The sequence below is a fragment of the Actibacterium sp. 188UL27-1 genome, assembly GCF_016901225.1.
Taxonomy (GTDB): domain Bacteria; phylum Pseudomonadota; class Alphaproteobacteria; order Rhodobacterales; family Rhodobacteraceae; genus 188UL27-1.
On sequence record NZ_JAFEUL010000016.1, the window covers coordinates 57,672 to 106,558 of the forward strand.

At 60.8% G+C, this 48,887-nt stretch carries 30 protein-coding genes (1 of these 30 only partly in view); 6 read left to right on the plus strand and 24 right to left on the minus strand.

Features of this window, described 5'->3' with window-relative positions; all coding sequences use genetic code 11:
- The 13 genes from IU397_RS17675 to IU397_RS17735 form a co-directional block, all read right to left on the minus strand.
- On the minus strand, positions 1 to 699 hold the 5' end (the start) of the coding sequence (locus IU397_RS17675; RefSeq protein ID WP_204416320.1) for an FGGY-family carbohydrate kinase. It extends 861 nt beyond the left edge of the window; the window shows 699 of its 1,560 coding nt (coding positions 1-699); the start codon lies at positions 697 to 699; the stop codon falls past the left edge of the window.
- Positions 696 to 1,820 (minus strand): ABC transporter ATP-binding protein, encoded by a 1,125-nt coding sequence (locus tag IU397_RS17680; protein ID WP_204416322.1) that lies wholly within the window; start codon positions 1,818 to 1,820, stop codon positions 696 to 698. Before IU397_RS17680 ends, IU397_RS17675 begins: the two co-directional genes overlap by 4 nt.
- A complete protein-coding gene (locus IU397_RS17685; protein ID WP_204416324.1) occupies positions 1,817 to 2,926 on the minus strand; it encodes an ABC transporter ATP-binding protein in 1,110 nt (369 codons plus the stop codon). The genes IU397_RS17680 and IU397_RS17685 overlap by 4 nt, the downstream gene beginning before the upstream one ends.
- A 4-nt stretch (positions 2,927 to 2,930) precedes the next feature.
- Positions 2,931 to 3,788: a carbohydrate ABC transporter permease gene (locus tag IU397_RS17690; protein ID WP_204416326.1), complete on the minus strand. Its 858-nt coding sequence runs from the start codon at positions 3,786 to 3,788 to the stop codon at positions 2,931 to 2,933.
- Between the two features lie 3 nt (positions 3,789 to 3,791).
- Positions 3,792 to 4,718, minus strand: a complete 927-nt coding sequence (locus tag IU397_RS17695) for a carbohydrate ABC transporter permease (RefSeq protein WP_204416328.1) — start codon at positions 4,716 to 4,718, stop codon at positions 3,792 to 3,794.
- Positions 4,719 to 4,788: 70 nt separating this feature from the next.
- A complete protein-coding gene (locus IU397_RS17700; protein WP_204416330.1) occupies positions 4,789 to 6,231 on the minus strand; it encodes an extracellular solute-binding protein in 1,443 nt (480 codons plus the stop codon).
- Between the two features lie 61 nt (positions 6,232 to 6,292).
- On the minus strand, positions 6,293 to 7,237 hold the full coding sequence (locus tag IU397_RS17705) for a sugar-binding transcriptional regulator (protein WP_204416332.1): 945 nt from the start codon (positions 7,235 to 7,237) through the stop codon (positions 6,293 to 6,295).
- A gap of 79 nt (positions 7,238 to 7,316) precedes the next feature.
- Positions 7,317 to 8,897: an FGGY-family carbohydrate kinase gene (locus IU397_RS17710; RefSeq protein ID WP_204416381.1), complete on the minus strand. Its 1,581-nt coding sequence runs from the start codon at positions 8,895 to 8,897 to the stop codon at positions 7,317 to 7,319.
- Positions 8,898 to 8,900: 3 nt separating this feature from the next.
- The gene (locus IU397_RS17715) at positions 8,901 to 9,749 is read right to left on the minus strand and encodes a sugar phosphate isomerase/epimerase (protein WP_204416334.1); all 849 of its coding nucleotides are present in this window, start codon (positions 9,747 to 9,749) and stop codon (positions 8,901 to 8,903) included.
- Positions 9,749 to 10,735 carry an ABC transporter permease gene (locus IU397_RS17720; RefSeq protein WP_204416336.1) on the minus strand — a complete coding sequence of 329 codons (987 nt, stop codon included), beginning with the start codon at positions 10,733 to 10,735 and terminating at the stop codon, positions 9,749 to 9,751. Before IU397_RS17720 ends, IU397_RS17715 begins: the two co-directional genes overlap by 1 nt.
- Positions 10,728 to 11,738: an ABC transporter permease gene (locus IU397_RS17725; RefSeq protein WP_204416338.1), complete on the minus strand. Its 1,011-nt coding sequence runs from the start codon at positions 11,736 to 11,738 to the stop codon at positions 10,728 to 10,730. Before IU397_RS17725 ends, IU397_RS17720 begins: the two co-directional genes overlap by 8 nt.
- Positions 11,731 to 13,224 carry a sugar ABC transporter ATP-binding protein gene (locus IU397_RS17730; RefSeq protein WP_204416339.1) on the minus strand — a complete coding sequence of 498 codons (1,494 nt, stop codon included), beginning with the start codon at positions 13,222 to 13,224 and terminating at the stop codon, positions 11,731 to 11,733. Before IU397_RS17730 ends, IU397_RS17725 begins: the two co-directional genes overlap by 8 nt.
- 64 nt (positions 13,225 to 13,288) lie before the next feature.
- Complete coding sequence (locus IU397_RS17735; RefSeq protein WP_204416341.1) at positions 13,289 to 14,281, minus strand: substrate-binding domain-containing protein; 993 nt, start codon at positions 14,279 to 14,281, stop codon at positions 13,289 to 13,291.
- Between the two features lie 125 nt (positions 14,282 to 14,406).
- Here IU397_RS17735 and IU397_RS17740 point away from each other — a divergent pair, with 125 nt between their 5' ends.
- Together IU397_RS17740 and IU397_RS17745 are read left to right on the plus strand one after the other, a co-directional pair.
- Entirely contained in the window at positions 14,407 to 15,432 is a 1,026-nt protein-coding gene (locus IU397_RS17740; protein ID WP_370541720.1) for a substrate-binding domain-containing protein, read from the plus strand.
- A 27-nt stretch (positions 15,433 to 15,459) separates the two neighbouring features.
- Positions 15,460 to 16,299, plus strand: a complete 840-nt coding sequence (locus IU397_RS17745; RefSeq protein ID WP_204416343.1) for a 3-keto-5-aminohexanoate cleavage protein — start codon at positions 15,460 to 15,462, stop codon at positions 16,297 to 16,299.
- A 56-nt stretch (positions 16,300 to 16,355) separates the two neighbouring features.
- On the opposite strand, the gene IU397_RS17750 is transcribed toward IU397_RS17745, so the two are convergent.
- The 4 genes from IU397_RS17750 to IU397_RS17765 are packed head-to-tail and all read right to left on the minus strand — an operon-like array spanning position 16,356 to position 22,503.
- The gene (locus IU397_RS17750; RefSeq protein ID WP_204416345.1) at positions 16,356 to 17,309 is read right to left on the minus strand and encodes a glycine betaine ABC transporter substrate-binding protein; all 954 of its coding nucleotides are present in this window, start codon (positions 17,307 to 17,309) and stop codon (positions 16,356 to 16,358) included.
- Positions 17,310 to 17,345: 36 nt separating this feature from the next.
- On the minus strand, positions 17,346 to 19,139 hold the full coding sequence (locus tag IU397_RS17755) for a proline/glycine betaine ABC transporter permease (protein ID WP_204416346.1): 1,794 nt from the start codon (positions 19,137 to 19,139) through the stop codon (positions 17,346 to 17,348).
- On the minus strand, positions 19,136 to 20,185 hold the full coding sequence (locus IU397_RS17760; RefSeq protein WP_204416348.1) for a glycine betaine/L-proline ABC transporter ATP-binding protein: 1,050 nt from the start codon (positions 20,183 to 20,185) through the stop codon (positions 19,136 to 19,138). Before IU397_RS17760 ends, IU397_RS17755 begins: the two co-directional genes overlap by 4 nt.
- On the minus strand, positions 20,182 to 22,503 hold the full coding sequence (locus IU397_RS17765; protein WP_204416350.1) for a DUF1989 domain-containing protein: 2,322 nt from the start codon (positions 22,501 to 22,503) through the stop codon (positions 20,182 to 20,184). The genes IU397_RS17760 and IU397_RS17765 overlap by 4 nt, the downstream gene beginning before the upstream one ends.
- Before the next feature lie 148 nt (positions 22,504 to 22,651).
- Between IU397_RS17765 and IU397_RS17770 the strand changes: the two genes are divergently transcribed.
- The gene (locus IU397_RS17770; protein ID WP_204416352.1) at positions 22,652 to 23,626 is read left to right on the plus strand and encodes a LacI family DNA-binding transcriptional regulator; all 975 of its coding nucleotides are present in this window, start codon (positions 22,652 to 22,654) and stop codon (positions 23,624 to 23,626) included.
- 22 nt (positions 23,627 to 23,648) lie between these two features.
- On the opposite strand, the gene IU397_RS17775 is transcribed toward IU397_RS17770, so the two are convergent.
- The 3 genes from IU397_RS17775 to IU397_RS17785 form a co-directional block, all read right to left on the minus strand.
- Complete coding sequence (locus IU397_RS17775) at positions 23,649 to 24,227, minus strand: hypothetical protein (RefSeq protein WP_204416354.1); 579 nt, start codon at positions 24,225 to 24,227, stop codon at positions 23,649 to 23,651.
- An 87-nt stretch (positions 24,228 to 24,314) separates the two neighbouring features.
- A complete protein-coding gene (locus IU397_RS17780; RefSeq protein WP_204416356.1) occupies positions 24,315 to 25,688 on the minus strand; it encodes a TolC family outer membrane protein in 1,374 nt (457 codons plus the stop codon).
- Between the two features lie 71 nt (positions 25,689 to 25,759).
- On the minus strand, positions 25,760 to 26,413 hold the full coding sequence (locus IU397_RS17785; protein ID WP_204416358.1) for a protein-L-isoaspartate O-methyltransferase: 654 nt from the start codon (positions 26,411 to 26,413) through the stop codon (positions 25,760 to 25,762).
- Between the two features lie 218 nt (positions 26,414 to 26,631).
- Here IU397_RS17785 and IU397_RS17790 point away from each other — a divergent pair, with 218 nt between their 5' ends.
- Positions 26,632 to 28,119, plus strand: coding sequence for a caspase family protein (locus IU397_RS17790; protein ID WP_204416360.1), 1,488 nt, complete (start codon positions 26,632 to 26,634; stop codon positions 28,117 to 28,119).
- A 247-nt stretch (positions 28,120 to 28,366) separates the two neighbouring features.
- Here IU397_RS17790 and IU397_RS17795 read toward each other — a convergent pair whose 3' ends face one another.
- A complete protein-coding gene (locus IU397_RS17795; protein ID WP_204416362.1) occupies positions 28,367 to 33,610 on the minus strand; it encodes a cellulase family glycosylhydrolase in 5,244 nt (1,747 codons plus the stop codon).
- 873 nt (positions 33,611 to 34,483) lie between these two features.
- Positions 34,484 to 35,776, minus strand: a complete 1,293-nt coding sequence (locus IU397_RS17800; protein ID WP_204416364.1) for a BamA/TamA family outer membrane protein — start codon at positions 35,774 to 35,776, stop codon at positions 34,484 to 34,486.
- Between the two features lie 270 nt (positions 35,777 to 36,046).
- Between IU397_RS17800 and IU397_RS17805 the strand changes: the two genes are divergently transcribed.
- A complete protein-coding gene (locus tag IU397_RS17805; protein WP_204416366.1) occupies positions 36,047 to 37,990 on the plus strand; it encodes a TolC family protein in 1,944 nt (647 codons plus the stop codon).
- A gap of 35 nt (positions 37,991 to 38,025) precedes the next feature.
- On the plus strand, positions 38,026 to 48,084 hold the full coding sequence (locus IU397_RS17810) for an isopeptide-forming domain-containing fimbrial protein (RefSeq protein WP_204416368.1): 10,059 nt from the start codon (positions 38,026 to 38,028) through the stop codon (positions 48,082 to 48,084).
- Positions 48,085 to 48,215: 131 nt separating this feature from the next.
- Here the strand turns inward: IU397_RS17810 and IU397_RS17815 are convergent, their stop codons facing one another.
- Positions 48,216 to 48,512, minus strand: coding sequence for a hypothetical protein (locus tag IU397_RS17815; RefSeq protein WP_204416370.1), 297 nt, complete (start codon positions 48,510 to 48,512; stop codon positions 48,216 to 48,218).
- Positions 48,512 to 48,887 (minus strand): transposase (locus tag IU397_RS17820; RefSeq protein WP_204416372.1); only part of this gene is annotated, 376 nt, incomplete at its 5' end. The genes IU397_RS17820 and IU397_RS17815, both read right to left, overlap by 1 nt.

Genomic DNA, 48,887 nt, shown 5'->3' on the forward strand with positions numbered 1-48,887 from the left:
CACAGGCAGGCCGGTTTGCTGCGCGGCCCGCGCCGTGAGGGCGTGGGATGTGGTGGCGCCATCGATAATGGGCGGTAGGATATGGCGGTGATCGGTGAGGCCGAGGGCATTGATCACAGTATCGGAATAGGTGCGCGTCCGGTAGTCGCCGAAGGTAAAGAGCGCCTCGCTCAGGTCGGCGACGGTTTCGCCGGTGAGTTGCAGGTACAGCCAATCCTTGCAATGGAGCGCGGCGGCGGTTTGGGCCAGCAGATCGGGCGCATGCGCCTTGATCCATTGAAGCTGGCTGCGCATCTGGCAGACATTGATGCTGGTGGCGGTGCCGTCATAGATGGCGGCGTGACCTGGCCCGTCGATCAGGGCCTGGGCGTGATCCGCCGCGCGGGCATCGAGCCAGAGCCACCCTTTGTGGAGCGGTTTATGATCGCCGTCGATCAGCCAGGTCCCGTCCCCCTGCCCGGTCACGCCCAGCGCCACGGCGCGGGTGGCGAGGTCTGGCACTGTTTGGGCGAGTTCCGAGAGGACAGCGGCGGCATCGGCCCAGGTGCGCGCCATATCCTGTTCGGCCCCGCCATTTGGCAACGTATCATAGATGTTGCGGCGGCTTGCGATGCCGATCTGGGTGCCGGAAAGGTCGAACGCCACGGCCTTGATCACCGAAGTGCCCGCATCCAGACCGATCAGCACCAGGTCGCTCATGCCAGCGTGCCTCCGTGGCTGACAGCATTGCCGCTGGCCGTGTCAAAGACATGAAGATCTTGGGGGGCGATGACGATCCCGATCTCTTCGCCCTTGGCACGGCTCACGCGGTCATGGTGGACCGAGACGACCGAGCCACCGGCGAAATGGGCCGCGATATGGGTCTGGTCGCCGAGCCATTGGGCGGCATAGACCTGCGCTTTGGCCCCGTGGTCGCGGACCTGCACCGCATGGGGGCGCACCCCGAGGGTCACGGTGCCCAGGCCCAGGATCGCCTGCTGCAGAGCATCGGGGAAAGCGGTGGGGTCGTAGCTAAGGTCCACCCCCTGATCCAAGGCAAAGACCAGTTGGCCGTTTTCTGATTTTGCCTGGGCGGCGAAGATGTTCATCGGGGGCTCCCCGATAAACGTGCCGGTGAAGAGATTGGCGGGGGCGTCTTTGAGTTGCGCGGGCGTGTCGAATTGCTGCAGAACGCCGCCTTCCATGACGGCGATGCGGTCAGCCAGGGCGTTGGCCTCTGTCTGGTCATGGGTCACGAGGATGGCCGTCAATCCGCGCTCTTTGATGAAGTGTTTGATCCGGCCTCGAAGATGCGCACGAAGCTGGGGTTCCAACTGACCCATGGGTTCGTCCAGCAGATAAAGGTCAGCCTTGCGGACCAGCGCGCGGCCCAGCCCGGCCCGTTGCGCCTGACCACCCGAAAGCGAGGTCGGGTAGCGATCCAGGATGTCTTCGATATCCAGCAGTTGGGCGATTTCATCGACGCGGGCGGTGACATCGGCGGTGGCCATCTTTTCGGATTTCATGGCAAAGGCGATGTTTTCGCGCACGGTGAGCGGCGGATAAAGCGAATACCCTTCGAACGCCATGGCCACGTTGCGCCGGGCCGGGGCGAAGGTGTGAATGTCTCGTCCGGCAAGGGAGATACTGCCGGACGAGACCTGCTCAAAACCCGCGACCATGCGAAGGGTCGAGGTTTTCCCGCAGCCCGAAGAGCCCAAAAGCGCCACGATTTCCCCCGGTTGGACGGCCAGATCAAGGTCGATCACCGCATGGACGGGGTGGCGGCTGTTGGGGTTGTAAATCTTGTTGACCCCTTGGAGATTGAGCATCGCTGTCATGCGGCGGCACTCCGGCTGGTGGCCGTATCCTGGGGCGCGATGCGCAGGCCGGTGGACCGGTCAAAGAGGACGGCATTTGTAGCGTCGATATCGATACGCGCCTTGCCCTCATCGGGTGCATCGGTCCCGGCAGGGCGGGAGATCAGGATCTCGCGCCCATTGAAGGTGGTGCAGAGCGTGATGGTCTTTTCGTTGAAGGGGGTTTCGGCCTCGATCGTGACTTCGATACTGTTGGGACCTTCGGTAAAGCGGATCGCCTCGGGCCGGATGCCGATCACGCAGGACTGGCCCTGGGTGCCGTCATAGCCCGGAGGCAGGGGCACGCGTTTTTCCGACAAGCGGATATGCATGCCCAGATCGTCCTGTTCGGGTGTGACATCCAGCAGGTTGATCGTGGGGTCGCCGAACTGTTCGGCGATGCGCAGATCGGCGGGGCGGAGATAGACCTGTTCGGGCGTGCCGACCTGGGTGATCTTGCCATCGACGAGGACGGCGATCTTGTCCCCCAGGGCCATGGCCTCCTTATAATCCTGGGTGACGTAAACCACCGTTGCGCCCTGTTCTGCCAGGAGGCGGGGAAGTTCCAGCCGCATCTCGAACCGCAGCTTGGCATCAACATTGCGGAGCGGGTCGTCGAGCAGCAGGAGCTTGGGTTGCGCGGCGAGCGCACGGGCTAGGGCAGTGCGCTGTTTCTGACCGTTCGACAGCTCCTTGGGCGCGTGGCCCAGGACGTGGTCAATTTTCAGGAGGCGGGCGACGGCCTGCACCCCATCGTTGATCGTATCCCGGGTGGCGCGTTTTGCGGTCAGGGGGCTGGCGATGTTGTCGAAGGCCGACATGTGGGGGAAGAGCGCGAAGTTCTGAAACGCCATGCCGACGCCGCGCTGTTCGGGGGGCACATCCGTCATGTCGGTGCCACCGATCTGGATGGTACCCACCTCCGGCTCCACGGCACCGGCGATGCAGCGTAGGAGCACCGTCTTGCCCGCGCCCGAGGGGCCGAAGAGGACGAGGGTCTGGCCTTCCTCGATCTCCAGCGACAGGTCATCAAGGACGACCGTATCCTTGAAGCGTTTGGTGAGGTTGGTGATCGTGAGGCCACCCATGGTATTATCCTTTCACCGCGCCGAGGGAGAGCCCTTCGACGAGGTACCGTTGGGCGTAGAGTGCCAGTGCCAGGGTCGGTGCGATCGACAGTACGATGGCAGCCGCGATCTGGCCGTATTGGATGCCCGAGGCGGTGATGAAGGCCAGCGCGCCTACGGTTACCGGCTGTTTATCGGCGGAGGCGAGGACAAGCGCGAAGATGAAGTTGTTCCACGCAAAGATGAAAGCCAGAAGGCCCGCCGCCGCGATGCCGGGCCGCGCAAGCGGCAGCGCGATGTGGCGGAAGGTGGCGAACCAGGAATGGCCCGCGATCCGGTAGGCATGTTCGACGTCTGGGCTGATATCTTCGAAATAGCCGCGCACGATCCACAGGATCAGGGGCAGGCAGATCAGCTGATAGACCCAGATGAGGCCGATATACGTGTCGGCCAGGCCAATCTGCTGGAAGATGATCGTCAGGGGCAGCAGCACCAGAAGCGGCGGCGCGAAGCGGAAGGAAAGGAGTGTGAAGGCGATATCCTCGGACCCGCGGAATTTGTGCCGGGCAAAGGCATAGGCGGCGGGCACCCCCAGCAGCAGGGCCAATGCGACGGAGCCGACGCTGAGGATGATGGAGTTCAGCAGGTTCCCCATGAACTTGATCTCTAGCGTGGCGGTGTTGCCGGTCAGCTGGCCGGAGATGATGGCCTGGTAGTTCGACAGGGTCGGCTCGAACACCATGGACGGGGGCGAGCGCAGGATGGTCTCGTTGGTCTGCAAGCTCATCAGCACGATCCAGAGGATCGGGAACATGAAAAAGACGACAACCGCGGTGAGGGCAATGCCGCGCAGGATGCGTTCGAGCGGTGAGGTATGTTCCATGGCTTACCCCTCGGGCCGGGTGCGTTCGCGCAGACGCAGCCAGTTTTTGATGAAGATGTTCGACAGGACAAAGGTGATCGCCCAGAGGATGATCAGCAGTGCCGCGGAGCGGCCCACATTGGTGGATTGGAAGAAGTTCAGATACGCCTCCACCTGGAAGACCATCAGGTTGTCGCCGGGGCCGCCCTGGGTCATCGCATAGATGATGTCGAACTGCTGGATCGAGTCGAGCAGGCGGAACAGGGCGGCGGTCAGGACATAGGGCATGAGCATCGGCAAGGTGATGCGCCAGAATTGCTGGATCCGGGGCACGCCATCAAGGGCGGCAGCCTCAAACGGTTGGGTCGGCAGGGAACGGAGCCCGGCCAGGAGAAGGATCATGATGAACGGCGTGTAGACCCAGATATCCACCAGGATCACCGTCAGTAGGGCCGTGTCGGGGGAGGAGGCCCAACGCATGTTTTCGAACCCCAGCACTTGCGCGAAGTAGTTCAGGATGCCGAAATTCGAGTTGGTCATCAGCTTGAACATGAGCGCCGCAAGCGCGGGGGCGGTCATTAGCGGCATGAGCAGCATGATAGAGATCAGGTTGTTCATCCGGGTGCGTTTTTGGAGCAAAAGCGCGATGCCGAGGCCGAGGATCAGTTCCAGGACGACCGTCAGCCCAGCATAGAGCAGGCTGATCTGCAGCGTGTTCCAAAAGTCGGCATCAGTCAGGAAATTCAGGTAGTTCTCGCCCCAGTTCATGCCGCGGTTCCAGGGCTGGGACAGGCGGTAGTGTTGAAGCGAATACCAGACGGCGGTGAAAAACGGGATAAGAATGCCGATACAGACCAGCAAGGCGGGCATGCTGAGCAGATAGGGCAAGAGCTTGCGCGAGATGGTAACGCCCTTGCGGCGTTGTCCCGGCGGGTCGGTGGCGGCCGTCATTCGTGAACTCCCGGATGGGCGGGGTGGAGGCAGATGGGACGGCGCCGACATGCGCCGCCCCGGAGCAGACCTAGCCGAGGCCCGCCTCTTTCAACTGGCTGTTCACGCTGTCGGCGAGTTGGTCGAGCCCTTCATCGACGGGCACTTCACCGGCCACCATCTTTTGCATACTGGCGGCCCATTCGGTCGTCAGATCAAAGAAGAGCGGTTGTGCGGTGAACTTGATCGACGCGCCGGGGGCCGACACGTCATGCATATCGACATAGCCCGGGTAGGTGGAGGACAGGCGGTCCCGGAAGCCCGCATCGGCCCAGACCGATTCCCGCACCGGGTTCACAAAGTCCATCTGCGTCGCGCCGAACAGGCCATGTTCCGGACCGGAAGCCCATTGCAGGAAGTGCCAGGCAGCGTCCTTGTCCCGTGAGAATTTGGACATCGCCAGGGACCAGATCCAGATATTGGGCGTTGGTGCCGACGCATCGGGATTGGCGGCAAAGGGCGCGTAGGCCAACTGTCCGGCCATGGCATTGTCACCGCCATTCATGAAGTAGCCCAGGATATCGGCGTCATAGATCATCGCCGACTTGCCTGCGCCAAGATCGGTGCCGACCTGGTACCAGGTATGGGTCGACCAATCGGGTGCGCCGCTATCCTGGATCATCTTGACCCATTTGGCGTGGAAATCCTTGGATCCCGCGCTGTTCATGGCGGCGGCGAGCTTACCATCGTCGGACATGGTCAGATCAACCTCGCCAAAGTTGGCATAGCCCGACAAGAAGCCCGGATGGATCGTGGCCCAACTGCGCGACCCGCGCACACCGATGCCGTAGATCCCGTCATTGCCCGCCTGCGCCTTGGCCGCGGCTTCGATCAGTTCGTCCAGATTGGTGGGAACGTCGATGCCAGCCTTTTCCATCATGGCGGTGTTATAGGCGAGGTTATTCTGCTCATACCCCCAGGGGATGCACCATTGCTTGGCATCGTCGGATCCCAGCGCGCCACCGGGTTGACCGTTCCAGGCGCAGGATTTGCGGACACCTTCGATCATATCCTCCCAGTTGTAGCTGGGATTGGTCTTGCTGGCATCGGTGATCCATTCGTTCAGATCCTCAACCCAGCCCGCGGGACCATAGGTCCAGGTCATATAGGCGCCGGTCATGAAGGCGTCGTATTCGGAGGATCCGGAGGACAAGGCGGCCGTCACCTTGTCGAAATAGACATCTTCGGGGAAGACGTCATAGGTGACCTCCATCCCCGTCAATTCCTTGAAGTTATCAAGGTTGGCGATCATCGCATCGGTATAGGGATGCTGGTTCAGGAGCAGTTTGACCGATTTGCCGGAATGCTGTTTCCAATCGAAATCTGCGGCCAGCGCCTTGGTCGCGGATGCATTGACCAGGATCGCGGCGGTGGAGGCCGACATGCCCAGCGCGCCGAGGGATTTGACCAGGGTGCGGCGGTTCATGCCGCCACGGCGATAGGCCTCGACCAGGCCCTTTTCCTTTTCGTACATTCTCTTCCTCCCGTGTTTTGGCGCCTTGATCGGATGGCCCTGTCTTTGCCGCAGGATCGCATCAAACGAGGTGTTGCGCCGTCACCTCGTCGGTAATCAGTCCTTTCAGGATGCCGCTTTTGAGAACGGCGCGGATTGCGTTGATTTTTTGCGTGCCACCGGCAATAGCGACGACATTGCTGCCCTGCAGCGTATCGATGGGCGAGGACATGACGCGACCGGAGAGGCTGGAGATCACCGGCGCGCCATCTGCATTCAGGTAATGGCCAAGGATTTCGCCAACTGCGCCATTGGCCTCAAGTTCGGCCATCTCATCGGGGGTTACGGTTGAGGTCTCTCGCAGATGGGCCAGTTCACCCACACCGCCGATACCCGCAACCAGCAATTCGGCAGTGCGGCCCAGCTCAAAGACCTCCCCCACACCGATCTGGGCCATCAGCACATCGCGATCTGCTGGACGGCTGGCATAAAGGGGGACAGGCAGCATATAGGCCTCCAACCCGGTCTTTTCGGCGATGCGGTGGATCACATCGAACGGGTTGGCAGCGAATTTGCGGGTCAGGCCCCCCAGCAGCGAAACGACCATGCCTTTGGCGTTTTTCAGGCGGGGCAGATCCTTGACAGCGGCGGCCAGGGTGCGGCCATGGCCGATGCCAATGCAGGCCACATCGCGGTTTTCCAGCATCATGCGCAGGTAGCCTGCGCCCGCCATGCCAAGGCTGCGGAGCGGCAGGCCGGGCTCATCCAAATCGGGGGCGACCTGGCAGAAGGTCAGACCCCATTTGTCCAGCAGTTGGTTTTCAAGCTGGGTGCATTCCGTCACCTCCGCCTCGACAAAGACCTGGACCATACCGTCGCGGGTGGCTTGGGCGATCAGGCGGTGCGCCTTGGTGGAGGGGACGGAGAGGCGCTTGGCGACCTCGGTCTGGGTTAGCCCACCACAGAAGTGGAGCCATGCCGCGCGGGCGACCAGGCTGTTTCCGTCATCTTCGGCAGTACGTGGCACGTTCGGTGCGCCCTTATTCGAAATTTTTTGCAGTCTGTGCAAAATATTTCGAGTCGTGACCTTGCGTCAAGTCTTTTGGTCAGGCGCCTGTGCGGGCAGCGGATTGGAGGGCGCAATAGTGCCGGTATCGGTTGGTGGCGGCATCCGTCATTTGGTCGTTCGGTGCGACCGTGGCCTGGATCGCGGACATGGCCGACATCGCGTCAGTAAGGCGTGGGAACAGGCCCCCTGCCCGGGCGCCCAGCATCGCGGAGCCTAGCAGAACAGGGTTTTGCGAGACGGGGATCAGGACGGGGAGGCCGGTGGTATCGGCGATAATCTGGCGCGCCAGAGGGTTTTCGCCCGCGCCGCCCGAGATGACGATGGCTTGGGTCGTCAGGCCTTGGGCGGCTTGCGCCTCCAGGATCTGACGGAGGCCGCAGGCGATGCCGGCGATGCCCGCCACAAACAGAGCGGCGAGGCTTTCGACGCTGGTATCGAGGCGCAGTCCGGCGACCAGGCCGCGGGCATGCGGATCGGCGAAGGGGGCGCGGTTGCCATTGAAATCGGGCACGACGGTGATGCCTTGGGTCGCGGCGATCCAGTTGGGGGGCTGTTGCGCCAGTTGGGTCAGGTAGGTGGGGAGCGGAAGACCCGCCTTGTTCGCGTGCTCTAGCGCGGCGTTGCGGGCCGGGTGCATCTGGATCAGGTGGTCCAAGGTGGCCCCGGCGGCGGATTGCCCCCCTTCGTTCAGCCAAAGACCCGGGACCATGGCGTTAAAATAGGGGCCCCAGACGCCATCCACAAAGACCGGCGCGGCACTGGAACTCATGGTGCAGGCAGAGGTGCCAAAGACATAGGCCATGCGGCTTTCGATCCTGCCTACGCCCGCGGCCCCCAGGGAGCCAACGCCACCGGCATGGGCGTCGATCAGGCTGACGGCGACAGGCGTTCCGGCAGTTAGGCCAAGCTCGGCGGCAGCTTGAGCGGTCAATCCGCTGGCCAGAGCCTCCCCCGGTGGAGCAATGTCGGTGCCGATGCGGGCGAAGGCATCATCGGCCAGATCACCGAGGCCGATCTGGCGGAAATAGTCGGCATCCCAGCGGGTGTCATGGGCCAGGTAGGTCCATTTGCAGGCGACGGTGCAGACAGAACGGGTGGTCTGGCCCGTGGCGCGCCAGGTCAACCAATCAGACAGGTCCATGAAATGGTCCGCCTGGATGTAGGTGCCCGGCAGATGGCGTTTGAGCCAGAGGAGCTTGGGCGTTTGCATCTCGGGCGAAATCGTCCCGCCGACATAGCGCAGCACGTCATGGGCGTTTGCGTTAATTTCAGCCGCCTCGGCCGTGGCGCGATGGTCCATCCAGACGATGATATCGTGGTCGGAGTCGCCGGTTTGACTGACGGAACCGCCTAGCCCTACCACGACGAGGGAACAGGTGGCGTCGAAGCCAAGGCCCGCGATCCGGTCGGGCGTCGCATCGGCGGCGGCCATCGCGTCGTGGACCGCCTGGCAGACGGCCTGCCAGATATCGCGGCTGGATTGCTCGGCGACACCACCGGACTCCTGGAACAATTGGATGGCATGGGCGGCGGTGCCCAGGCACGCGCCCTCGCCGTCGAACACCCCGGCGCGGGCACTGCCCGTGCCCACATCGATCCCGATGACCAAAGGTGCTATGGGTCAGATCAGCCGATATTGCTGCGCCTTGTTGCGCAGGAAGGGCAGGCCCTTGTCCATGACCGCCTCGAATGACGGGGCGACGGGGCGCCAGATGGCGAGGCCATAGGCGACCTCGGGCGGCATGTTGATGAAGCTTTCCATGGCGAGACCACCCTTGAAACCGATAGCGGCGAGGGTGGCATAGATCTCATCCCAGTCGCAGGTGCCTTCGCCGGGCGTGCCCCGGTCGCTTTCGGACAAGTGAATATAGCGGAGATGGTCGCGGGCATCGAGGATACCATTGGCGGCACCCTTTTCTTCGATATTCATGTGGTAGGTGTCGAGATGGATGAAAATGTTATCGGCGCCCACCTTCTCGATCAGCCATTTGGCCTGCCAGCCGGTGTTCAGCAGGTGATTTTCGTAGCGATTGACGGGCTCGATCCCGAAGGCGAGGCCGCGGGCCTTGGCATGTTTGGCAGCAGCCTCCAGCGCGCGGGCGATATTGTCATATTCCGCGTCAGTCGGAGAAACGCCGGTGCGTTCGCCAATGCCCCCATAGGTCACGCCGGACAGCGCTTCGGCCCCCATCTCGGCAGTTTTATCCAGCGCGTCTTTCAGGTGGCCGATGGCGCCGTCGGGGTTGACCGAGGCCCAGCTTTCCTGCGGCAGGCCGAGGGAGCAAACGGCGCGCATATCGTGCTGTTCCAACAGCGCGCGGGTATGGGCCGCATCGACGGTGGCGGTGTTCAACAGTGCGATTTCGATGAAATCCATGCCATAGCTGGCGGCAGCGGGGATTGTGCGGGCAGCACCGTCGCGGTCCCAATGCATGGTCCACATGCTTGTATGAACGCCGAACCCTTCCATCAGGTGCTCCTTTTTCGCCGTGTGCGCCAGCGGGTGCCGAGGAACCGCAAGGCCATGACCGCGATCAGGAACAGGCCCCAGACGGCGGTCGAGAGATGTTGATTGGCGCCGATCAGGTTGAGGCCCGAGGACAGGGCCTGCAGGATCATAAGCGCCAGCACGACCGGCAGGACCCGGCCAAAGCCACCAAACGGATCAACGCCGCCCAGAAAACAGGCGAGGACCGTGACCAGCAAAAGCGCCTCTCCGTGGCCCACGCGGACAGAGTTGAACCGGGCCGCCATGACGATGCCCGCCACGGCACAGATCAGGCCGGAAATCGTATAGATCAGCGTGAGGGTCCGTTTGGTGTGAAGGCCGGAATACTCAGCCGCGCGGATGTTGGAGCCGATCATGTAAACCGAAAACCCGTGGGGCGTGCGTTTCAGCATGGTGTGCCAGGCGAGCGCGGCCAAAAGGAAAAGGATCATCGGGACAGGGATGCCAAGGATCAACCCGTGGCCCAAGGTGTTCATGAACGGTGGAAAGCCAGAGATATCGCCGCCACGGGTCAAAAACTCGCCCAAACCCCGCAAAAAGATCATCATGGCGAGCGAGACCAGGATGGGATGCGCACCGATATAGGCGATGACAAGGCCCATGAGCGCGCCAGATGCCGCTCCAACCAGCAGGGCAAAGCCACTGCCAAGGATAAAGGCGCCCATCCCGGCCTCTGGCCCGCCGAACTGGATCAGCGTCCAGGCGAGGGCCAGACCCGAGATATTGGCGGTGTAGATGATGGCCAGGTTCAGCCCGCCCGACAGGATGGGCACCAGCATGGCGAGAGTCAGCAAGCCGAGCACCGGCATCTGAAACGCCATGGAACTGAGATTGGCCTGGGTCAGGAATGTGGGCGTGAGCGCGGCAAAGGCCACGATGACCACCACCAGGAACCCGGCCAGCGGCGGGGTTTCGGGGCCGAGGGCTGATTTCAGGCGTTCAAGCATTGCGCTTTTCCGGTTCGGGCAACCGGCGCTGGCGCAGGCTGCGCAGGTCCAGCTTTAGGTTGGAGGTGGAGATGGCGACGAGGATCGTGGCGCCAATGATCATCTGGAACGCGAAGGGGGAGACGCCCAGCAGGTTGAGCCCGTTCTGAGTGATTGCGACGAACATGACGCCGAGGATGCAACCGATAACCGTGCCGCGCCCACCGCCGAGGCGCGCCCCGCCCAGAACGACGGCGGCGAGAACCTCAAGCTCCCGGCCGTAAAGGGCGTTGGGCACGACCTCCTTGGCGATGTTGACCTGCATCAGCCCGCCAATTCCGGCCATCATCCCCATCCAGCCATAGGCGATGGCATGCATGAGCGCGACGTTGACCCCGGCCCGGCGCGCACCTTCGGGGTTGTCGCCGAACGCATAGAGCTGCCGCCCGGTGGAGGTGAAGCTGATCAGGAGCGCGGTGGCGATGACGCAGGCGACCATGACGGCAAAGGCCAGGTTCAGTTCCGACCAGGTGCCGCTGGCGGATTGGTATTCAAAAATAAAGATCCGGGCGCGCCACCAGTCGGGCAGGTCATAGATGTTGCGGCCCCGGGTTAAGAACATCAGCAGACCAAAGAAGACATTGAACGTGGCGATGGTGATCACGATGGAAATGACGCGGAACCCGTGGATCAGCGCCGCGTTGATCAGGCCCAAACCAATGCCGAGGGTGCCCGCGACGATGAGGCCAAGGGTCCAGTTGCCACCCAGTTCGGCAAAGACCTGCGCCGTAAGGTACTGCACGACGGACGCGGCGACGGCAAAGGAAATGTCAATCCCGCCCGCGATCAGAACGACCAGCAGGCCCACGGCCCAGATCAAGTTGACCGCGTTGTTGTTCAACAACGACGTGATATTGCCGAGGGTCAGGAATGTGTCGGTCGCCAGGGACAGGCCGATGGTGATGGCGACCAGAACGGCAAAGAGCCGGATTTCGACCGGGTTGGCCTTGAGCATCCTAAGCATAGATGCGGGCCTCAAGCGCTGGCACGTCGGTGTGCCGGGGGTCATGTTCGCCGATGATGCGGCCATCCGCGATGTGCAGGATACGGTCGGCGTTATGCATAACCTCGGTCACCTCGTCTGAAATCAGAAGGATCGCCAGGCCCTGATCCGCCAGGTCCCGCACGATGCGGAAGATGCCCGCCCGGGCGCCGACATCGACGCCAACGGTGGGGCTGTCGAGGATCAAGAGGCGCGGTTCGGTGGCCAGCCATTTGGCCAGGACGACGCGCTGTTGGTTGCCCCCCGAAAGGGTCGAGACGGGGTCATCCGGCGTGCCGATCTTGACCGCGAATTCCTTGATCCAGTGATCTACGAGGTGTTGCTTGCTGGGGGCCTTGATGAGGCCCGCGGCGTTCAGCAAACGGTCGAGCACCGACATCACAGTATTATCGGCGATGGATTGGGGCTGGATCAGCCCGAGGGACAGCCGATCCTCAGACACATAGGCGATGCCAGCGCGGATCGCGTCACGGATAGAGCGGGGGCGGAGGGACGCACTGTCCAGCAGGATCTCACCGCCATCAGGTTGGGTCATGCCGATCATGGCATGGGCCAGTTCGGTGCGACCTGCGCCGATCAGCCCGGTAAGGCCCACAACCTCCCCCTTGCGGACGGTGAGGGAGATGTCAGTGAATTCACCATGGCGGGTCAGGTTGCGGGTTTCCAGGACCGGTGGCGCGGCGGATTTATCTTGGGCCGTAACCTGTTGTTGGTGAGAGGTGCCGGTCATCAACTCACCCAGCCGGGCCTGGGTCATACCATCGGTGGGGTAAACGCCGACAAGGGTGCCGTCACGTACTACGGTGACGCGCTCGGCGATATCCAGCACCTCAGCCAGGCGGTGGCTGACAAAGACGACCGCAACACCCTCGGCAGAGAGGGTGCGGACAACATCCAGCAAGGCGTCGGTCTCAGACTGGGTAAGGGAGGCTGTGGGTTCATCCATGAAGACCAACCGCGCCTCCCCCATCAGCGCGCGGGCAATAGCCACGATCTGGCGTTTGGCAATGGGCAGCGTGTTCAGTGGCGCGTCAAGATCCAGGGTGACGCCGAGGCGGTTCAGCACAGCGCGGGCGCGGATTTTATCCTTGCGCCGCTGGACAAGGCGGGGACGGGCACCGACCATGTCGTCAAACGCCATATTTTCGGCCACCGACATGTGGGGAAACAAGGCCAGGTCCTGCCAAATCACCGCAACACCCAAGGCGCGTCCAGCAGCGGGGGTCATGCCGTCGCCGGATTGGCCAAAGATCTCGACCCGGGCGCCGGGATCGGGCGTGTAGACACCCGTGACGATCTTGATGAGCGTACTTTTCCCGCACCCATTTTCGCCTGCCAGGCAATGGACCTCTCCGGCCCGAACGGCGAAATCCACACCTTTCAACGCACGGACCCCGCCAAAGGTCTTGGATACAGCGGTCAGTTTGAGGGCCAGCTTTTCGGTCATCGACATGCCTTACCAGAAGGCCCGCGCGGTCTGCGCGAGCCTTGGTTACGCGAGGACGGCGGAGTCACAGGCCCTTTTCGGCCAGTTCGTCCACGGTCGTCTTGTTGATCGACAGCAGGTTGTCGGTGATGATGTTGCGGCTGTCTGCATCGGGGGAAACGACACCCAGGCCCGGGATCTCGGTCCCATCGGTAATCTCTGCCCCGTCGACCAGCATCTGGCCCAGACTGACAAAGACGCGACCGGCCTCTGCCGGGTTCCACATGAAGCCTCCCGAGATGATATCATCCTTGAGCAACTGCCGCCCCTGCCCCGGCGAGAATGGCCCCATCACATGGACCTTGCCGCCTAAGCGACGTTCCTCAATCGCGCGCCCGGCACCAATGGGCCCTTGGCTGCCAAAGGCCAGAAAACCGCGCAGATCGTCATTGGCGGCCATGACATCCAGCGCCGTCGAGCGGCTGTCATCGACGCTTTCGGCCACCCCGTACCGGTCGCCCACCAGTTTCAGGTCGGTGCAGTTATCGCCCATCCAGGCAATGGCAGCGTCGGCCCAGGCATTGTGCAACGGCACGGTGAGGGAACCCACATAAACCGCATAACTGCCGGGCTTTTCCGCCTTTTCACACAGCAATTCGGCATGGGCTTCGCCAAAGCCATCGGCGGAGGCCAGTTCAAAGTTCCAATCCACATTGGTCAGGCCGGGGCCTTCGTGGGCCAAGACCTTGATCCCGGCATCCATTGCCTTTTTCAAAACCGGCTCCAGGGCAGCTTCGTCATTGGGCACAACCCCAATGACATCGACGCCTTTGGCAATCAGATCCTCAATCGCGCGCACCTGCAGGGCCGGATCGGCGGAAGTGGGCCCGATCATTTCAGCACTGACGCCGAGTTCGGCGGCACGCTCCTTGATCCCTTCCTCCATGGCATTGAACCATGGGATCCCACCGATTTTCACGACAATGCCCATCTTGGTCTCGGCTGCGGCCGAAGCGGCGATACCGATCGCGACCACCGCAAGCGACACGGTAGAGACGAGTTTGTTCTTCAACGTCATGACATCCTCCCAGATTGAAATTCTTGTATTTTTATTTGCACAATCGATTGCGCAAGATTGCACTATCGATTGTGCGCTCTAAGAGTCAAGAGGTTAAATCACGCTTCGACCAAGGGATCATTCGCGTGCCGCAGGATTTCGGCGAGAAAAACGTGACCATCTATGATATCGCCGCCCGGGCTGCGACATCGGCCAGCACGGTGGGCGCGGTACTGAATGGCACATGGGAAAAGCGGCGGATCAGCCAGGCCCGCGCGACCGAGATACAGCGGGTCGCTGACGAGATGGGTTATACCCCCAACATGCAGGCGCGCGGGCTGAGGCGGGAACGCTCACGCATCATCAGCATGATCGTCCCGCTTTATGACAACCGCTATTTCAGCTCCATCGCGCAGCTTTTTGAAAGGGAGGCCCGTGCGCGCGGCCTATTCCCCATGATTTCGTGCACGGCGCGGGATGCCGATCTGGAAAAGGCCACCGTGCGCCAGATGCTGGACTATCAGGTGGAGCGGGTGATCTGCACCGGTGCAACGGACCCGGACGGCATCGCCGAGATCTGCGCGCGGCGCGGCGTGCCGACACTGAACCTGGATTTGCCGGGACGGCAGGCCGCCTCCGTGATCTCGGACAATTTCCGGGGCGCATATGAAATGACGACAGAGCTGCTGAACCGACTGACAGCGCATGATCCGCGGTCCGAGGCGGAAATTCTGTTTGTCGGCGGACGACCGGCCGACCACAATACACGAGAACGGTTGCGGGGCTTCATGGAAGCGTACCAACACGGCGGGCGCGTCGTCTCGGACACCCAAATCCTGACTTGCGGCTATGCCGCGGAAAAGGCCGAGGCCGTGCTGACCGAACGGTTTGGCGATGGGCGGGATCCGCCTGCCGCACTTTTTGTGAACTCCACCATCTCTTTGGAGGGGGTGATCCGATGGCTGCGGAAATCCAATCTGCATCCGTCCTCTGACATGGTGTTTGGATGTTTTGACTGGGATCAGTTCGCCACATTCGCCGCCCCGGATATCGTCATGGTTCGGCAAAATGTGGACCGGATGGTTGAGATCCTGTTTGAAATGATCGATGCCGAAACAACACCGGCCCCGAACTGTATCGAGGTTCCGCCCATCATCGTGTCGGTCGACTGACGGGATCGGGGCCCCCGGAGATCTGACATGACCCAAACACCTTGCATCATCTGCGTGGCAATCACCGGCTCCGTCCCGACGAAAGAGGATAATCCGGCGGTTCCCATCACCGTGTCCGAGCAGGTCGAGAGCACCCATGCCGCGTTTGAGGCCGGGGCAAGCATCGCCCATTGCCATGTCCGCAACGATGATCAAACGCCCAGCTCTGACCCGGAGCGTTTTGCGCGTTTGAAAGAAGGGATTGAGCAGCATTGCCCCGGTATGATCGTGCAGTTTTCCACCGGCGGCAGGTCCGGCTCCGGAAAGGCTCGCGGGGGGATGCTGCCATTGCGCCCCGACATGGCGTCACTGTCGGTCGGGTCGAACAACTTTCCCACCCGGGTCTATGAGAACCCGCCGGATCTGGTGGATTGGTTGGCCGCCGAGATGCGGACTCACGCCGTGAAGCCCGAGATCGAGGCCTTTGACCTGAGCCATATCCACCAGGCCGCCGCCATGAACCGGGACGGGCGCATCCCCGGCCGCCTTTACGTGCAGTTCGTCATGGGGGTGAAAAACGCGATGCCAGTGGACCGCGATGTGTTCGATTACTACGTCAAAACGGTGCGACGGCTTGCGCCGGATGCCCAGTGGTGTGCCGCTGGTATCGGGCGGTACCAGTTGACGGTGAACGAATGGTCCATCGCCGAAGGCGGCCATACCCGGACAGGTCTGGAGGATAACATACGGCTGGACCGGGACACGCTCGCCCCCTCGAATTCAGCCCTCGTCAGGCGCGCATCGGAACTGTGCGAGAAATACGAACGCCCCGTGGCGACCTGGCAGGAGGCACGGCGCATTCTCGAGGTACCGCTGGTTGCCGCCTGATCAGACATAAAGAGGGCCGCGCGGTACACCCCGCGCAGCCCCAGCTTCGTCATGGATCAGCCGTCGATCCAGGCCGTCACGATTTCCTTGTTATCGGCGATCCATTCTTCGGCAACCTCACGCGGGTCACGCTTGTTTTCGAACATCTCGACGATCCAGCCATTGATCTCATCACCGGTAAACTGAACGTTTGACAGCATCGCAGCAACGGCCGGATTCCGGTTTTCAAGCGACTTGGAATAGGCCACGAAGATCTCATTGGCCGCGATCACGCATTCAAATTCCGAAACTTCCAGCCAATCTTCGGCATCCAGGTTCACGTCTTCACAACCGTCGAAACGCTCAGGTTCGTCCAAGGCAGTGAGGTCGTATTTCACGTGGATGGCCTCGGGCGTCCAGTAGTAGAACAGCTGGGGTTTGCCGGCCGTGTAGGCGGCCTCAAGGCCAGCCTTGAACGTGTCGGCCGAAACGATGTTTGGCTCCCATAGGCCATCCAACCCGTAGGATTTGAACTTGATCTGCCAACGCTTGGTCGAGGCCCAGGTGACATCACCTGCCCAGTATTCGCCCTTGCCATTGCCATCAGTATCGAACATCGCAGCAATTTCGGGGTTTTTCAGATCCTCGATCGAACTGACTTTGTCCGCCATGTAGCTGGGCACGTAGATGTTGGAGGTGCCCTGGTAGGGCTGGTTGGTCGCGACGGTCTGGTTGCCGTCGATGTATTCGTCCCACAAGGCTTGCTGGTTGGGCATCCATAGATCGGTATAGATGTCGATGGATCCGTCACCCTTGTCCATGCCCGCCATAATGACGGCGGCCTGGTTCATACCCGACACGATCTCGGCATCGCCGCCCATTTCGCCTTCGATGATGGCGCTCAGGACATGACCGATGGCTTGCGCACCGTTCCAGCTTAGATCCGACAGCGTGATCTTTTCCTGGGCGTATCCACCGGTGGCGGCGGCAGCCAATGCGGTGGCAGCGACCGCAGATTTCCAAACATGCATGATGCATTCTCCCTGTTATTGATTTGGTATCGTGTGTCAAATCCGGCTGAACGCGTTTCGGATCCCTTTCAGAATGCGGTCGATCATCATGGCGACCAACGCAATGGCGATCCCCGCCAGCAACCCCTTGCCCGCCTGTGCATCACCAAGCGCCGAGGTCACGATGGCCCCCAGCCCCTCTGCCCCGATGAAGGCCGAGATTGTGGCCATTGACAGGGCCAACATGATCGTCTGGTTGAGCCCCGCCATGATCGACGGGATGGCCATGGGCAATTCGACTTTGCGCAAAAGCTGCCGGTTGGAGGCGCCAAAGGCCAAGGCTGCCTCCTTGGTGGTTTCAGGCACTTGCAGAATACCCAGGGCGGTCAGCTTAATCATGGGTGGCATGGCAAAGATCACCGTCGCCAAGACGGCGGGCGGTTGCGAGATGCCGAAAAACGCCACCGCTGGGACCAGATAGCTGAGCGATGGGATGGTCTGCATCACGTCCAGCACCGGTTCGGTGATCCACCTGAACAACTTGTTCTTGGCCATCCAGATCCCGATGGGCAACCCGATCAGAACGCAGACTGCCGTGGACACCACGACCAGCGCCATGGTCTGCATCGCGATCTGCCACAGTTCAAACAGCGCCAAGAAGGCCAGAGATGATGCGACAAAGACCGTAGTACCATTGCCCGCAAAGGCCCAACTGAGGGCGATGAACAGGAAGGCGACCACCGGCCAGGGCGTTTGCATGAAAGCAACCTCAACCCGGATCAGCGATTGCCGCAAGACATTGGTCATCGCGTCAAAGGCGGTGGCATATTGCGCCCGTAGATAGTTGATCGAGATATCGATGCTTTCGGCCGAATAGGTAAAGATCGTGACCTTGCGTCCTTCGACAGGATCCTTGACCTCGCGCAGGACCTTGGTTGCGCCCGCCGCATCGGGATCCGGCACGCGGCGATAAGTGACGTCTTCGGGCGGGTCCAACCGGGCCAGTGTTGGAAAGTCATCGATGGTAAAGCAATCAAAACGGTCACGGGCGCTGATATTTTGGTAATTGGTCACCAGGCCCCGGCTGCGCCCAAGGTCACGAACAGTCTTACGCAAGGCGGAGCGTTCGGATTTTTGGTCATCCGTCAACGCGTCTAACGCCTCAAGCTTGGCCAGCCCGGCATTGGCCTGATCTACCTTGGCGTCCATCGCGGTCAGCAGGGCAGGCACGCTTTCAGCGCCGTACCGAGGCAGCAAAACATCAACACCTTCGGCCGCACGGATCTGGTTGAAACAGGCCCGTTCATCCAGCCGCAGCTGTGTGGCGCGGTAGATCGTCAGCGGCGCAATCAGGGCGATGACCAGCACACCTAACACGGCGCGTTTCACATCCACGCCATGGGGCACGGATTGGTCGATCCGCCACCGGGAATACTGATTGAAATACCACCGGTTGGCCGTACTGCCCATCCAGAGGCGCCCACCGACAAAAAGCAGCGACCCGATCCAGCCATAGGTGGTGATCCAACCGGAATACCGCGCGATCAGCGTTGTATTGGCGCTGGCATCAGCCTGCGCCTGTGCCAGCAACGGCGTGAACTTGACGACCTGCATCAAGCAAACCAACGCCACGAGGTCAATCGCCAGCGAGACCCAGAACAACAGCCACGCGCCCCGGGCCGCGGCCCAGCCCCATGGCACCAGAACCGCCCAGATATTCAGATGCCATAGCGGCAGCTTGCCTCGCTGGATCCGTTCAAAAATGGGGGCAAAGTAGCCGACATTGCGTTCTACAAACGTATCGACCGACACATCGCGTTCATCGATATCCCGGGTTTCCGCGCCGCTCATGCGTCTGCTCCGCCTTGAAGGCCGCGCAGCAGGGTATCCTTGGTAACGATACCCACAAGCGTATCACTATCCTTGATCAAAACGGGCAGATCCGTACCCGTGCTCAGCCCCACCAGGGTATCCAGATCGTCATGGGGGCTGGCGACGGGATGTTGGGCAGCGGGGTCGATGGCCCCGTTGCGGGCGGTGAACTGGTCAGTGGCCATCATGATCTTGGCCGCCGAGACCAATTTCAGCCGAGAGATCCCGGCCACGAAATCTGCCACATAGTCATCGGCAGGCGCAGTCGCGATATCCTCTGCCGTACCGATCTGCACAATTTCCCCGTCCTTCATGATGCCGATGCGGTCGCCCATGCGGATCGCTTCATCCAGATCATGGGTGATAAAGATCGTCGTCTTTTTCAGGTTCTGGCTCAGCCCCAGAAATTCATCCTGCAGGTTGCGCCGGATCAGAGGGTCCAGCGCCGAAAACGGTTCATCCATCAACAAGATTTCAGGATCTGCTGCCAACGCCCGCGCCAACCCGACCCGCTGTTGCATGCCGCCCGACAATTCCGATGGCAGCCGGTCACCATAGCCATGGAGCGACACGGTCTCCAAGGCGTTGTCGGCAAGTTGGGCCCGGGTGTAGCCATCGACCCCCCGCAGTTCCAACGCAAAGCCGATATTGTCCCGAACCGATCGATGCGGCAGCAAGGCCATGTTCTGAAACACCATGCCGATCTTGTCAGCCCGCAAGACGCGCAGCGCCTCCGTCTTCATCGCTCCGATATCTTCGCCCAGGATCCGAATGGTGCCCGATGTGGGTTCGATCAAACGGTTGATGTGGCGAACGAGGGTCGATTTGCCAGAACCCGACAGGCCCATCAGGCAAAAAATCTCCCCTTCTTCGACGGCAAAGGATGCGTCTTTGACGCCCACCACAGCCTCGAACCGTCGCAAGACCTCGGCCTTGCCAATGCCTTCAGCCTCAATCGCGGCCATCGCTTCGGCGGATCGATTGCCAAAGACCTTCCAAACATGTTCAAGCTCGACAACGCTCATGCACGGGCCTTTTCACGTTTGGGATCGACAAATTGCACCCCGGCCACGGTGACCGATAAGCGTTTCATCCGGCCATCCAACTGTCCAACCTCCAGCTTTGCCTCGGGGGTCGCATGTTCAACGCTCAGCCGTGCCATCGCAATCGTGCGCTCCAACAAGGGGGAGCGTGTGGCCGAGGTGACCACCCCGACTTGGCGTTCGCCGCAATAGACCGGTGCGCCATGGGCGGGCACGTCATCACAATCAAACAGCAGGCCACACAGCTGCCTGCGCGGTGCAGCCGCATTGCGCAGCAATGCCTCCCGTCCGACGAAATCCGCTTTCTTCAGGTCGACTGCAAATCCCAAACCAGCCTCGAACGCATCGACACCTGCCGTAAACTCTGCGCCGGCTGCGGCCAAACCAGCCTCGATCCGAATGGTGTCCAACGCGGCTGAGCCCATGGGCACCAGGCCGTGTTCGGAGCCCGCCTCCATCAGCGCATCCCAAAGGGTCAGCGCATGCTCCTTGGCGCAAAAGACTTCATACCCCAATTCGCCGGTATAGCCGCTGCGGGTCAGCAGGAAGGGCGCGCCGTCGCGGTCATGTAACCGTGCGACGGTCGCCCCGAACCATTTGACCTGATCCAAGGCGGGTACATCAGGCTGGGTGAAGACGATCTGGCGCAGGATGTCGCGCGATTTCGGCCCCTGCAGCGCAAGGTTGGGCAAGGCGCCCTGCATGTCGCGGATCCGAACCTGTAACCCCTCCCGCCGGGCCAAGGTATCAAGCCAGCGTCCACTTTCCTCCGAGCCGCAACACCAGCGAAACAGATGCGGCGCTAGGCGAAAGAGCGTTCCGTCGTCGATCACCTCTCCGCTTTCGTCGCAGATCAGGCTGTATGTGCCGCGCCAGACCGCGAGCTTGGCAATGTTGCGGGTCATGGCCAGTTGCAACAGCCGCTCTGCATCGGGGCCCGCAATGTCGAACTTTCGCAAACCGCTCATGTCCTGCAACGTGGCGGCCTCCCGACAAGCCCAATATTCGCCAATCGTGCCCAGGGAGGGAAAGGAGATAGGCAACCACAAGTCACGGGCCGGTGCGAATTGGTCGGTCAGCGGGGCCAGCCGTTCATGGAATGCAGATTCCTGGCTGATTTGCATCGGGGCATCCTCGTTGCTGCGGTAGGCGACCGCGCGGGTGATCCGTGTTTCGGGACGGTAGATGCGCACATGCACATCCGTTGGGTTCCACCCGTTGATCGGATCGATGTCATCCGGGCAGGCGGTACTGACGCAGACCAGATCATCCAACGCTTCCATCGTCACATAGTCACCGGGGCGCGAATGCGATTCTTCGGTCAGGATGTGCTGGTGGGCATCGATCCAGGTGTTCCAGAAAAAGTTGATCGCAGGCCATGCCGCACGCGGGGCAACTCCGCTATCCCGCACCGCGGCAGAGATGTTGTCGGAACAATTCACATGACCGGGAAATCCGCGATCCTCGTATCCCCGCGCCGTACAGGCCAAGCCAAACGTGTCGTGGCGCCCGCAGGTATCCTGGACCAGCCGCAGCATCGGTGACATCGCGGCATCATAGAATTTATCGAACACTCCGGGCCAGGGATAGGCGCGGCGCACCATGCTGCGCGTCACCGTGCCATCGATCATCGCCTCGACCCCGCGATCCAGTTGATCGGTTCGGAACGCCTGGAAGTCAGAGCATTGTTGCCCTTCAACATCGATGATTTGGAAAAATTCGCCTTGCTTGACCTCATAGGCGCGAGCCGTCGCGCGGGAAACTGTGAACTCGTCCCGGATCTCTCCCAAAGGCGGCGGAAGCAATGGGGCATCACTACCCCGTTTATGCAAAACGGAGATCGCGCCCGACGCCTCACCCCGGATCACCTTTGTGCTGCTGGCGGGATGGATCATCCAGACGGTACATCGTGCCATGACCTTCAACACCAGCGGTTCGGACAGGTTGGTGATACGGACCGCGTCCAACGGATTGTCGGCATCCCCGCCATGCGAAGCGATCCAACCCAAAAGCGGACCATTTTGAAATTCCGGCATTTCCAGTGGCGTCAGCCCCGACAGACCCAACGCCGTTTCGCATCGAAGACCGGTTTGATCAAATACGATGAGGGCGAGGCCGTCATCCGCTGAGCCCGGCGCAATCTGCAGCAGGTCACCCGCGTGCAAGTCCAACTGCACGGCATCCCGCGGCTCAACCAAATACTGCAATGCCGACGCTGATGGGGTAAAACCCGCAAAGTTGCGACCACCGGACCGATGCCCGATATTTGAAAAAGCTCGGATCAAAGTTTGATCGAGCATTCGACCCCCCAGCAGCACACGCCATGTAACTGGTTACAAGGTTTCCGAAACCGGTTGTACTTGTCAATGGTCTCGACTTAGCTCGGAGGTAACTGATCGCTAAAAAGAGGGTGTCTTGCCCAACGGTCGTATCAAAAAGCGAAGCAATATGCGCGACGTCGCCCAAAAAGCGGGCGTATCGATTGCAACAGTATCGCGCGTTCTCAGCGGAACGCACAACGTCGCACCCGAGACCCGACGCGCCGTCGAACAGGCGATCGCCGATCTAAACTTTGTGCCAAGTGCCGCCGCGCGATCCATCAATTCCGGCCGCACCCATATGGTGGGCGCGCTCGTGCCGACCCTCGATTACGCGATCTTCGCCCGTTTTCTGGATACGCTTGAACTGGAACTGGCAAAGGCGGGTCTTTCACTTGTGGTCGCCACGACCAAAAACGATCCGGATCAGGAAGCCAAACGTGCGGGTGATCTGCTCAACCTCGGTGTGGAGGGATTGGTGGTCTCTGGCATCACGCGCAGTGCGGAATTTGAAGCGCTGGTCACGCGCCATGCCCTGCCGGTTGTCGCGACCTCGTATTTCGATCCCGAAAGTGATCTCCCGACCATCGGGTATGACAATGCGGCGGTTGCGCGGGTCGCCTTCGCCCATCTTGCAGATCTGGGTCACCGGGAGATTGCCGTCCTGTCCGGCCCCGCCCGGAACAATGACCGCACGCGGACCCGGGTCAACACCCTGCGCGCCCGGGACGATGCCCGGATTTCCTTCCACGAGACCGAGCTCAATCATTCTGCCGCGGGGGACCAGACCGAACAGATCCTGGCACAACGTCCAAATGTCACGGCCATTTTATGTATGTCGGATGTGTTGGCCCAGGGCGCGCTGTTTCGATTGCAGACCTTGGGTATCGCCGTGCCGGATCAGCTGTCCTTGATGGGGGTCGATGACTTGCAAAGCTCTGCCTGCACGTATCCGCCGCTCACAAGCGTGCATCTTCCGGTCGAAGAGATGGGACACAAGACAGCGACGGCCATGGCGCGATGGGTGGCGCAAGGCATACCGGCGAAACATGAAAAGCTGCCATCCAGCATATCAATCCGGCGATCGACACAGCGGTTGGGATGACAGACCAGCCGCCATGCTGCGCCTACTTCAGGTTGTGTTCGTCCAGAACCCGGCCAATCTCCTGCCGGACAAGCTTGCGCACGATCAGGGTTATCCTGGCACCCAAGGGCCCCTGTAACTCCGACCGCACCAGCGCAGCAACGGCGGCTTCCAGCGCAGCTTGATCCAGATCATCCGCTTGTTGCGGGAGCGGATCGACCAACGCCATGGGTGTGGGACGCACAATATCCGCCAAGGAAAGATCGATGTCTGCCGCAGGCACCAATTCGGGCACGCCCACCTTGTCCGCATCCGCGATCCAGGGCGTTTCCCCCAAAACCCCGATCCCTGTCACGGGGGTAAATGCCGGTTTAGGGTCCAAATCCTCCGCAGGAACGATTTCATCTGCCACCCGGATCGATGGGGATAAAATCAGCGCCTCCCCCAAGGTCTGGTCGGGTGCAGGAAGGTCTGGCTCCACCGGAGCTTCGACTGTGGAATGATCCGACACGGCCGGGTCATCCATATTTGTTGGTTTCAAGCAGCGTGTGTCATTCGACACCAGCCGTCTGATCGAGCTGAGAACATCATCGATTTCGGCGCGAGCCATCGAATCGGACATGGAGGCTGACCTCTTATGGCGTCATCTGAGCAGTCAGGCCGAATATCGGGTGATAACATGGCAACAAAAAGGCATCATCCCGAAAAGTTAATTCTTACCCAATCGTTCCAACAACTTATCCAACTGTTTGCCCTGCCGTGACCGTTTTATGGGCGCTGACTTAACCGCATTGTAATAAGCGGCCGGATCGTAGGTTTGAATGCCCAGCCCCAGGTGATCCACCGTCAGCAAACCCATTGATGATAGCAGCTGATAGACAGCCAGATATTGCTGGGTTTGTGCGTCGATCCGGTTCGCCCGAGCATCCAGCAATTCCTGTTCTGCATCCAGAACGTCCAACGTCGTCCGGGATCCAAGCTTGGCTTCTTCCTGCACGCCGCGGAAGGCGATCTCCGATGCACGGATCTGACGTTCCGTTGCGTCAAGCTGCGCAACCGAAACCGACAGGTTGGCCCAGGCATTGCCCACCTGTTGGCGAATATTGTGCGTGGTATCCAACAAGGACGCCCGCTGTCCGTCACGACGCGCCTTGGATTGGCGCACCGCCGATGTCAGCGAACCACCATTGTAAATCGGCTGGTTGAAGTTCAACGCAATACTAGCATCGGGCGTGTTATTCGCGTTGAACCCGCCGCTGCGCCGGGTGCGAACACTGGCATCGGCCGTAACGCGAAACTTCATGGCGGCCTCGGCCCGTGCGATGTTGAGTTCCGACACCGTGACCTGACGCTGCGCCTGGCGGATGTTGGGATGGGTGCGCACCGCGATCCCTTCGGCCTCTTTCAGGCTGCCAGGCAGACGAGGCGCGCGTGGCACAGCACTCAGTTGTCCGGGATAGCGGCCAACAGCAACGCGGTAACTTTCGCGGGCAATCGCCAAGGTCCCCTCGGCAGCAGCGCGCGCACTGCGGGCAGCCGCCAGACGGGCCTCTGCCAAGGCGACATCCGTCCGGGTCACCTCACCCACCTCGAACCGGTCCTGGGCCGCGCGGAGTTCCTGGGTCAGAAGCCGCACGTTGTTGTCGCGCAGGTTCACGAACTCAACTGCGCTCACCACATCCAGATACGCCGTCACGGCCGCCAGCAAAACATTCTGCTCGATCCCGACCAGGGCTTCGCGAGTGGCCAGCACAGTCTCTTTCTGCGAATCGATGGCCAGGCGGGTCTGGCCATTGTCGAACAGCAAAAGTTGGGCGTTCAGGCTGGCCGATGCCGTTAATTCATCGATATCGGTATTTTCGCTCGCAGTGGCGGCAAAACTGATCACCGGGCGCAAGCCCGCAACCGCCTGGGCCACATCTTCATCCGCGGCCCGCAACAGGGCGCGGTTCTGGTCCAGCAGATGGGAATGACGATACGCACCGATCAGCGCATCTGTCAGAGTTTCGGCCACAGTGGTGACTGGCATCGCTGCACAAACCGAAATGATCGCAGCGCGCTGCAGGGTCTTCGAAAAGCCCATTCGCAGGCCTCCTCGCTTTTGCACGTGGGCCCGCCGGAGACCGGCGTGGCGGTGATGTCAAATTCAGCGGCCTACAGCACAAAACGGCGAGGCGCCTCAAATCCCGGTAGGATCGGAGCCCCCGCGTTGAACGCAAACCGCCAGCTGACACTACCGTCCGTTTTGTAGCCGATCTTTACAACCCCCAGCGAACCTTCAGAAAAAAGTGCGGCAATGCGGCCACCATCTTTCAGCTGATCCAACAGCGCATCGGGCACATGCTGCACCGCGCCCTCGACAATGATCGCATCATAGGGGCCGTGTTTGGGCGCGCCCTCGGTCAAGGGCGCCTCGATCACGGCAACATTGTCGGCATTGATCGACAATAGGACATCCTGCGCAGTGCCCGCCATATCGCCATCATCCTCAACGGCCACAACGGCATCGGCCAGGCGGGCCAGAATGGCGGTCGAATATCCCAGGCCCGCGCCCACATCCAGCACGACCTCGCCCACCTGAATGTCCAGGCTGTCCAGCATTTTTGCCAGCGTGCGCGGCTCAAGTACCACCCGCCCCGGCGCAAGGGCCAGGTTTTCGCCCACATAGGCCGCCTCTTCCTGGCCACCCGGGACAAATCGTTCGCGGGGGACAGTCAGCATGGCCTCGATGATCGGAAATTTCGTGACATCCGAAGGTCTTATCTGGGTGTCGACCATATTTCGGCGGCGATCTTCGAAGACGCTCATGGGCTGGAACTCGCAGGTTTGATCTTTGCGTCACCCTTTGCACAATGCCCGTATCAAGACAACTGTGTGTCCGGTCGCATGAAGCTGACCGCGCCAGTCGCCCCGTTTCTTTACGCAGGGCGCGGTGCAAGATAGGATCTCGGGTATTGTGACCGCGCGATCCAGCCCACATATTTGCGGGATTGATTGCTTATTTAAGTCCTTAAAGAGGTGACCCAATGACAAAGTGGCTTTCCCTATTTGGCCTAGCGCTGATCGTTTGGACCCAGGCCGCCCATGCAGCCGATCGTGTGGCCCTCGTCATCGGGATGAGCAACTACGACAATATCCAGCCGCTCAAGAACACCCAGCGCGATGCCGAAGGTGTATCTACCACCCTCACCGATATCGGGTTCGAGGTCGTCACGGCCATTGATGCCAGCCAAACGGAACTGCTTGAGATCATGGGCGAGTTCCAGTTCCGTGCCGAAACCGCCGATCTGGCCCTGATCTACTTTGCCGGTCACGGGGTAGAGGTCGATGGCGTGAACTATCTTGTCCCGGTCGATGCCGCCCCCCGGCAGGACGGGGATATCCAAAAGCAATCCGTGTCGCTGCGGCAATTCTTGAAAACTGTGGATTCTGCCCGGCAGATGCGGGTCGTCATCCTGGATTCCTGTCGCGACAATCCATTCACCGATGTGGCCGGGCTGTCCTCCGCCCCCTCATTGTCCGTTGGCTCATCCGAAGGCGGGCTTGCGCCGGCATCACCGGACCGGGGCACATTGGTGGCCTTTGCCGCCCGCGACGGGCAGGTCGCATTTGACGGGTTGGGGGATAACAGCCCCTTTGCCGAAGCATTGATGACCAATATGCGCACACCGGGGCTTGAGATCGGACTGATGTTTCGCCAGGTCCGCGACGAAGTTTTAAAGGCGACCAAGAACCTGCAAGAGCCGCATACCTACGGATCGCTTTCCGGTGCGCCCTATTATCTTGCCGGTCCGGCAAGCGGTGACGATCCTTTGGTGGCAGACGATGATCGCACCGTCGCCTGGTCTCAGCTCAAGCCCGACCAGGAGCTGCAGCTCGCCGCTTTGGCAGAGCGTGGCGATACACGCTCCATGCTGGGCCTGGCCTATATGCGCCTCAACCCCGAAGCGCGCTCCTTTGACCCTGATCAAGCGGTTGATCTGCTGCAACGCGCGGCGGATGCTGGCAGCCCCGAAGCGCAATACGAGCTGGCCAAGCTCTATGAAAAAGGGATCGGCGTCGAATCGGATCCTGTCAAATCGCTCGAACTGTTCCAGGCTGCGGCCGATCAAGGCTTTGCCGATGCCATCAACGATCTGGGTTTCATGCATTACCAAGGGCTGCTGGGCCTACGTGAAGACCGCCAGCAAGCGCTGCGCCTGTTTGAACAGGCCGCCAATCTGCGCCACCCGCAAGCACAGTTCAACTTTGCCGCCCTGATTGATGACGGTCTGATCGACGGTCAGGGCGCCCAGGAATCCGCGCGCTACCTTTATGCCGCGCTCCGCTCGGGCAGCACCGATGTGTTAGAGATCCTGACAACCCGTCCCACCATGTTCAAGGATACGACTCGTCGTGCCCTGCAATCGCTGCTTCAGGACAAGGGTTTTTACGCCGGTGCGATCGATGGCGATTTCGGCCCCGGCACGCAACGCAGCCTCAGTGCTGCCTATTCCGGCAAAACCGACGGCTAAATCTGCCGAACCGCAGCCCGCGACATCTGCGGTCACACAACTGGCGGTCGTCCCGTCCGCGTTTACTCTTCAATCCGCAGGGTCAGTTCCACGTTCACGGAGACGGCACCGCTCGCTGGATTGAAAGGTTGGGCATTCGGGCCTCATGTCGAATGAGCTTACAGACGGCCGCAGATTACTTTGAATCGTAAGAAAAAGCGGGAGGCCAGTTTCCCGGCCTCCCCCAAGCACGTGAGTGGTGCAGTAGTTAAACGAAGTAGAAGTCAGCGTCTGCGTTCAGCATGTCCTGGTCCAGGCCGCCCTGGTTCAGTTGGAACCCAACCGTCACTGAGGTGCCGGCAGCTACGGATCCATTGTAGCTGGCATTCGACACGCTGATCTCGCCAGCGGCCTCGCCAGCGTCGTAAGAGCCATTCCACATGTTGACGATCTCACCATCCAGGCTGAACGCAACTGCCCAATCACCGTCAAAATCCATGTGATCCACGTTGGTGATCTCCAGCTCGACATTCGCGCCAGAGCCCCAGTCATTCACAACGGTCAGGCGCGCATCCAGCATGTCCGAGCCGTCATTGGGATTGCCATGAACATGACCATCGGCCCCGCCATGGCCACCACCGCCTGTATCGCCACCAACATCACCACCGCCCATATCACCATCATTCGGGTCTTCGACATCGTTGTCATAGATGGTGCCAGTTGCCGTCAAGGTGCCGGTGATATTCTCACCCGAAACCGCAAGCGTGAAGGTTTCCGTATCCTCGACGATCATGTCGGGATGCACCTTGACCTGTACCGTTTTGCTTTGTTCACCCGGTGCAAAGACCAGCGTTCCCATCGCCTCGTGGTAGTCATATGCCATATCGTTGCTGGTATCGGCGACGGCCGTACCATCAGCGGTGGCATAGGTGAGCGTCACCTCTTCGGTCGCCGGTTCATCCAGAGAGACGTTAAAGAGAATATACCGGTGGCCGTCATCATGGACATGGGACGTGCCATCATCATGAACATGGGTCATGCCCGGATCGCTCTCGGTGGTGGAGCCACTCCCCAGGGTCACCGTGACAGTGGTGGTGCCGGTATCAACGCCCATATCACCACCACCGGTATCGCCGCCGCCCGTATCGGATCCTGAGCCGATCGGGGTGCCGGTGTAGTCCGGCTGGCTGTGATACGGCGCGCGGTCGACGAGGCCCGCCATCGGCACGCTCTTGCCGCTAAAGACGTTCTCGTAGCTGAACCCGTCGATCTGTTCGGCCAGACCCATGCGCCCTGCGACATTGTCCTCAAGCTGGTTCGCCCGCCATTCAAAATGAGAGCTGTCCAGCTCGCTCAACGACACCCCGCGGAGCGTCAGGCTCTGCCCGCTGATCGGGCTGAAGAACCGCGCCCCTTCGGAGCTGTCCTCGGCCACAAAGTTCAGCAACTGGTCGCCCCGAACGCTCAGGTAGAACATGCTGACCGTGTCCGTGGCGGGGTCGAAATCGACGATCTCTTCCAGGCCAGCCTCGTGGGACCGCACGTAAACCGTGTTTTCGCGCACCAGACCGGTCCCGTTTTCATAGGCGAGCGAGGCGCTGAGGTCCTGCTGCAAGTGCGAGTCCGCGATGGGCGCAAAGTTCTTTGCCGTGAGGTCCTTCAGAAACACACCTTCCAGCAACAGCGATTTGCTGCTGTCAAACATGTGGATCATGGCAAAACCGTCGGCCGTATCGACACCGATCTGGTTGTGGATCGAGTCAGATCCCAGATCCAGAACATCTTTCGCCGGATCGAAATCCGCAACCACGTCCGTCGAACCCACCTTGTAGGTCTGGCCCGTCCCGCCCGTATCCGGGTCAACGGGGTCAGGATCAACGGGATCTGGGTCCACAGGATCGGGATAAATGGGATCAGGGATCATTCCACCGTCATCGTCCAGAATTGTGCCCGTTCCCATTTCGGCCGTTCCGTCGGAGGCTGTCACAGTGAGCGATAACTTTTCGTTCGGCTCGTCCATCAGATCCGGCATCACCTCGACCTTCACCATCTTGGATTGTTCACCCGCCTCGAACACGACAGTGCCGGAGGCGGCGACATAATCCTCGCCCGCCTTGGCCGTCCCATCCTCGGTGGTGTAGTCAAACACCATCCGCTCGGTCGCCGGCTCCTCCAGCTTGACCTCGAACGTCATGTAAACCGGATCAGCATCGGGCTGCGGTGCGGGATCGGTGACCGGTCCGGCACTTTCATCCCCCTCCAACAAACCGGCCAACAGGTCGATGGCGTTCTGCCGCGGCGTGGTCCAGTCATCATTCAGGATCCCGCCGGTATCGCCGGAATTCGGATTCCAGGACCACCAGGCAAAGCTGGGCCCGGCCTGACCGTCCTTCAGGTCGTTGACGCCGTCGCCATCAAAATCACCGGCCAGGTAATTGGTGATGGCATCGGCCCACGGCAGATCCAGCGGGTTCTCCAGCTTCGATCCGAACTCACCCAGGAAGATCGGCGCGATGCCTTCTTCATAGATGAACCCCCAAGCGCGCGAGAACGTATCGTAGAGGTTGGAACCATCGGTGAACCAGTCCTGCTGGAACACAGACGCCGGATAGTCATGGGGTGAGTACACCAGCTTGTCATCGGCATCCAACTCCACAGGCCGGTCGCGCACACCGGTCAGGTTGCCCCCCCACCAGGTGTTAAAGCCGTCAGGCGTGTTGCCGCTAACCCCTTCGACCATGATCAGCCAGTCGGGCGCCTTGTCCAGAACGGCGTTTCCGCCCCGCTCCGCCGCGGCAGCCCAATCGGTGGCACTGTTGTCGCCCCAGGTGCCGTTATGCGGCTCGTTCTGCAGGTCGGCCGCAATCACGGCCGGGCTGTCGCCATAGCGCTCGGCCATGACCTCCCACGACTTGATCCAATCGGCCTCGCTGAACTTATCGTTGAACCAAAGGCCATTGGCGCTGGGGCCCGATCCCTTTTCGGTCCGGTGGTTGTCGAGGATGATCTTAATGCCGATCTCTTCGGCATAGTCGACGATCCGGTCGAACACCTCCAGCATGGTCAGGCCAACCAGATCCGGATTGCCCACGACATTGCCGGGCACCGGGTTGGTCAGCACACCTTCAGTCGAAAACGGCAGGCGGATCGCGTTGAAGCCCAGATCGACCATCTGGTCCATCATGTCCTTAAAGGGCCGCTGCCACAGGCCGTCGGGGACCGCGCGCTCGGTCTCGCCACCGAACCAGTTGGCCGCACGGATCTGCACCGCGTTGCCCTTGGCATCGACGATTTCGGTGCCCGAGGTCGACAGGGGCCCATCCAGCAGCGACGATCCATCGCCACCCGTATTTGGCGGGGTGGGATCGGGCATCGGATCGCTGGCCGGGGCCGGATCACCCTCTGTGACGCTGGCGTCAGAGACCGAGAACATCGTCGGATCAACTGGATCCGGATCGACCGGATCCGGATCGACCGGATCGGGGTCAACCGGATCGGGGTCAACCGGGTCTGGATCCACAGGATCGCCTGTCGATCCACCCGACACGACTTCGACCGTCGCCTCAGATCCGCTGGCCTGGAAGCCAAACGAAATCGTCTGTCCCGCGGCGACTGCGCCATTATAGCTCTCATTGGTCAGGGTGTAGAGGTCACCATCCTGGTCAACGATCTTCGCATTCCAGATATTGCCGATATCGCCCGATACGCGCAGTTGGATAGTCCAGCCATTTACAGTCTGGGTGGGCGTAAACTCGGTCTGCGCGACGAAACCGCTACCCCACTGGCTTGTGATGGTGGGAGTGATCGTGGCGCCGCCACCGGTATCGCCGCCGCCCGTGTCTCCGCCGGTATCACCACCACCGGTATCGCCGCCGCCCGTATCGGATCCTGAGCCGATCGGGGTGCCGGTGTAGTCCGGCTGGCTGTGATACGGCGCGCGGTCGACGAGGCCCGCCATCGGCACGCTCTTGCCGCTAAAGACGTTCTCGTAGCTGAACCCGTCGATCTGTTCGGCCAGACCCATGCGCCCTGCGACATTGTCCTCAAGCTGGTTCGCCCGCCATTCAAAATGAGAGCTGTCCAGCTCGCTCAACGACACCCCGCGGAGCGTCAGGCTCTGCCCGCTGATCGGGCTGAAGAACCGCGCCCCTTCGGAGCTGTCCTCGGCCACAAAGTTCAGCAACTGGTCGCCCCGAACGCTCAGGTAGAACATGCTGACCGTGTCCGTGGCGGGGTCGAAATCGACGATCTCTTCCAGGCCAGCCTCGTGGGACCGCACGTAAACCGTGTTTTCGCGCACCAGACCGGTCCCGTTTTCATAGGCGAGCGAGGCGCTGAGGTCCTGCTGCAAGTGCGAGTCCGCGATGGGCGCAAAGTTCTTTGCCGTGAGGTCCTTCAGAAACACACCTTCCAGCAACAGCGATTTGCTGCTGTCAAACATGTGGATCATGGCAAAACCGTCGGCCGTATCGACACCGATCTGGTTGTGGATCGAGTCAGATCCCAGATCCAGAACATCTTTCGCCGGATCAAAATCCGCAACCACGTCCGTCGAACCCACCTTGTAGGTCTGGCCCGTCCCGCCCGTATCCGGGTCAACGGGGTCAGGATCAACCGGGTCAGGATCAACGGGATCTGGGTCCACAGGATCGGGGTCAACCGGGTCGGGATCAACCGGAGTGCCACCACCCGTCATCCCAGCCGGGATCCCTTCGCCGAGCGGATCGCTGAGTAAAACCATGCTTTGGAAATAGTTGGCCACATCGGCCTCCGGCACGTCCAGCGCGGACCATTGCGGATAGTCAAACGTGTCGTTCATGAACGGCTCCATCTGGTCGTGGCTCAGCACGGTCAGATGGTTCACGTCATGGGCCACGGCCCCGTCCAGCGGCAAACCGCCATGGGTCGCCCCATGCATCCAACCACCGTAATGGGGCTCCATCTGCAGAGTATTCACAAAGGCATCGACCAGACCCGCATCCTTCAGATACGCGGCATATCCGTCCAGGCCGACCTCCTCGACCATCTTCATGACGTTATCCACCGTGCCCAGACGAGCCTCGCGTTGGATGTCCGCCAGGATTTGCGGATCAAACGCATCATCCGCGATCCAGCCGACCTTGGCCCCCTGCATACCGTAATACAGACCAACACCCTTCAGCGTCTGGCCATAGGGGTTCGGGTCATTGGTCATCTGGTTCGCGTAAGCCCACGTGCCAACAGCTTCCAGCTCCAGCGGATCAAGCCCAAGGAAGGCACGCAACCCGTTATAGGACACCAAGGCCTCGGTCGTGATCGGCGTGCGTCCCCCCTCCAGGCTGTCCTCGTGGGTGTGGCTGCTGGTCCCGTGCAGGCTGCCGAACGCGGTGATGTCAGTGTAACCACCCGGTGCAGGGTTGGCCGGCATATGGCCCCCACCGTGATCGTGCCCCTCCCCGTGGTCGTGATCATGACCGCCGCCTGCCATACCGCCACCGCCGTTTGTCATGCCGGTGTCTATTGTATCTTTCATGGTCTGTCCCTCTATCCAGGATGTGCTGGTTGTTTCGTTTCCGACGCCACGCGCCGGGCCACCCTCAGATCTGCACCGCCATGGGGAGCAGACCCGCCGGGCCGTTGATTATGTGTTTCAGATCAGGGGATGCGCGCCGCGTATTCGTGGATCCACCCATGGGTCGCCAAGGTGGCATATCGGGCCGTACTTGCCCGTCGCCGTGGTGTGATCAAATCAGGTCGGTGGTTCTTCAAAGACGCCAACTCATTTCCCCTTGCTCTCTTCCGACTGAGCAGGCGTGTCAGCCGTCACAGTCGATTTTCAGCCATTCTGACCGGACACCTAAGTTAACGCAGAGGTAATGATGTATGCATCAGCGCGTAAACTTTTACCGCGAAATGAGGCGGGATTGACGTGGTGGCAAGCACAATGACGGCCCTCGCCTGCGCATTGTTTTTTACCCCAAAACAGACGTAAAAATTTTGAGACTAAATCGATTGTGAAAAACGAATCATTCTCCCGTAAGACACTGATAATAAACGATATATTTACAGGATACGACCCAAGAACACGCTACGCGCGAGGTGGGATTCAACGCAACGTTGATCGCGCAAGTCGCAGGCATGTCCACTTGCAGTGCGCCGAGTAACGGCCCATCCAGAACCGCCAATGCATACGTTGCCAATTGACCTGTTAATTAACTGAACGCGACGCGCCAAGATAAATTTCAGTGCCACGATGGCGCATGCGGAATTTCGCCAAACGCGCACGCCACGGCGTCTACCGATTAGGCACTGCACGGCGGATATGCATGCCTTTGCGCATCAAAGATACATCCCGACCGCACGGCCGGATCGGATCAAACCGGCCCGCAGGACATGCAGGCGCAGGTCAGAATTCCGCCCTAAAGGTCAGGCCCCATTTCTGGGTCTCATCGAACCGCTCGCCGTTCGTATCAACCGCATAATAGCTCTCGAATATGCCCAGCGGCGTGCGGAAGGCTGCGCCAACCCCGTAGGAACTGCGCCAGTCCTGATGGTCTTCCAACACACCTGACGGCGCCACACCGCTCTCCACCGACCAGACAGAACCCACATCGCCAAACACAAAGGTCTCAAGCCCGGGCCGTGACGGAAACAGCGGCACCAACAGGTCGGTGCGGGCCACGGCATACTGGTTGCCGCCCAGATTGGTGATCACATCCCCACCATCGGCAGCACATCCCACGCAAACATCACGGGGAGAGATCGTGCCCCGTTCAAACCCGCGCAATGCCGCACCGCCCAGAAAGAACCGGTCCGTGGCGGTCGGGGCGTCATCCCCCGTTCCCGCAACCCGGCCCAGTTCAACCCGTGTGCGGACCGCCCAGCCATTGTCGGTGATCGGCGCGCGCCCGTAAAAGCTCAACATGCTGCGCGAGATCTCGGTATCGCCGCCAAGCCCGGTGAAATCCTGATCAAAGCGCAGCGACCAGGCCGCCCGCGGCGCCACGGTTGCATCCGTCAGCGGCTCCGACCCGGTGATCACGGAAAACCCAACCCCGGATGAGGTGCGATTTCCCGCCTCGTCCTGCAGAATAGCCGATGCCGCGCCATCGACGTCGGAAATCTCGTCAACGGCAAAGGTATAGCGCAACTCGGCCCCGGCCCGCGGACCCAATGCCAGGTTCATGTAGGGAGAGATCTTGGCGATCCGGTAATCGAACGCATCATTGTCGTAGTTGAAATTCTCCACATTCAGACGAACACCACCGCTCAGACCATCGCGCCAGAAATTGTCTGAAGTATAGGCCAGGCTCAACGTCTGTGCTTCCTCAGCAACGTTCAGATCACCGCCAATGACCGTGCCCGGCCCAAACGGATCATCCAGGTTTAGCCCCACGATCCCCACCACACCGGCATCGCTGTCGTAACCCAGTGCAAAGGTCAGACCACCGGAATAGGCCGGGGTTTCGTCCACCTCGATCACCAGGGTGGTGCCTTGGGAAAAGATCCGCACCTCCCGGAACTCACCGGTGAAATCCAGCGCCTCGACGGCATCAATGATCTCCGGCTCGCCAATCGGACGGCCTGTACGCAACCCGGATGTGGCAATGACATCACCATCGCGAAACCGTTGGTTTCCGCGCACGTCAATGTCGGCAAATGTCCGTGGTTGCGGATTGGCGAAGACCGGATATGCCATGCTCGACAGCACAAGCGATGCGGTTAACAAAACGACGCGGGCTCGCACTCTCTACATTCTCCCAACCCCCGGGCCAACTGGCGTTTTTTGGCCGATTTTGCGTGATCATTACGCGATACCACCAAAAGTGCAAAAAGATATCGGCAAATTCACGCCATTGCTTTAACAATCATATACAACCGCTGGGACATGCGATGCGTGGTCACTTGGATCCCCGGCACATAAAGATGGCAGGCGCAAACGCCGCTTTGAACGAGGGGACATAGCACAATGAAAAAGGCTCTGGCTTTGTGTCTGGTGACCGGATTGGTTGCAGGATGCAGTGAAACGTCGATTGTCCCCCGCGATGGTGATCTGCCACGGCCGCGCGGGATGTCTCCCTCCGTTGCGGAAGAGGCGGATGCCCGGCGTTCGGGCCAGAAACTGAACAGCCGACAGGCCCGCGACCGGGTGAACCTGCTGACGGCCAATGATGGCGCGCGCGAATTCAATGTCGTGTCCGGCCAGACCCGCCGGGACTGGCCCGTCGATACGATCACCTACAAACGCTTCACCAACACGACGGAACGCGCCATCTACCTGCGCCGCGCCCTGGGGCGATATGCGTTGATCGAAGCCAAGGAACGCGGCCTTGGGACGTCGTTGGCACGCGTACGCAAGGTCGCTCGCACCGCCGCCCCATCGACCAAGGGGGAATGGTGGGCCAGCGGTGTGCACAGGGGTGATCTGGCCGAAGGGCGCGCGCGGCAGATTTCCCTGCCCAACACGATCAATTCGACCATCAAAAACTCCCACCAGATTGCGGCATTCGGGGATCTGCCTGCCATCCGCGGCACGGCCATTCAGGAAGCACGCGGTCGGTTTGTGCCCGAGTTTTTTGCCGAAGCGTCCTCAAGCCGGGAAAACATCCGTGCCACCAGCCCGGCCATCTCCGCAGGCAGCAATCGCGAGATCACGGATGAGCGCGAGGTTGAATTTGGTGTCCGGTCCCGCCTCCTGACGGGGGGCGAGATCAGCGTATCGCAACGGTTCACCACGACCGACACCAACCGCACCAGTTATATCCCCGGTGAACAATCCAATTCCCGCACGACCATCGCCTTGGTCCAGCCCTTGCTGCGCGGATCCGGCGTGGGGGCCAATGACGCGCCGCGCCGCATCGCCAACATGGACACGCAGATCGCGACCGAAGAGTTTCGCCGACAGTCCGAGGCACATCTGATGGAGGTGGAGCGCGCCTATTGGAACCTGTATGTCGCGCGGGCCGTCTATGTGCAGAAAAACCACCTCGCGGGCCACGGCGCGCGCCTGGCGGGTCAGGTGCGCAACCGGGTGGAAATTGACGCCGATCCGCTCTTGGTCAATCGCGCGGCTTCCCTGGCCGAGCAGTGGCGGGCTGACACGATCCGGGCCCAGGCTGCCATGGACAATGCAGAGTTTCGACTGGCCGCCCTCGTCAATGACCGTCGTCTGGGTCCGGCAGGTGTTGAATTGGTTCCCAGCTCTGCGCCAAACGGAGCACTCAGCATCCTCAAGACCAATGATACGATTGACGAGATCTTTGTGAATCGGCCCGAACTGCAACAGGCGATCCTGCAATATGAGGCCGCGTTGCTGCGCGAAGGGGTGGCCGCCAATGAAAGCCTGCCCGAGCTGGATCTGGTGTTGGAGGCCAATCAGGAATCCGGCGCCGACGGGTCCAGCTTTTCAGATGCGTTTTCCTCGCGCAATCGCGGCAGCGGCAATCTGGTTGGTTTGAAATTCTCCGTCCCGCTGGGGTTTGACGAACGGGACGCCCGCTACAAGCGCCGTCGCCTGGAAACGGTTCAGCAGGAACGCCAGGTCCTGTCGGTGGTATCGACCATCATCCTTGAGGTCGATGTCTCCGCCAACGAATATATCGTGGCCTGCAACGACTTGATCGCCCAGCGAAAGGCACTCAACGCGGCGCAGCGCGATCTGAACACGGTCCGCCAGCGCTGGAATGAAGGGGTGGGCGGCGACAATGGCATCGCGCTGATGTCTGCCTTGCTGGGCAGCTACCAACAGGTTCAGGCAGCCGAACAGGCCGTCGCAACGGCCCGGGCCACGCGGGAGATCTCGGCCGCCAACCTGGCCCGGGCGCGCGGTGTGCTGCTCAAACGATGGGGGCTCAAAACCGATATCCGTCGCGATATCCGCAATGAGCCGACCTACAAGATCGTCAAACGGTGATCATCTTTCGGGGGTGGTAAGGAAAGGGCGGCGCCATGGTGCAGATCCCGAAATTCGAAGCACTCGAAGATCGCATCGTCCTGGACGGTGTGCCCGAGGTCACGATCGACGCCCCAGCCTCGATCGAAATCGGTGCCCAGGACGTGCCCGTCACCCTGACATTCGACAATACCGGCACCGATAGCGGCTATGCGCCCTATGTCGACTTGGTGATCCCCTCGACCGGGTCCGATGGCGATGACGGTGTGACCTTTGACAGTGCGACCTTCCTCGGCGCGTCCATCGTCACGACCGAAATCGTCTTTGATGCCCAGGGGGAGGCGGTGCACCCCTATGCCACTGACACCAATGGCGATCCCCTTGTGATCAGCGCCACCGATTTCAGTGCGCAGCCCGGGGACACGTTGGTTGTCTTTCAACTGCCCTATGGCTCCTTTTCCCCCGGCAACCCACCCGTCGATATCGACGTGGTGCTGGATTTTTCTGAAAACGCCGACCTGTCGGACGATTTCAACCTGCGCGCCCTGGGCGGATTTTCCTTGGGCGAAGATGCGCTGGACAATCCCGGCACTGACGCTCCGATCCGCGGCGCGATCACGACCGATACCGTCGAACAGACCCTGTTCGAGGTGACAAAGGCCAGCAATGTGCCGGAGGAAGAGGCCGCCACCGGCCCCAGCTATCCCTATCAATACTCCCTGACTGTCGATGTGGCCGATAATCAAAGCCTCGACAATTTCACCCTGACCGACACCCTGCCCACGAATATCGTCTATCTCGGCGGGTTGACGATCAATGGCGGCACCGGGGGCACCGTCACCACCGAACCTGCGGTGGGCGCGCAAGTGACCGGCGCCACCAACCAACTGGTGGTCGATTTCACCAACGTGTCCGACACTGTGACGGTCACCTTCGATTACTACATCACCCAAGCCGATGGCGGCACGCCCGTTCTGAACCCCACGACCGGTTTGGGCGACGTCACCAACACGGTGACAGGCGAAGGCGACTGGGATCCGATCGACCCCCGCGACGCGACCCAAACAGACGTCTCCGACAGCGACAGCCTCACCACGACCGCCTCCGCCCTCAATGTCCAGAAATCCCAGGCGCTCCCGGTCGATACCGGCCCGTCGGGACCCACCCCGGGGGACGAATACGTCTTTACCCTGAACGTCCAGGTCGCCGATTATTCCGCCATCGGCGAATTGGAATTGGTCGATGAACTCAGCAACGGCTGGGATTATGTCGAAGGCTCCGCCACCTTCACCACGGTCGAACAGGGCCAATCGATCACTACCGCGCAGGGTTTTGACGAAACTGCGTCAGGTGACCTGGATGTCGACCTGTCCCAATTTAACACGACCGGCGAAACCACCCTCACCTTTGACCTGAGCCAGGCCATGGTCACGGCGGGACAGGACGGTCTGCTGGTGGGTGATATCGCCCGGGACACCTCGTCCGAGGGCATCCAAACAACGGTGCAAATCACCTATCGTGCGACCATCCGCGATACCTTCACCAATAGCGGTGGCCTCGGCCAACCGCAGATCGGCCAGGGAGACTCGCTGAGCAACGAGGTCACGATCACAGGCGATATCCGTGACCCCGCCAACCTCAACACGTCGTCCGGCAACCAGATCAGCAATGACAGCGAAACCACGACCTCATTGCAGGTCGGCAGCATCCGCGAAAAGACAGTCGCCGCGATCAATGGTCAGCCACCCGGTGCAAACCCGATCATCGCAGCAGGCGACACGATCACGTTCTCCATCATCTACGATGCGCCGTTGGGGTCGTTCGATGACCTGCGCATCGTCGATAACCTGCCGCAAAACTTGTTTAATGCGACAGAGATGGGAACGTTCTACGCCCCCGGCACCGGCCCGGCCATTCCGCCAGCCGGTCAATCCACCTTTGGCCCCAGCGACACCTATTTTTCCAAGTTCCAAACGTCTGGGCAGGCGGGTACAGGCATTCCGACCATCTCCACCGATGCCGCTGACAACCAGATCGACTATGACATTGGCCCACTCAACCTGTCACCCCGTGAACCGGTCGTGCTTGAGATCTTGCTGACCGTCACCGTGCAGGACGCGATCTTTGCCCCCGACCTGTTCCTCACCAACCAGTCCACGGCGTTTGAGAACAATGTCGCCGTTCCGGGAGAGGTCGACACCACCGCCATCGCTCAATTCAACTATGCCGAACCGGAACTCAATATCACCAAAGGGGTCGTGGCCTTCAGTCCATCCCCCAACAGCGATGTGACCCTGGGCGATACGGGCCCCGTGACCTTTAACGCACCGGGAACGACCGGCCCCCGCTTCAGCGGCACGGTGAATTCCACCAACCTGCAAAACGATCCCATCGATGCCGATATCGACGGGATCGATGCGGGCGACACGCTCACCTACGCAATCGTGGTGGAAAATACGGGTCGCGCGCCAAACGGCGCATTTGACGTCACAATCCAGGATTCGCTGCCGGCCGGCCTGAGTTTGGTCCCCGGTTCGGTCTTCGTCACCGATGGCACCGGCGCGGCGATCAATTTCACCGGCGATCTTTTTGCGGGGGGCCTCACCCTCACCGATCCCCCACCCGCGGGCGGGCTATCCGAAGGGGCCATTTCCAGCTTTGACACCAGCGCAGGCGACAACATCGCCATCGTCACCTATGACGTGACGGTCGAAAACACGACCACGCCCGGCGAAAGTTACACCAATACCAGCGAAGTCACCGAATTCGCCGCCGCCGAAGGGGGCGTCGACCGCGTCCCTGCGGGCCGGCTGTCCGACACGGCATCGGCCACAGTCCAAGGGGTCGAGATCGAAAAGGCCCTCAAAACGCGCCAGTTCACCACCAGCGGCGACATCGCCAATGGCGGGGCTGCGGGGCGGAATTCAAATGAGGTCGTCGTCGGTGAAGATGTCGAATTCACCATCCGCATCGACCTGCCCGAGGCCCGGTATTTCGACGCCCAGATCCGCGACCGCGTCAATGTCGGCGGCCTGGTTCTGGAAAGCGCGACCATTGATACATCCCCCATCGCCGGACAAGCCGGGACCAACGCGACCCTCAACAACGGCCAGATCATCTTTAACCTCGGTGATTTCACCAATACGGCCGACAATGATCTGACCAATGATTTTATCGAGGTCACGGTCCGGGGTCGCATCGATGATGTGGCGGGTTTCGATGCAGGCGACCTGATCCGCAACACCGCCAGCTTTTCCTATGCCGCAACCGATGGCGGGTCCACGATCACCGAGCGGGACAACCAGAACCTCCGCCTGACCGAACCCAATCTGACGCTCGATAAGGAAAGCACCGATGCCGACGATATCGTCAATGTCGGCGACACGGTCACCTATGAGATCGACATCGCCAACCTGCGTAGGTCGCGCGATGCCCCGGCCTTTGACCTGACGCTGACAGACACCCTGCCCGCGGCGTTTATGACGCTCGACCCCGGCTCAATCCAATTGCAGATCGATGGCAGCACCGTTGCGTTCAATGGCACCGACTTTGCTTTGAACAACACCACCCCAGCCAACGGCTTCACGCTGTTCATCGACCGGTTGGATCCCAACCAAACGGCCAAGGTGATCTACACGGCCGACGTGATCCAAACCGTTCCCGCAGGCACGAATATAGACAATACGGCAAATTTGTCGTTTGACAGCACACCCGAAGATGACAGCGCCGGGCCAGATTTGGACGACCGCGAATACAGCCTGTCCGATACCGAACGCGTGCAAGTCGCCAGCCCCCAGATCGACAAAAGTGTGGTCGATGGCTCCACCAGCTACCCCGAGACCTCGGGGAGTGATCTGGGTATCGGCGAATTGGTGACCTATGAAATTGTGGCCACCATTCCGGAAGGCACCGTCGATGGCGTGATCCTCCGCGACACCCTGCCTGAGGGGATGGAGTTCGTTTCGGCCAACCTGGTCCGTTTTGGCGATACGGGCGGCAACCTGGTGGATGAAGTCGGACCGCTTCCCACCGGCACCCATAATGCCGCAACCCGCGTGACGACATTTGATTTCGGTGATCTGACCAACACGTTCGACGGTGTCCAAAATAGCGAAGACGAGATCGTGGTTCGGGTCACTGCGCGGCTGACGGCGGATGCAGGTGTAGATACGTCAGACACGTTGACCAATACGGGCGCGATCCAGTTCGATGATGGCCAGGGCAACACCCAAATCGCAACCGACACGGCGGATGTGGAGGTGGTCGAGCCCGATGTTGACATTGCCAAGATCGTGAGCCCGGCCACGGCAGATGCGGGCGATATCGTAAATTATCGTTTGATATCAAGTAATAACGGTGACGGCCCCGCCTATGATATGGTGATCAATGATGATGTCGTGGGATCGCTCGTCACGCTGGATCCGGCGACCGTGGCCATCACCATTCGCGATGCTGGCGGCGGTGTTGTCAGCACTGTCCCCGCGGGGACACCGGTTTTGGGCGCGGCTGTGGAGAACACTCTGGGCTTCCGGGTGGGCGGTGCCGGTGCGTTGCAGGTCGTGGTGCCCGTGCTCCAGGCCGGTCACACGGTCGAGATTACCTATGGTGCCGAGGTGCAGGATGGCGCGCTGTTCAGCACTGCCTACACCAACACCGCAGAGGTAACCCGGTACGACAGCAACCCCGCCGGGAGCGAGGTCACCGACCCCGGCGCCCCGGAGGAAGAACGGGTCTATGAGGCTGGCCTGGCGGGTTACACCGTGCCAGAGGCGACCGCGACTTTTACAACGCTGGATGCCTCCCTCACGAAAAACTACTTGAGTAGCTCTGACGCGAACACGGCCAATGCGACCGGGGCCGCTAATGCGCAACTGGTGGTCGGCGAAACCGTTACCTATGAGCTGATCATCGATATCCCCGAGGGGACAGCCAACCTGGTTTTGAACGATGACCTGCCGCCAGGGCTGCAACCCGTTTCGGCCCAGGTGGTCAATATGAACGGGGCCGTGTCGGCCAACGGCTTGACCAACGGGACCACCGACAGCAACGCCAACATAACCCTGAACGCGTCTTCCGGTGGGACCGTGGAGTTTGATTTCGGCTCTACCACGTTAGCAGGCACGACACCGTCTAATCCTGCAGGATCGCAGATCGTGGTGCAGATTACGGCTGAGGTACTAGATGTTGTGCCAGCTGTGGCCAACGGGCAGACGCTCACCAATATTGCCACGCTCGACGTAACCAACCCGGCCGGTGGGGCCAATTTGCAAGATCCCGTCATCGCCAGCGAGAGCGTGGATATCGTTGAACCCCTTGTTGATATTGAGAAAACCGGCCCCATCGGTGCGGATCCCGGCGATACGGTGCCCTATTCCATCACGGTGACGAATACCGGCACCGGCCCGGCCTATGATATGGAGATCAGCGATCCGCTGGCTGATCCGGACCTCAGCCTTGTTGGCACACCGACCGCCACGGATGGTGATGGCAACCCTGTTCCGGCAGGTCAGATCACGACAGGTGCCTTCGCCGGCGACGGGTTCCGGATCACCGGGCTGACGCTGCTGCCAGGGCAATCTGCGACGGTCAACTTTAATGTTCTGCTGGATGCGAATGCCGACCAGGCGGAAAGCTTCATCAACACCGCGACAGCCATCTTTGACACGGTGGAAGATGACAATCCGAATACCGGGGGCCGCACCGGAACGGTCAGCGACGATCACCGCCTGGCGACGATCCCGTTCATCTTTAAGGAGCCATTCTCAAGCTCGAACCCCGACACAAACTCGGACGCACCGACCGACCGGCCCTTTGACCTGGCCGTGGGGGAAGAGGTCACCTATCGCTACCAGATCACGCTACCGGAATTGCCCGGACAGACCGTGAGCATCACAGATGATTTGCCCGCTGGATTTCGGTTTGTGGAGGCCGCCGTTGACCTGACCGGATCGCAGTTGAGCGGGTCCAACCTATCATCGGCCACTGGCCTGACGGTCGGGACGAATGCGAATGGGCCCACGATCTCCCTCGCCGGAAATGACGTCACCTTTGACTTTGGCGCGGTTGCCAACCCGGTGAACAATGTCATCGATGCCGGGGACAGCTTTTTCCTGCTGGTGACGGCGGTCGTTGAAGACAATCCGGCGAATACGGCAGGCGCGGAGCGGACCAATACCGTAACCCTGGATGTCGATCCCGATGGGCCAGGCGGCAACGCGGCCTTTAACCAGCAAGAGGCCACGGCGGATGTGCGTATCGTCGAGCCGGAGTTGGACATCGAAAAGACCGGTCCCATCGCCCTGAGCCCGGGTGCCAGCGGCACGTTCACCATCACCGCCACGAATGGCGAGCCCAATGTGACACCCGCCGCAGATGGCCCGGCCTATGACGTCGATATCAGCGACAGCCTGCCTGCGGGCATGACGCTGGATGCCACAGCCTTTACCGTGCAGATCGACGGCGCCACCACGGCCTTTACCGAAACGCGCAACACCGGGGGCGATGGGTTTACCATATCGGTTCCGCGCCTGTTGCCCGATCAGGTGCTGACCATCAGCTACACGGCCAGCCTGGACGCCAATGCCGCGCCGCTGACGGAGTTCACCAATACCGCCACGGCCAATTACGACAGTGCGCCCGGCAATCCAGTCGACAGCCAGGGCAACCCGATCACCGACCGGGATGCCACCCCCGTAAGCGACACCCATACGGTCAGCAGCGGGCCGACCTTGGACAAGATGGTCACCGGCACATCGAACGCGCTGACCGGCGCGGGCCAGTTCGACGCGTTCGAGGATCTGGCGATTGGGGAGGAGGCCACCTATCAAATGGTGATCACCCTGCCCGACATCTCCATGGATAGTGTGCAGTTGGTGGATGCGCTGCCAGCGGGGATGGATTTCGTCTCGGCCCGGGTGGTGAGCACCAGCAACGATGTTGCGATTAACGGCGCAACGACAATCACGCCCGCCGGCCAAAACGTGACCTTTGCCTTTACCGATGTTGTCAACGACACGTCCGGGACGGATCAAAACCAGATCGTTGTGGAGGTTGTGGCGCGGGTGAATGCGGCAACCGCCAATGTGAATGACGCGGATCTGACCAATACCGCGACCTTGACCATTACGCCCCAAGGGGAGGCCGCGCTGACCCCGGTGACAGATACGGCCACGGTGGAAGTGGTGGAGCCAACGCTGACCATCGACAAGACAAGCGAGGTGGCAGTTAATCCCGGTGATAGCATCGATTATCAGTTGGTGATCGACAATACCGGATCCGCGCCCGCCTATGACGTGATCATCGCCGACCCGATCAGCAATCCATTCCTGACGCTGGATACCGGATCGGTCACGGTGACGCTGACCGATGGCGGGACGACCACGACCCTGACCGGGGATTTGAACATTGTCGAAAGTGGCGGTGGTTTTACGGTTGAACTGGATGACGTGAATACGGGGCAGGCCATCCCGATCCCGGTGGGGGCGCGGGTGACTGTCGACTATTCAGCAACGCTGAGCGCGACGGCCCCGGAGGCGGAGAGTTTCCCCAACACGGCCACGATCAATTATGATGGGTTACCCGGCGATCCGGTTGACGGCAATGGCACGCCGATCCCTGATCGGGATTACACGGCCAATGACACGGCATCGGTGGCCACGGTGCCGTTCCTGACCAAGACGCCCACGGCGTCGAGTTTTGCGGAAACCGGCGAGACCCCGTTTGAGTTGAATATCGGGGAGGAGGTCACGTTCACCTATGAACTGTTCCTGCCCGAGGTCGGGTTGGAGCGCGTGACGTTCCTGGACGATCTGCCAGACGGGATGGATTATGTGGGCTTTTCCGTCGTCTCAACCGGCGGGATCACCGCATCGGGCGGGGGGCCGGTGCCTGCACCGACCGAGACGGTCGTCGGCAATAACGTCGAGTTGGTCTGGACCGATCTGTTGAACGATCCGCCCAATGGGATCGATGCGAATGACAAGATCACGATCACGGTGACCGGACGGGTGAATGACCAGTTCACGGCGGGCACGGATCTGGTGAACAACGCGGTTTTGGAAGTCGATCCGGTGGGGGCGCCTGCGTTGAACCAGCGGACGGCCACATCGACGGTCGGCATTGTCGAGCCCGATCTGACCGTGACCAAGACCGGCCCCCAAGGCGGAAACCCCGGCTCGACCATCCCTTATTCGATTGTGGTGGAGAACACCCATCCCAGCGGCAATACCGGGCCCGCCTATGACGTGTCGATCGTGGATACGCTGCCTGCGGGGATCGCGCTGAACCCCGGGACGCTGACCTTTACCAGTGATCAGCGGGGCATCCTGACCCCGTCGAGCCTGACGGCAACCGTTGGTGGGTTTGATGCGGATTTCCCGGTCTTGCTGGCGGGCGAGGTGCTGACGATCACCTATGACGGCACGTTGTCCGCTACGATCCCCGCGGCAGAGAGCGTGCGCAACGAGGTCGCGGTGAATTACGACAGCGCGCCCGGGAATGACCCCAATCAGAAGGTGTACGCTGAGGAGACGGATGATCACCGGATCAGCACGGTGCCCGGGCTGGAGAAGGTGATCGCCGCGACCGATATCAGCCAGACAGGCACGGCGGCCCATGATCCGAACATTGACGATGTGAGCGTGGGGGAACTGATCACCTATCAGCTGACATTGACCTTGCCCGAACTTGACGATCAGCGCGTGGTGTTAAGCGACACCTTGCCCGCTGGATTGGAGTTTGTGTCATCCCGCGTGGCGAGCGTCGGGGCGGAGATCACAGGGATCACCCAAGGGTCAACGACGGCGGCGGGCGTGGCTGGGCAAATCATTACCTTTACCTTTGCCGATGTGGATAACACCTTTGCCCAGGGGCAGGCCGATGAAGGGGTGATCAACGACGAAGACCGCGTCGTGATCGAGGTTGTAGCGCGCGTGGCAGATGTGGCTGCCGCCAGTGACGGGGCGCAGTTGACGAACGATGCGCGGCTGAATGTGCGCACCTCCGATGGTGTCGATTTCACCGAGCAGCGCGATGACGTGACGGTCGAGGTGGTGGAGCCGCAGATCGATATCGAGAAATCCGTGAGCGAGCCCAACCCGACCGTGGGTGACACGATCACCTATACCGTGGTTCTGACGAATGATGCGGCCGCGACCGGCCCGGCATTCAACCTGGTGATCCAGGATGCCTTGCCGACGGATCTGTCCGTTGTGGGCACACCGCGCCTGTCTGATCCGTCCCTGGGCAATGTGCTATCCAATCCGGGCGCAACCACGCTGGTGGTCGGTGCCCCCGTTCTGCTGCCCGGGCAGACGCTGACGGTGGAATATGACGTGTTCGTCGGCTTCCGCTCCCCGGTTCTGCAGGAGATCGAGAATACAGCCACTGTGACGGGGTCGACCACACCATTTGGTCCCGGGCGTCCGCAAAACGACCAAGACACCGCGATTATCGAGGCGGATCCGGCCCCGGCCCCCGTTTTCAACGAGGAGGGGGATTTTGCCGGTGGTGGCATCGACGATGCGCGTTTCCTGCCGGTCCTGCTGATCGATCCGATCTTTTCCGGGACGGCGGAACCGGGGGCGAATGTGACCGTGTCGCTGTATCGCCAGGATGGGGCGCTGTCCTATGTGCGCAATATCCTTGCCGATGCGGGCGGGCATTGGATCGCGCTATTCCCGCGGGTGCAGGTGGAACAGGTGGAAGATGATTTCTGGTCATTCTACGACCGTTCTGTGCTGTTTCAGGCCCCCGTTGAGACGCTGGACCGCGCGGACCGGGATTTCTTTGGCAGGACGGCACCGGAGCGGTCCGTGACCATCGGCACCATCCTGAATGATGAGGGGTACAGCATCTCGTTGCAGCAGGACCGGCCGTCGACCCTGCCCGAGGATCTGGGATTGTTCAACGCGCGCACCTTTTTCAGCCCGGCCGTGGTGGGCGAAGGCTATGGGACCAACACGGTCCTGAAGGTGGACGAGGTGTTCACGGATACGGCTGCGTTGACGGTGGAGCGGCTTTATCAATCCTCGGTCGATCCACTGGGGCTGAGCCTGAACCGGTTCAATTATGAGTTCCTGTCAGAAGCGACGGCATTGCCCGGCAGCGCGCGCTGATCCACCAAACATCGATCGGTTCAGAGCATCAAAAGACACTCTTGGGCAAGACCGGGGGCCGCGAGCCAACCCCCAATGCCGATGTACATGTTGCGGGTGATCTAGATACTTTGGACGTAAGCGCCCGGTTTTTACCGCAGCGACTGGTTTTTGAGGCGTGCGATGATGTCTGGCTCGGCGACGAAGTCATCGAGGAAGCTGTGCCATTCCTTGATGGAGACGCGCGCGTTTGCGAGGATGTCCCGTAGGTCTTCGATGCCGCCCTCGGTCAGAGCAGTGATGTAGTCTTCGCCGCCTATTTGGACGCTTACGATGTTGCCGTAGGTCAGGTTGTCGTCGTTGTTGACGATGGCCCTGAGAAGCTCGGGATCTTCGCCCAACCGGGTGGCGGCATGGGCGATGGAACAGACGTAGGTCACTGCAGCCACTACGCTGCCCGGCTGTTTGGCTGGGTTGCGGGCGTCCAGTTCCAGGGAAGCAATTCGTCGAGCCGGTTGATTTTGTGGCCATGGATGCGGCTGAGGATGTCTGTGAGGTAGGCTTGCGGGTCGAGCCCGTTCATTTTGGCGGTTTCGATGACGGTCATTGCACGGGAGAGGGTTTCGCCGCCTGTGTCTGATCCGGCAAAGAGCCAGTTGCGGCGACCAACGCCAATGGGGCGCATGCCGCGCTCGGCTGCGTTATTGTCGATAGCCACGCGTCCGTCTTCGAGGATCAGAGTGAAGGACGGCCAACGGCTGAAGCAATAGCGGAATGCTTTGGCCAAATCACTCTTGCCCGGGATGCGCGTCAGTTGGGCCTCG

Excerpts from the sequence above, each read along its gene's own strand:
- IU397_RS17680 (WP_204416322.1), bottom strand. The coding sequence starts at position 1,820 with ATGACAGCGATGCTCAATCTCCAAGGGGTCAACAAGATTTACAACCCC.
- IU397_RS17685 (WP_204416324.1), bottom strand. The coding sequence starts at position 2,926 with ATGGGTGGCCTCACGATCACCAACCTCACCAAACGCTTCAAGGATACG.
- IU397_RS17690 (WP_204416326.1), bottom strand. The coding sequence starts at position 3,788 with ATGGAACATACCTCACCGCTCGAACGCATCCTGCGCGGCATTGCCCTC.
- IU397_RS17695 (WP_204416328.1), bottom strand. The coding sequence starts at position 4,718 with ATGACGGCCGCCACCGACCCGCCGGGACAACGCCGCAAGGGCGTTACC.
- IU397_RS17700 (WP_204416330.1), bottom strand. The coding sequence starts at position 6,231 with ATGTACGAAAAGGAAAAGGGCCTGGTCGAGGCCTATCGCCGTGGCGGC.
- IU397_RS17715 (WP_204416334.1), bottom strand. The coding sequence starts at position 9,749 with ATGGAAGGGTTCGGCGTTCATACAAGCATGTGGACCATGCATTGGGAC.
- IU397_RS17720 (WP_204416336.1), bottom strand. The coding sequence starts at position 10,735 with ATGCTTGAACGCCTGAAATCAGCCCTCGGCCCCGAAACCCCGCCGCTG.
- IU397_RS17725 (WP_204416338.1), bottom strand. The coding sequence starts at position 11,738 with ATGCTTAGGATGCTCAAGGCCAACCCGGTCGAAATCCGGCTCTTTGCC.
- IU397_RS17730 (WP_204416339.1), bottom strand. The coding sequence starts at position 13,224 with ATGACCGAAAAGCTGGCCCTCAAACTGACCGCTGTATCCAAGACCTTT.
- IU397_RS17735 (WP_204416341.1), bottom strand. The coding sequence starts at position 14,281 with ATGACGTTGAAGAACAAACTCGTCTCTACCGTGTCGCTTGCGGTGGTC.
- IU397_RS17745 (WP_204416343.1), top strand. The coding sequence starts at position 15,460 with ATGACCCAAACACCTTGCATCATCTGCGTGGCAATCACCGGCTCCGTC.
- IU397_RS17750 (WP_204416345.1), bottom strand. The coding sequence starts at position 17,309 with ATGCATGTTTGGAAATCTGCGGTCGCTGCCACCGCATTGGCTGCCGCC.
- IU397_RS17755 (WP_204416346.1), bottom strand. The coding sequence starts at position 19,139 with ATGAGCGGCGCGGAAACCCGGGATATCGATGAACGCGATGTGTCGGTC.
- IU397_RS17760 (WP_204416348.1), bottom strand. The coding sequence starts at position 20,185 with ATGAGCGTTGTCGAGCTTGAACATGTTTGGAAGGTCTTTGGCAATCGA.
- IU397_RS17765 (WP_204416350.1), bottom strand. The coding sequence starts at position 22,503 with ATGCTCGATCAAACTTTGATCCGAGCTTTTTCAAATATCGGGCATCGG.
- IU397_RS17770 (WP_204416352.1), top strand. The coding sequence starts at position 22,652 with ATGCGCGACGTCGCCCAAAAAGCGGGCGTATCGATTGCAACAGTATCG.
- IU397_RS17775 (WP_204416354.1), bottom strand. The coding sequence starts at position 24,227 with ATGTCCGATTCGATGGCTCGCGCCGAAATCGATGATGTTCTCAGCTCG.
- IU397_RS17780 (WP_204416356.1), bottom strand. The coding sequence starts at position 25,688 with ATGGGCTTTTCGAAGACCCTGCAGCGCGCTGCGATCATTTCGGTTTGT.
- IU397_RS17785 (WP_204416358.1), bottom strand. The coding sequence starts at position 26,413 with ATGAGCGTCTTCGAAGATCGCCGCCGAAATATGGTCGACACCCAGATA.
- IU397_RS17790 (WP_204416360.1), top strand. The coding sequence starts at position 26,632 with ATGACAAAGTGGCTTTCCCTATTTGGCCTAGCGCTGATCGTTTGGACC.
- IU397_RS17795 (WP_204416362.1), bottom strand. The coding sequence starts at position 33,610 with ATGAAAGATACAATAGACACCGGCATGACAAACGGCGGTGGCGGTATG.
- IU397_RS17800 (WP_204416364.1), bottom strand. The coding sequence starts at position 35,776 with ATGGCATATCCGGTCTTCGCCAATCCGCAACCACGGACATTTGCCGAC.
- IU397_RS17805 (WP_204416366.1), top strand. The coding sequence starts at position 36,047 with ATGAAAAAGGCTCTGGCTTTGTGTCTGGTGACCGGATTGGTTGCAGGA.
- IU397_RS17810 (WP_204416368.1), top strand. The coding sequence starts at position 38,026 with ATGGTGCAGATCCCGAAATTCGAAGCACTCGAAGATCGCATCGTCCTG.